Origin of the sequence: Stenotrophomonas sp. FR024, assembly GCF_047500745.2 — a bacterium.
Taxonomy (GTDB): Bacteria; Pseudomonadota; Gammaproteobacteria; order Xanthomonadales; family Xanthomonadaceae; genus Stenotrophomonas; species Stenotrophomonas maltophilia_A.
In genome coordinates this window covers 1-56,450 of record NZ_JAXAXM020000015.1, presented here as the reverse complement: position 1 = coordinate 56,450, position 56,450 = coordinate 1, and the positions used below count along the sequence as shown (strand labels likewise).

Genomic DNA, 56,450 nt, shown 5'->3' with positions numbered 1-56,450 from the left:
GCCACTGGCCGGCAACTGCATCCTTCCAGGCATCCGGAGGTTGCCGGCCAGCGGCCGGCACTACCGATTTCCTTCATGTTGCTCTGCATATCGCCGCGGCCCCGCGCTCCGGCGACAATACGGGTTCGAGCTGTTCCCCGTTCCCGTAATCGAGTGACTGATGAGCGCCTCTTTCGTTTCGCCTGATATGATCCGCCGCCTGTTCGCGCAGGCCATGTCCCGCATGTACCGCACCGAAGTGCCGCTGTACGGCACGCTGGTGGAACTGGTGGAGCGGATCAACGCGCAGGTGCTTGACCAGGACCCTGCGCTGGCCGCACAGCTGCAGCGCAACGACGAGCGTGCGCGCCTGGATGAAGAGCGCCACGGCGCGATCCGCGTTGGTACCGTGCAGGAACTGGCCACGCTGCGCCGCCTGTTCGCGGTGATGGGCATGTACCCGGTCGGCTACTACGACCTGTCGGTGGCCGGCGTGCCGGTGCACTCCACCGCGTTCCGCCCGCTCACCGGCGCCGCGCTGGCGCAGAACCCGTTCCGCGTGTTCACCTCGCTGCTGCGCCTGGAGCTGATCGAAGACGAAGCGCTGCGTGCCGAATCGGCAAAGATCCTTGCACGTCGCCGCATCTTCACCGAGGGCGCGCTGGCGCTGATCGAGCAGGCCGAGCGTGACGGCGGGCTCTCGCAGGCCGATGCCGAGCGCTTCGTCGAGGAAGCACTGGAAACCTTCCGCTGGCATGGCGATGCCACGGTCGACCTGCCGACCTACCACGCGCTGCACAACGCGCATCGCCTGGTGGCCGACGTGGTCAGCTTCCGTGGCCCGCACATCAACCATCTGACCCCGCGTACGCTGGATATCGACGCGGCGCAGGCGGCGATGATCGAGCATGGCATGGCCGCCAAGGCGGTGATCGAAGGTCCGCCGCGCCGTGCCTGCCCGATCCTGTTGCGGCAGACCAGCTTCAAGGCACTGGAAGAAGCCGTGCATTTCCCGGACAGCGAGGGTGGCGATGCCGGCACCCACACCGCGCGCTTCGGCGAGATCGAACAGCGGGGCCTTGCGCTTACCCCGAAGGGCCGCGCGCTGTACGACCAGCTGCTGTCGCAGGCCCGCGATGCCGGTGGCGAAGGCAGCACCGGCGGCGACTACGGCCAGCGCCTGCAGGCGGTGTTCGCCAGCTTCCCGGATGACCATGACACGCTGCGCCAGGAAGGACTGGGCTATTACCGCTACCAGCTGACCGACGCTGGCCGCGCCGCGCCGGAGCGCGTGGCCGATCTGCCCGCCGAAGTGCTGGTGGCCGCCGGCCTGGCCACGGCCGACCCGATCGTCTATGAGGATTTCCTGCCGGTCAGTGCGGCGGGCATCTTCCAGTCGAACCTGGGCGGCGAAGAACAGCGTGCGTATGCCGCACACGCCAACCGCGAGGCCTTCGAGCAGGCGCTGGGCGTGGCGGTGAATGACGAGTTCGAGATCTACGAGCGGCTGCAGGCTGAGTCGCTGGCGGCGCTGCGCACCGCGTGAAGGTAGAGCCGGCCGCTGGCCGGCTGTTCTGGGGAGCCGGCCAGCGGCCGGCTCTACCAGAGTCTCCGGATCTCAGCTCTTCATCGTGCCGGTATCCAGCCAACGCTGGTGCCACGACAACGCTTCCGGCAGCAGATGCGGGGTGTGCTTGCCGTAGCTCTCGCGGCTGGCACGGTCGAAGTAGTCCTGCAGCTGCGGGCGGAAATCCGGGTGCGCGCAGTTGTCGATCAGCACCTGCGCACGCTTGCGCGGGGTCAGGCCACGCAGGTCGGCCAGGCCCTGTTCGGTGACGATCACCGACACGTCGTGTTCGGTGTGGTCCACGTGGCTGGCCATCGGCACGATCGCCGAGATGGTGCCGTTCTTCGCGGTGGACGGGCTCAGGAACGCCGACAGGAAACCGTTGCGGGCAAAGTCACCGGAACCGCCGATGCCGTTCATGATCCGCGTGCCCATCACGTGCGTCGAATTGACGTTGCCGTAGATGTCCACCTCGATCATGCCGTTCATGCCGATGCAGCCGAGGCGGCGCACCAGTTCCGGATGGTTGGAGATCTCCTGCGTGCGCATGATGATGCGCTCGCGGTAGAAATCGATGTTCTCCTTGAACGTCTCGTTGGCCTGCGGGCTCAGCGCGAAGCCGGTGCACGAGGCATAGCTCAGCACGCCGTCACGCAGCAGGTCGAGCATGCCGTCCTGGATCACTTCGGTGAACGCGGCCAGGTCGCGGAAGCCGCTCTTGGCCAGGCCGGCCAGCACCGCGTTCGGAATATTGCCCACGCCCGACTGCAGCGGCAGCAGGTTCGGCGGCAGGCGGCCCTTCTTCACTTCGTGCTGCAGGAACTCGATCAGGTGCGAAGCGATCTGCTCGCTGGTCGCATCGATCGGGCTGAACGGGCTGTTGCGGTCCGGGCCGTTGGTGCGCACCACGGCCACGATCTTGTCCGGGTCGCAGCGCAGCGCGGTGTCGCCGATGCGGTCGTTGGCGTTCACCAGCGGAATCGGCTTGCGGTGCGGCGGCAGCGCGGTGCCGTAGTAGATGTCATGCATGCCGTCGACGCCGGCCGGCTGCCATTCGTTGACCTCGACGATCACCTTCTTGGCCAGGTCCAGCCAGGTCTTGTTGTTGCCGACCGAGGTGGAGGGCACCAGCGAACCGTCTTCGCGGATGGCCGAGACTTCGATCACGGCGGTATCGATCTCGCCATAGAAACCGAACCACACGTGCTGGGCCACGTGGCTGAGGTGGATGTCGATGTAATCCAGCTTGCCCTCGTTGATGCGGTTGCGCGCATCCGGGTCGCTCTGGAACGGCATGCGCATGGCGATGCCATCGGCCTTGGCCAGCGCGCCATCGAGTTCCGGCGCTGTGGAGGCGCCAGTCATCAGGCTGATCTGGAAGGGCTGGCCCTGGGCATGCACCGCTTCGATGCGGCGGGCCAGTTCGACGGGAACGGCCTTGGGATACCCGGAGCCGGTAAAGCCGCTCATGGCCACGGTTTCACCGGGCTGGATCAGCGCGGCTGCGGCCTCTGCGGAGACCACGCGGTCACGAAGACGCGCGTTGGCGATGCGATCAACAGACATGACGACACGTGTTGCTTGGGGGAATTCCGATTATCGGCCATCCTCATCCGTACGGGGGGTTCTACCTTCGTGGAATGGCTTTTCCCGCAGGGGTCACCCAAACCCGCCGGTTTTGTTTTGCAGTGCAGCGTGCAAAGTGCTTTCGCAGCCCGCACGATGGACCTGCATCCCGACGTGGGGGAGGGAGCAGAGCCCGCTGGCAGTTCGCTGCAAGCGGGCTTTTTTATTGCCTGTCGTCCAGTATGAATACGCGGTCTCCATTATCGGTAGTGCCGGCCGCTGGCCGGCAACCCCAGTAACCTTCGGCAGGATCATCGGATCTGCCGGCCAGCGGCCGGCACTACCGGGTCATCGGATTCGCTGGGCAGCGGCCGGCGTTAACGGGTCGATACAATCAGCCCATGACCCTCGCCCCCGCTGACGTGCCCGCCTCCCTGCAGCCTCTTGTCGACCGCGCTCTGGCGCGCCTGGCCCAGGTCCTGCCCGAGCACATCCCGGCCAACCTGCTGCCGCTGCTGACCCGGCTGGCGGTGGCCAGCGACTTCGCGCTGGACACCCTGGTGCGGCAACCGGCCTTGCTGGCACAGCTGGCCGCGCCCGGCTGCCCGCCGATCCCAGCGCCGGTGCTCGATCCGCTGCAGCCCAGCGACTGGCCGGCGCAGATCCGGCGCTGGCGTACCGCGATGTCCACACGGCTGATCTGGCGTGACCTGACCGGTCTGGACGACGTGGCGCAGACTCTGGCCGGTGCCACCGCTTTGGCCGAAGACTGCCTGCGGCTGGCGCTGGACGCCCTGCAGCAGGAATTCGCCCAGCGTCACGGCGTCATCGCCGATGAACACGGCATCCCGCAGCAGCTGGTGGTGTTCGGCCTTGGCAAGCTGGGCGGTGGCGAGCTCAACTTCAGTTCCGATGTGGATCTGGTCTACGCCTATCCGCAGGGAGGTGAATCCGATGGACCGCGTCCGTTGGCGGCGGAAGAATATTTCGCCCGTCTCGGCCAGCGCCTGGCCAAGCTGCTGGATGAAACCACCGTCGATGGCTTCAGCCACCGCGTCGACCTGCGCCTGCGTCCGTTCGGCAGCGCCGGCCGCGTTGCACTCTCGTTCGCGGGGATGGACCAGTATTTCCAGCGCGAGGGCCGTGATTGGGAGCGCTATGCCTGGCTGAAGGCGCGCGCGGTGGCCGGCGATATCGAGGCCGGTGAGGCGTGGCTGCAGACCCTGCGCCCGTTCGTGTACCGCCGCTACCTGGATTTCACCGCGCTAGACGGCCTGCGCGAAATGAAGGCGGCCATCACCGCTGAAGTCGCACGCCGCGAACTGCACGACGACATCAAGCGCGGTGCCGGTGGCATCCGCGAGATCGAATTCCTGTGCCAGGCGCTGCAGCTGATCCGCGGTGGTCGCGAACCGGCATTGCGCGAGCGTCGGCTGCTGGTGGCGCTGGACGCACTGGTGGCCGCCGGGCAGATCGCGCCCGAGGATGGCAGCGCGCTGCGCGAGGCGTACCTGTTCCTGCGGCGCCTGGAGAACCGCCTGCAGATGCTGCGTGACGCGCAGACCCATGTGTTGCCCAGTGATGCGCTCGACCGCGAACGCATCGCCGTGGGTCTGGGCTATCCGGATTGGGAGGTGCTGCGCGCGGCGCTGGCCGAACAGCAGCAGCGCGTCAGTACTGAATTCGCCGCGCTGCTGGCACCGCGCAAGGGCCAGGCCGCGCCCGATGCACTGGCCAACTACTGGCGCAGCCTGCCCGAAGGCAGCAACGCACCGCTGCTGGCCGAAGCCGGTTTCCTCGATGCCAACGGCGCCGACCAGTCGCTACGCGATTTCGCCCAGGGCACCGGCGTGAAGTCGTTGTCCGATGCCGCGCGTGCGCGGCTGGATCGCGTGCTGCCCGCGCTGCTGCATGCGGCCACGCGTTCGCCGCAGCCGGATGCCGCGCTCAAGCGCGTGCTCGGCCTGTTGCAGGCGGTGCTGCGCCGGACCAGCTATCTCGCCTTGCTGGACGAACAGCCCAGCGCACTGGCGCGGTTGGTGGACGTGCTGGCGCGCAGCGCGCTGCTGGCCGAGCGGTTGGCGGCGTATCCGCTGCTGCTGGACGAACTGCTGGACGTGCGCGTATCCGGGCCGATGCCGGATGCGGCTGGCATGCTGGCCGAGTGCCAGCAGGTGCTGCCGGTGGAAGATCCGGAATCCGCGCTGCGCTGGCTCAATGAAACGCGGCTGGCACTGAGTTTCCGCATGGCGATGGCCACGCTGGATGGCCGCCAGGGTGCGGTGGACAGCACGCGGCAACTGGCCGAGCTGGCGCAGGCCGTGGTGGTCACCGTGTTGGCGATGGCCGAAGCGGACATGCATGCCGCACACGGCGAGATTCCCGGCGGGCGTTTCGCGATCATCGGCTATGGCAGCCTCGGTGGGCTTGAACTGGGCTTCGGTTCCGATCTGGACCTGGTGTTCCTGCACGACAACCCGGCCGGGGTGGATGCCAGCAATGGCGCGCGTCCGCTGGAGCCGGGGCGCTGGTATGCACGCCTGGCGCAGAAGGTGATGGCGCTGCTCGGTGCGGTGACCGCCGCCGGGCGCCTGTACGACATCGACGTGCGCCTGCGCCCGGATGGTGGCAAGGGTTCGCTGGTGTCTTCGTTGGCCAGTTACACCGAATACCAGCGCGAACGTGCGTGGACCTGGGAGCACCAGGCGCTGGTGCGCGCGCGTGGCGTGGCCGGCGATGCCAGCCTGTTGGCCGACTTCGAGCAGGTGCGTGCGCAGACGCTTGGGCGTGAGCGCGACACGGGTGTGCTGTACGCGGACGTGCTGAAGATGCGCGGCCGCATGCGCACCGAACTGGACCGCAGCGATGCCGCGCGACTGGACCTGAAGCAGGGTGCTGGCGGCGTGGTGGACCTGGAGTTCCTGCTGCAGACCGGTGTGCTGGCGCGCAGTGCGCAGCATGCGGCGCTGCTGCAGCCGCGCGATACGCCGTCGTTGATCGATGCGTTGGCCGTTGCCGGTTTCCTGCCGGAAGACACGGCGCAGGCATTGCATGGAGCACATGCCACGCTGCTGGACGTGGGCCTGGCCTGCACGCTGGATCGGCGCCCGCGGTTGGCGCCGACCACGCCCGCGATTGAAGAGGCATGTGCCGCGATTACCGCCGCGTGCATCGCCGCGGAGCTGCCGTTCGCCTGAGTGGGTGCAAATGCTGCAACAACTTTGGGTGGGTACCGACCGTTGGTCGGCACAATCTGTCGGCAGCGATGAGTTCTGCTGGGCGTGCCGACCAACGGTCGGCACCCACCGGATCATTGGCCGGCGATGACCCGCTGTTGGTAGATGCCAACCTTGGTTGGCATGAATGCAAAGCGCCAACCAAGGTTGGCGACTACCGGATCAATGGCCCGGCGATGACCCGCCGGATCAATGATCTGAGCGTTGGCCTGCTGTTGGTAGGTGCCAACCTTGGTTGGCACAATCCGTCAGCGTTCATGACCCCGGCAACAGCGTGCCAACCAAGGTTGGCACCTACCAGAGCAACGGCGGTCAGCTGGTGGTGCGCAGCGGCGCCATCTTCCACAACAGTGCGCGGAACGGGGCCAGCAGGCAGACGCCGATCGCCAGCTTCACCGCCAGGTCGCCGGCAGCCCAGCTCACCCACGGCAGGGTCGAACCGGCAAACGCGATCGACCAGAAAATGGTGGTATCCACCGTCGCGCTGCAGGTGGTGGCCACCATCGGTGCGCGCCACCAGCTGCCACGCCGCAGGCGGTCGAACACGGTGATGTCCAGCAGCTGGGCCACGATGAAGGCCGAGCACGAGGCAATGGCGATGCGCGGGGTGGCCACCCAGATCGAAAGCAGCACCGCCACCGCGAAACCGATCCACGCCACGCGCCGGGCCGGGCCCGGGCCGAAGCGGCGGTTGATCAGGTTGCTGACCAGGAACGCGACCGGGTAACTGAAAGCACCCCAGGTCAGCCAATCGTTGATCGGGTACTGCACCAGTACGTTGGACAGCAGCACCACCGCGCCCATGGCCAGCACCGCCAGCACCAGGGCGCGGGCGGTCAACGGGGCAAACACAGGGGCAGGACGCACGGACATGGCGAGCCAGGGGGACAAAGGGGATCGCCCATTATCCGCCCGGCCCGCGGCAATGCCAAAACCGGCCGTTCAGCTTTACAGCGTTTCGCTCATCACATCGCCGGCGGCATAGGCGGTCGGCACATAGGCCAGCGCCTGGCCCTGCGCGCTCTTCACGGTCCAGCCGGCACCCGCGTCGGTCGGGTCGAAGCGCACCTGCTGGCCGACGACGAAACCGGCAATCGGGTCATCACCTGCAGCCGCCGGCCATTGCAGCGTTGCGGTCTGGTCGGCCTTGCCGGGCACCTGCAGGTGCACCTGGCGATCACCGGCTGGCGTGGTGGCGACCTGCTTCACTTCCATCGGTGGCAGCGGCACCGCCGGCGTGCGTGCGGCGACCTTGCCGTTGCGCTCGCTGGCCTTGAACGGGGCCTTGGACAGTTCGGCCAGTCCCATCGACGTGGCCAACGGAATCGACAGCACGATCAGCGACGTGACCAGCACGCTGGTCTGGCCGCTGTTCAACTGCGGCGCGGCGCCGGCATGGACGGTGGGCACCACCAGCGCCGAAAGCAGCAGGGCAGTGGCGGGAACGCGCAGGCAACGGAACATGGAGACCTCCTGGTCAGGGTGGGGACGGCGGCTCAGCGCCGGGTATCGAAGATGTCGCGCGGGCCGGTGGCCTCGGGCAGGTATTCCAGCGGGCGGCCCTGGTTGTCCTTCAGCTGCCAGCCCTGGTCGGCGCCGGTCGGTTCGAAGTTCACGGTCTGGCCCACGGTGAACTGCACGGCGGGATCGCCGATGCCGCGCGGGTACTGCATCGATGCGGTGTTCTGCGGATCGTTGGCATCGCGCAGCAGCACTTCGCGGCGGCCATCCACGGTGGTGGCGATCGCGCTCACCTGCATCTGCGGCAGCTTGATCTGCTGCGGGCGGGCCAGCGGCTGGCCAGCGTCGGCGGCATCCTGGGCTTCCTTCGCCGCCGCCGCGCGGGCCGACGTCACCATCTGCGTGGACATCTCCAGGCTCGGTCCCTGCGGGCCCGGGTCGTGGATGATCACGATGCGGCGCTCTGCATGAGCGGCCGTGGACCAGGCCAGGCTTGCGGCGATCAGCATCGGCATCAGGACGGCGGGCAGGGTACGCATGTCGTTCTCCTTGCTGGATTCAGGGCGTGGCGGCGGCAGCACCGGCTACCGGCACGTGAGGGATCACCAGTTCCTGCTGCAGCTGGCTGCGCTGGTGCAGGAAATCGAACACCGATTCCACCGTCACCACCGAATAGTTGCCGGAGATGCGTTCGCCGGCCGGATGGTCAGTGGTGGTGGCGTTGGCCACGAACAGGCGCGCACCCACGCGCTTGCCGAGGCCGATATGCAGCACGCTGGGCTGGTACTTCTGCTGGCGCAGCCACTGCTGTGCCTGTTCGCGCTTGACGATGGCCGGCGCGCCTTCGGTCTGCGCCATCGCCGCGGCCAGCACTTCCAGCACCCACTGGTTGGAGTTCTGGTAGTCGGTGGCAAACGGGTAGGCAACCACGTTGTATTTGGTTTCGTGCAGCGCCTTCGGCTGGATCGACGGCGACACCAGCATCGCTTTCAACGCGGCACGCAGCGGCGCCGAGGGCACGCCGATGCGCAGGTCGGTATGGCCGCCGCTCTCGCCGACGAAGTTGCCCAGCCCTTCGAGGTACAGCTGCGAGCTGTCGGTCTTGCAGCGGTTGAGCAGGTGAATCGCGCGCCAGCGGCCATTGTCCTCACGCACCAGGAAGGCCAGGTGGCTGTGGCGCAGGCCGTAGCGGCTCAGGTCCTGGCCACCGCGCGCGGCTACCACCACGTCCACATCGGGCAGCGCGTCCAGGCGCTCAGCGGTGGTCCAGGCCACGTCCAGCATCGCCGCCTGCGCGGCCACGCTCGGGTAGCGCTCGCGGCATTCGGTGCTGTTGGCCCAGGCCGGTGCGGTCGCCAGCAGGCTGGTGATCAGCAGCGCGGCGCGCGGCAGGTGGGAGAAACGATCCATGTCGATACCTTCAACGGCGGGCAGGCCCGCGCGCCGATCATACGCTGCTCAGCGCAGGGGACGATCCACGCCCTTGCGCTGGAGCTCCTTGTCGCAGGCATCGCTGATCGGGGCCACCGGCAGCGGTGGGCGCTGGCCCTTCGGATCGCGCAGCGCCGGTTGTTCGCGGTACGCGTCCAACTGCTGCTGGCATTGATACGAAATCGGATCCAGCTCGGTGGGCGTGGTGGAGCAGGCAGCGAGCAGGGCCAGGGGCAGCAGGAGCAAGGTACGCATGAAGACGTTCAGAGTGATGGGGGAAGCTGGACTCTAACCGCGGTACCGGATCGAAATGTTCAGAAAACGCTGGGCACCCGGCATTACCGTGATGCCAGGTGCCCAGGATTGCCGGCCAGCGGCCGGCACTACCCCGCTGCCAGGCGCTGTTTCACTTCTGCCGCCACCCGCGCGGTCTCGCGCAGCGGCTCGATACGGTCGTACTGCCAGTCCAGCCAGTGCGCCTGCAATCGCCCGCGCTCGCGCAGCTGCTGCTGGAAGCGCGCCAAGCGGCCCTGCGCAGTCTCGGCCAGCGCCACCATCACCGGCATGCGCGTGGCGCAGGCCTCAGAGAGCAGGTTCACCGAATCGGGCGAGACCACCACGCGGTTGGCCCAGCCGAGCAGGCCGCCATAGGGATTGGTGCCGTCGCCACCATCGCCCCAGATCACGTGCGGCAGGTCGGAGAATTTCGCGCGCAGGATCTCGGCCAATGCCGGTGGCGTGCGCCGCGAAGTCGTGGCCAGCAGGCTGCCGCCCTCAGCGCGGATCTGATCGGCCAGCGCCTGGAACACGCCCACCATCGCGGTCTCGTCCCAGGGTGCCAGCGGCGTCGGCCCGCCCACCAGCAGCGCGGTGCGCGGGCCAGGCAGGGTACTGAAGCCAGCGAACGCGGCGCGGCCCCAGGCCAGCCAGTCGTCATCCACCGGGTTGAGGCTGCCGAGCAGGGTCAGCACGTTGCTGCCACGCAGGGCATCGTGTTCGGGCACCACCACCATGTCCCAGTGGCGGGCATTGATGCGCGGGTCGAGGATCTGCACCACCTGGCTGCCACGTGCGCGCAGCACGCGCAGTGCGCCGGCGGCCTGACGGCCACAGCCGATCGCCAGCGGCGGTGCGTCCGCGGCCAGCGTCGCGAATGCCTCGCCATAGCCGTTCACATCACCGGGCAGCCGCCGCGGCGACAGCCAGCGCCAGGGTGCGCGGGGCTGCAGGACCAGCGGCCGATGGGTGCCCTGGCGCAGCGCAGAGGCCAGCGCGACCGCCTGGCGGACATTGCCCGCACGGCCGTCCGTGACCGTCCAGGGCGCGCTCGATCGTTTCACCTGTGGCATTAATTCGTTTCAGCCCTGCTGGGTGTTGCAACAGTCGCGACACTCTACACTGCGGCTCGTCGTTTCGCCCCGCGCCGCCCGCGGGCACTGACTTCCCTTAGCCGCCCTGGAGATCCACCGATGTCCCACGCGCTCGACGCTGCTGCCCTCGACCAGCTGTTCCGTACTGCCCGCACCCAGAACGCTTTCCTCGACAAGCCGGTCCCGGCCAGCCTGCTGCAGGAACTGTATGACCTGGTGAAGTGGGGCCCGACCGCCGCCAACACCACGCCGGCCCGTTTCGTCTTCGTCACCTCGAAGGAAGCCAAGGCCAAGCTGGCCCCGGCCCTGTCCGAAGGCAACCACGACAAGACCATGGCCGCCCCGGTCACCGTCATCATCGGCTTCGACCTGGACTTCCACGAGAAGCTGCCGTACCTGTTCCCGCACACCGATGCCAAGGCCTGGTTCGACGGCCCGCAGGAAGGCCGCCACGAAGCCGCCATCCGCAACGGCAGCCTGCAGGGCGCCTACCTGATCCTGGCCGCACGCGCGCTGGGCCTGGATGCCGGCCCGATGTCGGGCTTCGATGCAGCCAAGGTGGATGAAGCCTTCTTCGCCGGCACCTCCATCAAGTCGAATTTCCTGGTCAACCTGGGTTACGGTGACTCGGCGGGCCTGTTCCCGCGTCTGCCGCGCCTGTCGTTCGACGAAGCGGCGCGCATCGCGTAAGTCGCTGTATCGGTTTCGGGCCTGCCGTCCCGTGGCAGGCTCTTGCTGCACCGTGTACCCACCCTACGATCCGGAGAGTTCCTCAGATGAGCGCCACCCGTAAACTGCTGCTGCCGCTGGCCCTGACCCTGGCCATCGCCGCCTGCTCCAAGCCGGCCGACACCGCTGCCCCGGCTGCTGACGCTGCCGCCCCGGCCACCACCGAACAGGCCGCCACCCCGGCTGCCGATGCCGCTGCCGCCGCGCCGGCCGCCGAAGCGATCCAGATCGCCTCGGGCACCTACAAGCTGGACCCGACCCACACCGACGTGCTGGCCCAGTGGAGCCACTTTGGCTTCTCCAACCCCAGCGCGCACTTCGGCAACGTCGAAGGCACCCTGGTGTACGACGCCGCCGACGTGACCAAGTCCACCGTGGAAGTGAAGCTGCCGCTGAGCGGCCTGAACAGCTTCACCGCCAAGTTCGACGAGCACCTGAAGAGCGCCGACTTCTTCGACGCCTCCAAGTTCGCCGATGCCACCTTCAAGAGCACCAAGGTGGAAGCCGCTGGCACCAACAAGCTGACCGTCACCGGTGACCTGACCATCAAGGGCATCACCAAGCCGGTCACCCTGGACGTGACCGTCAACGGCGGCGGCGAGCATCCGATGGCCAAGGTTCCGGCCGCCGGCTTCGATGCCACCACCACCCTGAAGCGCAGCGATTTCGGCGTCGGCGCGTATGCCCCGAACGTCAGCGATGAAGTGAAGATCCGCATCACCACCGAAGCCACCGGCGAAAAGCCGGCCGCTTGATGCACCCCGCTCACTCGTCGTGAGAAGGCAGAAGGCCCGCTGAAAAGCGGGCCTTCTTTTTTGGGCGTGGGGGACGCCTTGGTTGGCCACTACCGGTTCATGCAGGGTCGGAGAGTGCTTTGGTAGGTGCCAACCTTGGTTGGCGCACGAGCACTTCGCGGGCCAACCAAGGTTGGCCACTACCGGTTCATGCAGGGCCGGAGAGTGCTTTGGTAGGTGCCAACCTTGGTTGGCGCACGAGCACTTCGCGGGCCAACCAAGGTTGGCCACTACCGGTTCATGCAGGGCCGGAGAGTGCTTTGGTAGGTGCCAACCTTGGTTGGCACACGAGCATTTCGCAGGCCAACCAAGGTTGGCCACTACCGGGTACGCGCGTTCAGCGCAGCGCGCCCAACCATGCCACGCACGCTTCGCTCGGGCTTTGCTTGGCCTTCACCGCCAGCCCGCTCACCCGAACGAAGGTCTGCGCTGCCTGCGCCACCACCTGGCGTGCGATCAGCGCGGCCTGCTTGGTCGCGGCCTGCTGCTTGCGCAGCTGCACGATGTTGATCGAAGGCCGGCCCACCGGCGCGTACTTCTGGTCGCGGCGCAGCACATCGGCCACCTGCGCCACTTCGAATTCGGCCTGCAGGTAGCGGTGTTGTGCTTCCACCAGCTCACGCAGCGGTACGCGCAGGGCAGCGGTGTCGGCGAAGGCGGCCAGTGCCGCGTCGCAGGCGGCGTCATCGGCGAAGCGGGTACGCAGCGCATCCACGCTGGCCAGGGTCAGTTTGGCCATGTGGCCCTCGTTGCTGCAGGAAAGGAGCGCGATTGTCGCATTGCTTGGCGGGTCGTGCCGGCCGCTGGCCGGCAATTGCATGGGAGTGTGCGGACCAACGGTCCGCACCCACCAGTCGATGGCGGTCCGCACCCACCGGAGGCGGAGAGCAGCCGAGCATGGGCTCGGCTCTACAATGGCCCGCTGTACCACCCACGGAAGGAAGATCCATGCAGGACGCGCAGTACTGGTTGAACGAATTCTGGACGGGCCTGAGCGTGCTCGATCTGCTGGGCGGCAGCGTGCTCGGTACGCTGCTTGGCCTGGTGCTGGGCATCTTTGCCTGGCGCTGGCTGCACCGCCGGGGTTGGTTGCAGCGGCGCAAGCGCTGGCATCACTGGCTGCTGGCCAGCTACGTGGTGCTGCTGCCACTGGCCACCGCCTTCTTCGGCCTGCAGCTGGGCTTTACTGCTGGCGCGCACCGCGCGCTGTTCAAGCAGCTCGATCATTTCCAGCCGCACCTGCAGACCCTGGTGGAAGGCTGGAGCGAAGGCTTCACCGATTCGCTGGACGACCCGCGCATGCGCGAGGCATTGCGCAGCCAGGGCACGGTGGGGGATGTGGCCGATACCATCGCTTCGGCCTACCTCAGCGAACATCCGTTGCCCGGTCTTGATCGTCTTGGCAACGGCCCGTTGGCGCGCGGCACCGGTTGGGTGATCGGCAAAGTGCGCGAAGGCCTGCTGCGCGGCATGGTGGAAGACACGCTGGTGGACAAGGCCGGCACGATTGGGCTGGAACCCAAGGTGGTACGCGAGGTACTGACCATGCACGTTGATGAGCTGCTGCACACCCGTGGCGTGCTGCGGCTGGTGAAAGCGCAGATCAACGGCATGATGCCCGGTGTGTACTTCGGGCTGCTGTTGCCGTTGCTGATCATCGCGCTGCTGGTGGCGCTGGAGATCTGGGCCGCGCAGCGGTTCGGGTGGAAGCGGCAGGTGGCATCCAACGTGGTAGTGCCGGCCGCTGGCCGGCAACTGCAGGTTCCTGCCGAAGGTTCATGAGGTTGCCGGCCAGCGGCCGGCACTACCTGTTGCAGGGCGTGCGGACCAACGGTCCGCACCCACCAAGCAGGGGCCGCACCCACCGGCTGCCCGGTCAATCGCCGTCGGTTTCGTCCGGGTGGGCCTTCCAGTAGCCGGTGGAACGGATCCAGTCGCGCGGCACGCCCAGGTGGCCTTCGATGAACTTGCGCATCATCCGGGCGCGGCGCGATTCGGTGGCGATCCAGTAGAAGACATCGCCGTCCGGTGCCTCGAAGTCGGTCAGCATGTCTTCCAGCAGCGTGCTGCTGGCCGCGGCGAAGCCATTGCGCTCCAGCCAGTGGATACGCACGTTCTCGTACTGCGGCAGGTCCTGGCGTTCGGCTTCATCGCTCACTTCGATGAAGGCCTGCACCTCGGCATCCTCCGGCAGCACGTCCAGCCAGCGGGCGATGGCCGGCAGCGCGGTTTCATCGCCGATCAGCACATAGGCGTCGTAGCTGTCGGCCACCACGAACGAGCCGCGCGGGCCGCCGATCACCAGCGTGTCGCCAGCCTTGGCCTGCTCGGCCCACGGCCCGGCAATGCCCTGGTCGTGCAGCACGAAGTCGATGGCCAGCTCGCCGGTTTCGTGGTCCCACCAGCGCGGCGTGTAGTCGCGGGCCGGTGAGGGCTCCTTGCCGGCCGGATAGCTGCGGCCTTCGGCAGTGACCACCGGCAGCACCATCTCGCCGCTGGCATTGGGGAAGAACAGCTTGATGTGGTCGTCGGCGCCGGGCGAATCGAAACCGGCCAGCTCGGCGCCGCCCAGCACGATGCGGCGCATGTGCGGGGTGACCTCTTCGGTGCGCAGCACGGTCAGTTCACGGAAGCGCACATCCAGGCGCAGGCGCGTGTTGTTGTGTTCGGTCATGGGGTTACCTGTAAAGGTGTCGCGCGGGGGCGCGCGGCGTAGGGGCGACCTGGCTGGATTCAGTCTGGCTGGGTCGTAGAAAAGGATTGGCTCTCGCTACCGGCCGTACCGTTGAGCAGCGCGGACGCCCGCGTCAGCAGCGCCGCTACTTCTTCTGCCTCGCCCTCGGCCCAGCGGCCGTGGTGATGCACCAGCGCCCGCTTGAACTCGCGCAGGGCGCCGGCCAGCGGCGGCGGCAGCGAGGCCTTGGTGATCTCGCGGGCACGGTCGAAGGCACGTCGCTGCGCCAGGCGCACCTGGGTGCGCTGCACCTTCAGCTCGAACTCGCCGGCGGTGGTGATGCGGAAGATCCGCTTGCCGTCCACTTCCTCGGCCTCGATCCAGCCGGCCTGCTCGAAGCTGGCCAGCAGCGGGTACATGGTGCCGGCGCTGGGCGTGTAGGCCTGCATGAACTGGTTGCTGATCAGCTGCATCAGCTCGTAGCCGTGGCGCGGCTGCTCGCCGATCAGGGCCAGCACCAGCAGGCGCAGGTCGCCGCGGCTGAGCACCCGCGGCTGGCCGTTGCGGCGTGGCACTTCCGGATTGGTGGAACGGGCTCTGGGAGAAGCGGTACGGCTCATTTCGATATATCGGTAAACGAGTGTGCAAACGATATATCGATATATCGAAGACGACAATCATCGATCCGGCCACAAGCAGGTCAGTTTTGGGCCACGGCCGGCCCCGCGCACAGCAAAAGGGGCGCCCCTTGCGAGGCGCCCCGGAAACACTGTGGAAGGGAGTGAGGCAGGGCCAGACGGCGGACCGAAGCGGGCGAGGCCAACACTCGAGGCCTACCCTGAGGGCAGGGCGGGGGGCGATCCAGAGGCAGGTGCGACACGTTGTCGTCCGTTCAGCGCCAGCACGCGGAGCCGATACAGGTGGGCATGGCGCTGCCCTACAACCGTCATCGGCAGCGGTAACACTGCGTCCTGCACATGGGCGCAGCGGCCCGCAAGCGACAGCCCGCGCAGCCAACAAGGCCCGCCGCAGGGCCTTCAGCGGGCCCGGCAAGCCCCTTGCGGACACTGGCCGGTTGCATCCATACGCCTGCGTAGCCAAGTGACGAAAGCCCTTGGTGCGCTACACTTTGCGGTCTAGAAATCTATACAACAGTCGCGCGCGTGCGTGCGGTTATGGGAGCGCTAATGAACTGGTTGAACGAGGTGCTGAACAACGACCCGAATCCTGTGGAAACCCAGGAGTGGATCGAGTCGTTGAAGGCCGTTATTGATGTCGAGGGCTCCGAGCGCGCGCATCAGCTGCTGGAAGGCATGGTGGAACTGACCCGTCGTTCGGGCGCCTACCTGCCGTTCTCTCCCACCACCGAGTACGTCAACACCATCGAGCCGCAGCTCGAGGCCAAGAGCCCGGGCAATGCCGAGCTGGAATGGCGCATCCGTTCGATCATCCGCTGGAACGCGATGGCCACCGTGGTCCGCGCCAACCGCAAGCCGGGTGACCTGGGCGGCCACATCGCCTCGTTCGCCTCCGGCGCCACCCTGTACGACGTGGGCTTCAACCACTTCTGGCGCGCCCCGAGCGAAAACCACCCGGGCGACCTGCTGTTCATCCAGGGCCACAGCGCCCCGGGCATCTACGCGCGTTCCTTCCTGGAAGGCCGCATCAGCGAAGAGCAGCTGGACAAGTTCCGCATGGAAGTGGACGGCGGTGGCCTGTCCTCCTACCCGCACCCGTGGCTGATGCCGGAATACTGGCAGACCCCGACCGTGTCGATGGGCCTGGGCCCGCTGGCCGCCATCTACCAGGCGCAGTTCATGCGCTACCTGGAAAACCGTGGCCTGATCGAGAAGTCCGACCGCAAGGTGTGGTGCTTCATCGGCGACGGCGAGAGCGACGAGCCGGAAACCCTGGGTGCCATCGCCCTGGCCGGCCGTGAAGGCCTGGACAACCTGATCTTCGTGGTGAACTGCAACCTGCAGCGCCTGGACGGCCCGGTGCGCGGCAACGGCAAGATCATCCAGGAACTGGAAGGCGTGTTCCGTGGCGGCGGCTGGAACGTGATCAAGCTGCTGTGGGGCGGTTACTGGGATGCCCTGCTGGCCAAGGACAGCGACGGCGTCCTGAAGAAGCTGATGATGGAAACCGTCGACGGCGAATACCAGAACTGCAAGGCCTTCGGCGGCGCATATACCCGCGAGCATTTCTTCGGCAAGTACCCGGAAACCGCTGCGATGGTCGCCGGCCTGTCCGACGACGACATCTGGCGCCTGAACCGTGGTGGCCACGACCCGCACAAGGTGTACGCCGCCTACCACCAGGCCGTGAACACCAAAGGCATGCCGACCGTCATCCTGGCCAAGACCGTGAAGGGCTACGGCATGGGCAGCGCCGGTGAGGCACTGAACCCGACCCACCAGACCAAGAAGCTGGACGACGAAGCGGTGCGCCACTTCCGCGACCGCTTCAACATTCCGGTGACCGACGCGCAGCTGGCCGACGGCCAGGTGCCGTTCTACCACCCGGGCCCGGATTCGCCGGAAGTGCAGTACCTGCAGGAACGCCGTGCCGCACTGGGCGGTTACCTGCCGCAGCGCCGCCGCAAGGCCGACAAGACCTTCGTGGCACCGAAGCTGGAAGCCTACGAGCGCCTGCTGAAGAGCAGCGGCGAGCGCAGCTACTCCACCACCATGGCCTTCGTGCAGAGCCTGAACATCACCTTGCGTGACAAGGAACTGGGCCCGCACATCGTGCCGATCGTGGCCGACGAAGCCCGTACCTTCGGTATGGAAGGCCTGTTCCGCCAGATCGGCATCTACGCGCCGTTCGGCCAGAAGTACAAGCCGGTGGACGCGGACCAGCTGATGTTCTACCGCGAAGACCAGAGCGGCCAGGTGCTGCAGCAGGGCATCAGCGAGCCGGGTGCGATCAGCTCGTGGATGGCCGCCGGTACCAGCTACTCGGTCAGCAACGTGCCGATGCTGCCGTTCTACATCTACTACTCGATGTTCGGCTTCCAGCGCGTGGGCGACATCGCCTGGCAGGCGGCGGACATGCGTACCCGCGGCTTCCTGCTGGGAGGCACCGCTGGCCGCACTACGCTGAACGGTGAAGGCCTGCAGCACGAAGATGGCTTCAGCCATCTGGTGGCCGGTGGCATCCCGAACGTGCGCAGCTACGACCCGACCTTCGGCTTCGAAGTGACCGTGGTTCTGCAGCACGGCACCAAGCGCATGATGGAAGACCAGGTGGACGAGTATTACTACGTCACCCTGATGAACGAGAACTACACCCACCCGGAAATGCCGGAAGGCGCGGCCGAAGGCATCGTCAAGGGCATGTACCTGCTGACCGACGCCGGCAAGCCGAAGAAGGGCGAGCTGCGCGTGCAGCTGCTGGGCTCGGGCACCATCCTGCGCGAAGCCATTGCTGCCGCCGAGCTGCTGGACAAGGACTTCGGCGTGACCGCCGATATCTGGAGCTGCCCGAGCTTCAACGAACTGCGTCGCGATGGTTTCGACGTGGAGCGTGCCAACCGCCTGCATCCGGAAGGTGAGCAGCGCAAGGCCTACGTGACCGAGCTGCTGGAAGGCCGCCAGGGCCCGGCGATTGCCGCCACCGACTACGTGCGTGCGTATGCGGACCAGATCCGCGCGTTCGTGCCGATGTCGTACACCGTGCTGGGTACCGATGGGTTTGGTCGTTCGGATACCCGTGCGAACCTGCGCCGGTTCTTTGAAGTGGACCGGTACTACATCGCCCATGCCGCGATTGCGGCGCTGGCGAAGGAAGGGAAGATGACCGCGAAGGATGTGGCCCGGGCGATCAAGCAGTACAAGATTGATCCGGAGAAGGCTAATCCTGTTGGGGTTTGAAGCCGGCCAGTGTGGACCGCTCCGGTAGTGAGGGAAGAAGGCGGCTATTAAGCCGCCTTCTTTTTGAGACGCGTGCCTCACTCGTAAGGATGAATATTTTGGGCGATATACAGGGAATGTGAATGTCAGCCATTAAAGTGCGCAAAGCCTCATCAAAGTATGGGACTCTCCGTGGGCTTGTTGGGAGTATCAAGGAGCGGGCATATGGGGTCGACCAGAGTGTTCGCACTTTCCGTGCAGTTCGCGGTCTAAGAGATGTGCATGGGAAGGCGAGAGAAACTCTATCCCCATTATCCTATAGTGCTTACTTCGACTACATAAATTCGTTCGCTGCCGAGATGCTTCGGCTGGTTCCCTTAAAAGGCTATTCAAATGTTGCAGCTCTCGTGGAAATGCCGGAGCTCTCTCTCGCCGATGAAGTGCTTTGGAACATTGCGAGAATAAAGGCTGCGGCAGGTGAAATCTCCAAGACGATTCAGATGAATCAAGAGCTTGGAGAGATTGTTTGGGCGGGAGCGAGAGGGGCGCTAGAAAAGGCACAAGAGATTTCGGACGAGTTCGGGGAGTCAATATTTCTTATTGAAAAAAGGATATTCCTCCATCAGCAAGCTGGCGGTCTTGAGGCACAGAAAAAGTACGTAGCGACTGTCAAGCGGGCGCTGCAAGGGGGGGTTGCCCCATTCTTGTCTCATCATTTCAGTGTGCGCAATGAGCCGTCTACGTCAGTTGCAAGATTCACTGCAGATGTAAAGAAGCGATGTGAGAAGATAAAGGACAGGGAGCTTGCAGTTTATCTTGAATACAAGCTTACCAAGCAGTGGCCTTCAGATGAGGCTGAAATTGCGAGCGTACTTAGAGTTGAGCAGAACAACGCTAGCATTGATGTTTATGAAACATTTGTATGTCTGTTGAGCGCAGTTCGCTCAGGACGGCTGCAGGTTGGCATTGATGTCGACGCGATCGTACATGAGTTGAGCTGCATTGAGGATCGCAGACTCAGTACGTCAGCATCCTCTTTAGGGCTGAGCGGCAAGACTATGGATTCGCTGGTGTCAGGTCACTACCGCCAAGCCATGAAGGAATGTCTAGGGCGTCAATGCCTGAATATAGAGGACATTATCACTGCATCCATCTGTCGAGCGCAGGCTGCTCAAGGCCATGGTTGTGAGAGGGAAGCGCGTTCTTTGAGAAACCAGGTCGTCAGCAGATTTGCCGAGGCATTGCTGGCAACTGAGCGATCGGTTGCTGCAAAGGCCGATCTGAGAAAGCTACATTTGAACTGGTATGATGGTTATCTTGTAAGTGCAAGTACCAGGCTCGCAGCGACAGATATATTCGATTCAGTTGCCATGCAAGTTGCAGCGCGAAGTGTACCTGGCTGCGTTCAGAGCACACGCCTTCTATCGCAGCTGTCGGAGCATGGGGACTTAGTTAGATTGATTAATGATATCTCGGTTTCCCCGCGACCAAGTGACGGAGTGGCCCTGAGCTCAGATGCTCGAGCAATTGCTCTGGGAGCGCAGCATTCCGTCGCCCGTGATCTGCCAAGGGTTCTTGTCGAGCTAACTCCCCTTGTACACTCCGATGTTGGGTTCATGAGTCATTTCGCAACGCTCATGGCATTGGAAGCTGCTGCGAAAAACCGAAATGTATCTGCATTCTTGGAGGTGCTTTCAGATGGGGTTGTTCGACTGGGAGCGGTAGCTCTCTCACCAAACGCACTGGCGTTCTCCGCTCAGTTGAGGTGGAAGGATATACGGTCATGCTCCTCTGATATCCGACTATCCATCGCCGCCCACTACCTAAACAAAAGGAATGCCGGGAAATACTGGAGCACATGCTTGCGCTTCGCGATCGACGATTTCCTGAAGATCCATTCCATTGAGCGACCCTCGCAGATTGATGTGGCGGTACACGGAATAAATGCAGTTAGGCACTTCTGGCGGGAGGTCTGCGAGGAGCATGTGGTAGACATGATTTACTCCATAGACGGGGTGAAGTCTCTTCGAAAGGAGATGAGAGAGATACTTTCTGTGCTGCGAGAGATTGATGTCGAGCACAAGGAGTTCTATGACTCTGAGATTGTATCAATCACTCATCTGTTGATGATTGAGGATGGTCGGCGCATAGTTGATCAAAGTCGAATATATGTAGACGAGGCGGCGCTCCGACAGCTTCTTCGTGAGGAGTTGACAGAGCCATTCAGTCGATATCGCGCACTAGCTCCCGTTTCCGTGGAAGACACGAGAGAGTTTGATGAGGTTCTGAGGCGGGTTGCTAAGGGAGATTCTGGCGCTGGAGATCTTGCGTTTCCTAAGAGTGAGGCGGACCAGCTCTTGGTTGAAATGATAAATCTGAGCTGCAACAGATTTCTTTTCGATGCTAAACATGGCCTTGATAGCTATCTCAGTAAGCGTATCCGCCACGGCTCTATCGTCGGGCATTTGCGGGGTGCGATCGAGCAGCACGAAATGATTTTCCAGGCTTTGGGTAGCGGGTTACCCTACGTCGAGCCGGACGATTGGCGGGATAGCTACGTTAGAGTTCCATACATCGAACAGCTTGAGGTCGTCAGAGCGATGTGTGACTTCAGTGAAAAAATCGATGCAGAACTTCTCTATGCAAAGAACAACGTTGTTCAGATTCGTACTGCTGAGAAAGTAAGTGGACTTCTTGGTATTAATCTCGGTGCGGGGGAGTATCATACAATCAGGTCGTTTGTACGGCGGGATCTCTCTTTCGATGGGTTCCTGGATTCAATGTTTGCGGCATTCTGGGGGTTGCTCAACCCGTCATTGAGTGCGGTTCGTAGGCACCTCCGGGAACGCACTGCTGAATCGATATCTAGGGAGTTCTCTAGGGTCAGAGCTACCGTAGTCGCGAAGCGACAAAAATATCCTGAGTTGTCCTTGCTGCTCAGTAAGCTGGATCAAGCCTGTCGGGATGTGTTGGGAGAAGTTGAGTCGGTGGCACAATGGTTTGAAAAGTCTGGGCTTGATGCCGCCCATATGAGATGCAAACTGGCGGATGCATTCGCAATTGGTATAGAGTCGTCGAAGGCCACTTACAAGAATTCAAACCTTAACCTCTCTGAGTCTACAGTCCCAGACTTCGATATAACCGCAGCGGACATTCCCGTGCTGGCTGACGTGCTTCTGGTTATATTTGGAAATATTCACACCAAGTCTGAAGTTCAGGACGGAGCGATTGTTAGCCTACATTGCTCCGTCAATGATGCAGAAGGGACGCTTAGGATCGTCGTAAAAAATGAAGTTGCAGTTGGTGTGCGCGATCGAAACCAGTTTCGTGTTTCTGAGATACTGAATGAAGTTAAGGCTGGGCGAATTGAACAGGGTCTTAGGCGCGAGGGCGAATCCGGCTTTAAGAAGTTGGCTGCCATCGCGAGCCAATCCGCGAAGGGTTACTTGGATTTTGGTTTCTCATCTGCAACGGATTTTTTTGTTGATATGAAGCTGTCCTTGATTCTTCAAGAGGGAGGTTGCTGTGAAGAGTAGAGGCTTCTCGATACTCCTGGCTGAGGATGAGGCACATAAGTCGAAGAATGTCCGTGATCTTTTTGCATCCCATTATCCTGAGGCGATTATCACTGAGGCCGCATCTGTCAGATCAGCCATCGCGCGTCTTGGTCGAGAGAGTTTTGATTTGATCTTGCTAGATATGTCGTTGCCAACATTCGATGTGGCGGCTGGAGAAGGGGGCGGCAGGCCGCAAGGCGCTGGGGGGGTGGAAATTCTTAATGAGTTCGAGCGGCTCAGTTATTCGCCGCTCGTAATTGTTGTAACTCAATACGCAGATTTTTCAATCGATGGAAAATGGTATCTTCTGTCAGAGTTGGAGTGTGAGTTGCGCGAAGAGCATGGGGATGTCTTCCTTGGGCTTGTGGAATTTGATAACGCCAATTTGGATTGGAAGAGGGCGTTGATTAGCTTGATGGATCAATTTATTGCGAGGGTGTCGATTTGAGAATTCTTGTTGTTGAGGATACACAAGCCAAGTTGAAGCGGATCGTTGCCGTTCTCATGGAGACAGGAATTCCTCGGGATCATATCGAGGTGGCAGTATGTTCATACTCTGCACGCCAGTTTCTACGAAATAACTACTACGATCTGCTGCTTCTTGATGTGCTTATCCCTTTCCGTCAAGAAGATGATCCAGATGCCCAGGTCTGCGTTGACCTGCTTGAGGATATTTCTGAGGGTGGTGAGTACAAAAGGCCGGGAAACATTGTTGGGCTCACTGCGTACGATGAAGGCATTGCTGACGCTGTCGATACCTTTAATGAGATGCTGTGGAATGTAATTAAGGTCTCTGAGGCCGACAATGGGTGGGTGGAGAGAGTCAAAAATTGTGTTAACTACCTCCGCTCTGCGCGCAAAGAAGACGCTACGAGAACATCTAAGGCAGAGGTTCTCGTAATATGCGCGCTTCGTAGTCCTGAGTTGGAGGCCGTGAAGAAGCTTCCCTGGAACTGGGAGGCGGAGACCCCGTTCGATGATGTTTCGTTCATCTCAAAGGGCGTCGTAAGTACGGCGAAAGGTAATGTTAGGGTCATTGCTGCCGCTGCTCCGAGAATGGGTATGGTGGCGTCAGCTGTGCTGGCGAGCAAACTGATCGCGGATGTTGTTCCAGATATTTGCGCGATGCCAGGCATTAGTGCTGGATTCTCTGGAAGGGTGGAGTTGGGCGATGTGGTTTTCGCAGATCCGGTTTGGGACTATCAGGCCGGGAAGCGTATCGTGGATGGCAACGGTGAGCCTGGTTTTGAGATGGCACCTCATCAAATTCAGTCTTCGCCGGAACTGAGGGCGCTGATTGAGCAGTTGTCGGAAGATAAGGAGATTCTGAGATCGATTAGAGATGCTTGGCAAAATCCGCCGCGAAATGATCTTAGAATTCGAATTGGTCCCGTTGCGTCTGGCTCAGCTGTGGTAGCAGATAGGGCTTTTGCGAAAGAGGTCTCACACCAACAGCGCGCCGCTTTAGGGCTAGAAATGGAGCTTTACGGCGTCTCATCCGCGTGCGCAATGGCGACATCTCCTCGTCCAAAATTTGTAGGATTAAAGGCAGTATGTGATTTTGCAGACGCGGATAAGAATGATGGACTTCAGTCATACTCTGCCTACACAAGTGCTGCCGTTCTTGATCATCTTGTTCGCAGATATTTCGATATCTGTTAATGGCGTGACGAATATGCCAACTGGAACTATGTGTTTTGGGAGGTTCGATGCCCTTGCCTACAGTAGCGGGGGCGGCGCCAAGACAGCAGCTTCGAAAACAGGTCGCGTCACTACCAGGAAAGGACGAGGGTTGATGCAATCTTTGCAATAGCGCCTGACATGCTCTTCAAACTTTCTGTATCGGTGGACGGCGCCTATCAAAGACAACGTCTTCGGTGAAACTCAAAGAAACCGAGCTGCTTCTGGGAGAAGTCTCTATATCGAAGTGATGCATCCAACTTCAGGCCAAGCCGAACTTGCACGTCAGAAGGTAGGCAGCTCGAAATCAGCAGGCGACCGGCCGACGAGAAGCTAATCCAGCCGCGATCAAAGAGCAGGTCCGCATGCGGGGCCAGCAGAAGACCGTTCTCGTCATCAACGCGCTCGCTATGAGTGCTATCCGCCCACGGTTTGATATGACTCGCGCGAAGGAACCTTTTGCCCATCATCTGAAACACTACGAGCGTCTTGCCATCCTTGGCGTGCTCGCCAATTGCTCGGTTGCCCGCCACATACTTCATGTCTCCGACTTGACCCTCGCCGAAGTAATGAAAGACTTCGTCGTCGTTCCAGAAGTCATGGTAGCCATGAGACACGCCAGCCTCGCCAGTGAACGCGATGACTAGCGGATGCTCCTTGGGTGTTGAAATGCCGCCTTGCCGTTGCCCGCCAAATACACCGTGGATGTGCTTTTGACGGTTGTAGAGCGCGTCCACCTCGAAAGGGAGTTCCTTCCTGGATCCCTGTCCCAGAAGCTAGGTGCCCAGGATTCTGGCCAGAACCAGGTTCCTTGTGTCATTGGCTGACGGGTTTGGCTGCCAGGACAGGGTGCAGATGGGGGCTATTGGGACGCAGACCTAGGGCAGCCGTTCTCAGGTGGGCTCAAGTTCCTCCTGCGTCCCTCGGTTGAGCCCCATCTATCTTTCCAGCGCTGTAGCTCTATTGCATAGCTTGCAACCGTGGATATGGTGACTATCAGAATTCTTGGCCCAGAGTTGTCCACGAACACAATGGCATCGTCACGTAGGCTCAGATCAAAGAAGTGTGCACCTGGATCATGCTTTCCGATGGTGATGCCTTGGCAAGCCAACTCCTCGGCAAAGCTCTCGGCGTCGGCCCGAAACAGGGCAAACTCCGAGTCGGTGAGCCTTGGGTAGTTCTCAAGACTCATTGTGGTGGCTGGCGCGTACGCTCCGCCAATGATCAATCCTAGTAACGCTGCCGCAGTCAGGGCAAGTAAAGTCTGGCTCGGCATAGTGAGGCCAGTGTTGGAGGCTAAGGGGCTCAGACAGCGGCGCATGCTTAGGGCCGTGCATGCAATCCGGCGCGTTGCACTCGATGTGCGTAGCAAAGCACGCTCTATTCCCGAACCTGCAACCGCTCAATAGCCTGCGCAGTCAACGCCACACACGCCATCTTCAATCCTTCCATCACCCGATCCCCCACGTACTCCTCGGGCGCACCATTCTGCCGAGTCCGCTCCGCAGCCAGCATCAGCTCCGCCACCACGCGCAGCCCCGCCAGCGCGCAATCCGCATCCGCCAGCTGAAGACAGCGCCCAGGCAGTTGATGCCGTTCCGGCCAAGGCTGACCGTCTGCAGCCACACCGCTACCAATGCGGCGCAGTGTGGCGACGAAGGTGTTGGGATCGGGGGATGGTTCGCGCTCGGCGTCGGCGTTCTCCGGATCGTACTGCGCGTGCAGGGAACGGAAGTCCGATGTGGTCATGGCAATGCTCCGTACAGGACAGATAGCAGCGCCACCAGATAAAGGCGGCGGACGATGCGTGGTTCGAAAGCCGGACAGTAACCATGCCGGTGGGTCCGAAGACCCCCACGCACCGCCCGCCATGGAACGCGAACGGATTGCCAGCCGGCGTCACACAAGGTGACGCCGGCTGACAAGCGCAAAACACAAGGTTACTGAGCGGGCTTTCGAACCCCGCGCCACCCTTTTCCGGTGGCACGCCAAGAGATACCCGTGCAGCAACCAAATGCCAAGAAACCACAGGACTGATGATTGCCAGTCCTGACGCTTTCGGCATTGTCGCACACGGTGTTAAGCCAGCAAGCGATTGCGCCGCAACGCTCTTGAAGAGCTTGGCGCTATTGGCCCCAAGCGCAGGAGCGCCCGCAGCCAGGGCGATGGCCTAGGGCCAATCGCGACAGATTGGAGCAGCGGTTCAGCCGGGCGGCGCCTCGGCCGTGGGCACGAAGGTCAGACGGACCCGTACCCGCGCATGCCGCGCGACGCACTCAACCACGACCGGATCAAAGCGCCACTGGTCCACTGCGGTAAAGGCCGCTCGATCGAGCTCCCGCAGTCCGCTGGACCGCGCCACCATCACGTTGGAAACGTGGCCCAGCTCATCCAATTGAGCAACCAGCAGCACCGCCATGGGAGCCTGCAGGAAGGTATCGGGCGGCGTGGCGAGGGCCGTTGAATACACAAGGGCAGGTGCCTGCTGCAGCTTGAGGGTGGGGTTGTCGCCGGCCTCTACAAACACTTCAGTGGAAACCTGCGGGTCCGCCGCCATGGCCATGGCAGCTGTGGCCATGGCAGCATCAGAACGAGGTTCAGTGCCAGGGCGGTGTTCAAACGGGGCATACGTGGTTTCCATTCCGGTGCGCTATCAGCATCGCGGCCATCCCCCGGCTGGCTCCCGCCTGGACCGGCTGGCCGCGCCCAGGCCGACGTCGTAGTGGCGGGTGATAGCGCGTGGGTAGAACCTTCCAGCCGCCCGGCGAGGATCGTGGGCATGATCATCCCCTTGGGGGTGGGGGATGGCGTGGAGCGTGCATGGCTGGGGCGGGTCCCAGCCATGCGCTCAGTCCCTAAACCGCGTTGCCGGGCCTGCCGAAATCTCTGGCCGTGCCGTGGTTCAGATGTGGATCATCGGGTAGGCGACTTCACCCAGGTCGGGCGCGTCGTCCCTCATCATCAGATGCAGGATTGCCGGTACCAGTTGGCCCAGGATGGCGGCGCCATCTCGCAACTGCTCACGATTGGCATGGCTGTCCCACGTGGCCCCGCCATGTACCAGCTGGTTGCGCAGTACGTACAGCCGGTCAAGCACGATGGAGAGCACGACTTCAGTACGCCGCTCAACTACGGCCTGCAGCGCCGAGCGCTGGTCCTTGGCAAAGCGCTCTGCCCACTGGTCGCTGCTGTCATGTTCCCGCAGTGCCTTCCAGAAGCGTGCATAGACAAAGCGATTCCCGATAAGGGTTCGGATAGGCCCGGGAAACTGTTTGAACAGGATGTCCTGCAGGCTTCCTTGCTTGTCATGCCTCAGCAAAGCATCGAAGAACTTGCGCAGTTGTTCGCGCTCGGCATTCTCGAATCCGAACTCCTGGGCATAGGCTGCGTTCAGCGCAATCCACAGAAACAGGAATCGCGCGTCCGTATCCTCGTCTTCCTGTTCGGCGCGGTTGAGCCAGCTGATGGCGCGGTGTAGGCGCACGCGCGTCGAGTCCGGTTGTGCATCGCGAATCTGACGATGCACTTCCTTCAGAGCAGTCGAATCCATTTTTCCCCCCTGTAAGATTTGCCATTATGCATGGCACCTCCGGCTGGGAAACTACTCCGAACGTCGCGCACTCCGCCAAGCCTCGGGTAATCCCTGCCAAAGCGCATCCAGAGTGGCTGCGCTGCCGCACGCCAGCGCAGTGGAGCGGCACTCGGGGCAGGCGCGGAACCAGGTCAGTCCCTCGATACGCGCATCCCCGGACGAAGGCAATGTCCGCTTCCAGCCGCAGTCTCGGCAATGGTAGGTCGACTTTTGCGCCAGTCCCCACATGCTCTGCCGAGCCTCAGTCATCTGCGCCGACAAGCTGCTGATCCGTCAGCCAGCGGCCCAGCCCATACAGCGCGAAACCGTAAACCACCGTGGCACCGATAATCTTGAACATGCAGTCCCTCCTCCTGGGTAGTAGCGGGGCGTCCAATGCCCCTGTTCCGATCCTTCGGCGTCCATTCTGCAGAGGGGTGCGACAACCTGTGTCGCGTCACCCGGGCCGATACTCGGCGCTCCCGGGATCGTGGCGGCGCGATTGGATTTCAGACCATTCCTAAAGACATCGCGCGCGAGTTGGCGATAGATTCTGCTGCAGAGCGATCCACCACGAGGCGCCCCGTGCAGGCATGCGTCGCTGCCCGCCGAGCGCCGTGCCATTGGCATCCGTAGCCGGCCGCTATCGGCTTGCGTTTGGATTACTTGAGCCTCCATCGGAACACACATCGTTCCACATCCGCACCCGCAGATGGCCCTGTGTCTGCTGTGAAAGCGTGATCGGATTCAAGATAATCACGAGACCAAGGGAAGGAACCCGTTGTTGGCCGAAGTGGCTTCTTGCGACATCAGATGTCGCAGCTTTCGGTTGAATCGGCTCATCCCCTGCTGGGATGTCGTGGAAACATACAAAGGACTGGCAACATGGACACCGATAACCGCTCCTCGCTGGCGCGCCAGTGGCGTCTGCTGCAGCTGCTGCAGCCTGCTCCGCACTACCGCACCGTGAAGGAGCTCGCCCAGACCTTGGCGGCGGAGAGCTACAAGGGGGGTACTCGAACCATCGAGCGGGATCTGAACGCCCTGTCGCTGCAGTTCCCCATCGAGAGCAATGATCTTCAGAAACCCTATGGTTGGGCATGGATGCGCGGCGCGGCCGCCTTCAGCATGCCGGGCATGTCCGTCTCACAGGCGGTGGTGCTGCTCACCGCGCAGCGCAACCTGCAGGGACTGTTGCCAGCCAATCACTGGCCTGCACTGACGCCGTTCTTTGACCAGGCAGAGAAGACGCTGGCGGCGGTCCGCACGACGCGTTCCACGCGGCGCTGGCACGAGAAGGTCGCCGTCGTGCCAGCCAGCCAGTCCCTGCTGCCGGCTGCGGTGGACACCGACGTGGCGGTCAACGTGCACCAGGCGCTTTTCAACGAGAAGCAGCTGCGCTTGTACTACGTGGCCCGTGGCCGTAGCGATGCCAGTGAGTACGTCTTCCATCCCTACGGGATGATCCAGCGTGGAACGTCCAGTTACCTGGCTGGACGGATTGATGGGCGCACGGAGACCACTACGCTGTCGCTGCACCGGGTACAGCGTGCAGAAATGCTCGACGCCGACACCGAAGGTGCTGAGTCCTTCGAACTCGGAAACTATGCGAGCCGGGTTGCCGCTGGCTTCGAGAGCAAGGGACCTCTGTCCGTTGAGCTGGAGCTTGATGAAGCCCTGGCCCAGCACCTGGCGGAGACACCGCTCTCCCGTGATCAGAAGCTGGACGTCGGGGACGGTCTTGTTCCCCGTCTGCGGGCCACCGTCGATGACTCCGCCCAACTGCGCTGGTGGCTGCTCGGCCTGGGCGCATCGGTACGCGTTCTGGCTCCCGCAGCACTGGCCGACGATATCGCCGCTCGCCACCGAAGCGCCGCACAGCGTTACTGACGTGTGGGTGCGACGCCGGATGTCGCACGCCCGCAACACAATCTTTCCGCGCTACTCCTTCGACCTACACGCCACACAGGGGAAACAGATGTTCGCTGTTAAGAATCAATGCCTTGGTCTGTTGGACCGGATTACGACGCTGGCTGACAGCGCAGCGATCGAACTGCCTGAAAACCACTCGCTCGCCGAAGAAATGCAGCGGGCCGAACTGTTGGTACCGATCATCGGTGCGTTCAGTGCAGGAAAGAGCTCGCTGATCAACACCTTCCTGGGCGCGGACATCCTCCCGGTCGGTATCACCCCGGAGACTGAGCTGGCCACCGAGTTGCGCTTCAGCCGGGATCCCCACGTTCTGGCGCACCGTGCCGATGGTGGCAGTGATCGGCTCGCCGTGGAGGACTTGCTGTCCATCAAGCCGCGGGCCTCGTCGTACACGCACCTGGAACTGCATCTGGACGACCCGCGCCTGGAAGCGCTGTATCCACAGGTTCTCGTGGACATGCCCGGCTTCGGCTCCTCGCTGGACAGCCACAACAAGGCCATCGCCCATTATCTGCCGCGTGGCGCGCACTTCATCGTGGCCGTGAGCGTGCCCGACGGTACTCTGGCCGAGTCGACGCTGCGCCAGCTTGAAACCATGCAGACCTATGAGGCTGGATTCTCGATCCTGCTGAGCAAGGCGAACCTGCGTTCGGCCGAAGAAGTGGATGCCGTGGAAGTGGCTGTACGGGAGCAGCTTGAGCTGCGCCTGGGCGTTGCGCCGGCCATGGCACGCGACGACCGCAAGCAGGGCAATGGACTGGCCAGTCTGCTGCCCAAGATCAGTGCAAGTGATCTGTGGATCGGCCGCTTCCTGCCGCGAATCTCGCGCCAGCTTGCCCACGCTCGTGCCCAGGTGAAAATGGCACGCAAGGCGTTGGATCAGAGCGATGCGGATATTGATCGCAGCGTACGTCAGCTGAATGATGCCCTGGATGATCTGAACGCCCAGCGCGACGCCCTCGTCGCCAAGCTGGGCCGTAGCCGCCTGAGCCAGGTGGTCGAACAGTGCGTTGAGGAAGTAGGCCAGGCCCTTCGCGAGGCCTCCAGTGAGCTGCAGGCGGCCGCTGCCGGTGGCAACAACCCGCGGTTTGCGCAGGTCGTCAGCGATATTTCCCGCCAGCGCTTGAGTCGTGTGGTCAAGGAACGCATGGAAGGGCTGAGCCAGCAGGCGATTGGTGATCTGGCCAAATCCCTGTCTCAGCGCGAGGTGGATGAGGTTGGCAGTGTCGGCGGACCGGACTGGACGCAGCAGATGCAGACGCGCGTGCAGGAGACGCTGACCCAGACCGGTCAAGCGCTCGAGCGCTGGCAGGGCAACCTGCAGAAGGCGCGTGAAGACGAGAAGCTGCTGCGTCCTTATGCCGGTGATGACGAGAATGATCGGGAGAAGACCCAGAGAGCCCGAGTCGCCTTCCGCAGTATCACCACCGTTCTGGCGGTCACCACCAGCGTCGTGGCTCCGGCGATCGAGCTGGTCGTGATCTTCCTGCCGGAGATCCTCGGGTTTGTGTCGCGCAAGCTCCGCGAGGAGGAGCTGCGCAAGACCATCGACAACCAGGTTATTCCGTCGGTGCAGCGCGAGTTCCGGACCAAGCTGCCCGAGCTGCTGCAGGCACAGGTTGATGGCCTGATCGAGCAGGCCGTGCATGAGTTCAAGACGGCCATCGAGGAAAAACGGCAGCTGCTGGAAAGTGTTGTGGCCGAGCAGAGCAGTCCTGCCCGCGCGGCACGCGTGAAAGCACTTGACGCAGCGGAAGCTGGTCTGACCTCCGTTGCGAACGAAGTCGTCGCGCTGGAGTCCGCCCGATGAGTGCTGAAGTGATCCTGGACCGTCAGCAGAAGTTGATCACGTGGCTTGCAGCACACGCCGACATTCTCAATGGCGCCGTCGGGGCTTCGTCGCAGTGGGAGATCGACACGATCGATAGCCTGAAGGAAGCGTTGTTGCGACTGGACGACGAAAATCGCCTGATGGACATTGGCATTGTCGGCCGGGTCAAGGCCGGCAAATCGACGCTGCTCAACGCGCTGGTTTTCAACGGGGAGTCAGTACTGCCGCAGGCGGCGACGCCGATGACCGCAGCACTGACCACGCTGACCTACGGCGACCGGTTCAAGGCGACCGCGCGCTTCTACTCCGAGGCGGATCTTGCCAACATCGAGCAGGCCGCTGCTGCGTACAGCGACCTGCTTGAGAAGTCGCTGATCGAAGAGCTGCGACGCACGGAAGGGCGTGCGGGCCTGGACCCTGAGCGCCGCAGGGAGCTGGCCGAGCGGGGTGCCCGACGGGCACTGGCCACCCAGCAGCCGTCCTTGCAGGCCTCGCACGAGCAGTGGGAGAAGATCACAGCATCCGGCCTTTCGTTGGCCCGCCTGAAGGAGGACAAGCCGCTGGAGGCTGACGACGTACAGGGCCTGGCGGCGCTGCTGGCGGACTACGTTGCCGCGGAAGGTCGCTACATGCCTGTAACCAAGAGCGTCGACATCGAGATGCCGGTGGAGGCGCTGCGCGGGCTGCGCATCATCGATACGCCGGGGCTGAATGACCCGGTTGCATCGCGCGAGGCACGCACCCATGATCTCTTGAAGTGCTGCGATGTGGTGTTTGTCGTCAGCCCGGCAGCGCAGTTCATGAGTCAGGAAGATCTGGACGTGATGGCGCGGATCACCGCTGCCGAGGGCATCCGCGAACTGGTGCTGGTTGCCAGCCAGGTGGACAACACGCTGCATGGTTCGGAAATGCAGGCACAGCTGCATGCTTCGCTGACCGGTCTGCGGCGGGAGCTTGCGGGCCATGCGGGCAAGGTGCTGGATAAGCTGAAGCTCTCCAACCCCGAGGTTGGCGATGTATTCCAGAGCCTGGTGGACAAGGGTGAGGATGCGATCATCCACAGTTCCGGCATGTGCCATTCGATGTCCGTCGAGTTCGACAGCGTGGCGGATTGGCAAGGTGGCCGCCTGACGGCATGGCAGAACCTCAAGGAAACCTACCCGGACTACTTCAGGGATGACAATCCAGGGCTGTCACGCACCAATCTCGATCAGTTGGCCAACATGGCCGGTCTGCATGAGGTGGTGGAACAGACCCGTTTAGCGAAAGCGCGCGTGCTGGCCGCTCGGCGCCAGGACCTGCTGGATGCCAAGGAGCGGAAGCAGGTCGAGCTGCTGCGTGAGCTGCGCAGACAGTTGTCTTTGCGCAGAGGGGAGATTGGTGAGGCCGGGCTGACGGAGCTGAAGAAGAACAAGCGAGGGCTGGAACGTCGCAAATTCAACCTTACGGTGGCTCTGGATGATGAGCTCATGGGTATCAAGACTGGTTTCGTGAATGGCCTCAGGAAGGCCATGAAGGAGGTCATCGATGGCGCCTACGACGCTGCCGATTCGGGGGTGAGCAGGACGGTAGGTACCGAGAAAACCACCCGCCGCACTGAGTCTCCTGGCGCCTTCAATTGGGTGGCAAGAAAACTCTGGGATGGCGGCTACCGGGAGTATGAGGAGAACAACCGCACCGTCCTGCCTGCTGCTGTGAAGTCCGCCGTATCGGCATTTGCTAGTGGGCTGCGAACAGATCTTGACAGCAGAGCGACTGAGTTGCAGGCCAAATTTGGCAAGCGGCTGTTTGCAGAACTGCTCCAGACGGCGCGACGGCAGTTGGACGATGAGCTGGACATCGAGGCGGTTTATTCATCGCTGAAGAGCATCGTCAATGGCGTGGAGTTTCCTCCGGTTTCGCTTCGGGCACCGGTGCTGAAGGCATCCACCATGAAGCTGAAGGGTAGCGAGGCCGATACGTTCCTCGAGCAGGCGCAGCACGCCATTGAGACACTGCGAGAAACGGCTGAGGCTGCGGTCTACGAGTATGTTGAGACAGTAAAGAGGGCAATTCCAAAGTCTGTTGCAGATGACTTCATTGGGCACATTCAAGCTCAGTTCGATGCACTGCAGGCGCTGATGGAAGACGCTGAAAAGACGCGGGCGACACTGACCATGATGGATGCGGAGCTGGAGGCAATGCAGTGAGTGGTGACAATGGCAGGCCGTTGTTCGAAGGCACCAGCGCGCAGCACCTTACCTACCTCGCCGGGTGGAAGCCGTGGGGCCGTCGGCCCCACGTGACCGCCATCCAGGAGCAGATGGATGCAGCCAGCCAGCGTTGGATCTCCATCGTGGAGGACCATCGACGGCTCAACATCACGGCGGAGCAACGCGCGCTTGCCTTGGCAGAGCGGGAAGCTGAACTGAAACACGCATCCGGGGCTCTGGCAGAGCGCGAGACCGAACTTGAACGCGCATCGGAGGCTCTGGCGGAGCGGGGAACTGAGCTGAAGAGTGTGTCCGAGGCCCTGGCCGAGAGTGAGACCACCCGTAGTCGCGAGCGTGACGATGCGCAGACCCGCGAGCAGGCACTGGCTGGCGAACTCGATGCCCAGAGGCAGGTCTCGCAGGAGCTGCAGAAGGAGCTTCAGGAAGCGGGCAGGCGCGAACTGGACCTGAGCCAGCGCTACGGCGCCGAGAAGATGGCCCGGGCGCAACTGACGACGAGCCTGGTGGATGCCCAGGACCGCCTTAAGGTGCAGTCCATGCAGCATGCTGCAACCCAGGCTGCGCTTGAAAGCGAGCAGGAGCAGAGCCGTCAGTTGGGTGGCGACCTGGATCTTCTGCAGGCCGAACATGCCGCAACGCAGATCCGCTTTGCGCTCGTTTCGCGCCTGCTTGCTGTGCCGCCGCCGCGAAATGAGGGAATCGAAGCCTTCCAGAAGCTGCTCGATGATGACTACATGCGCTTTGCTAGTGCCGAGGCGTCCCTCGCTGACGAAGCGAAGGCGCTGAGGCTGTTGCAGTCCATCCAGCAGGAGCTGCACCTGATGGCGGCCAATCCGGACATCTTCCGCCGCACGGTCGTGGGGGTGGTCGGTGGCTTCAGCAGCGGAAAGTCGGCCTTCATCAATAGCTTCCTCGGCAAGGATTTCAAGCTGCTCTCCAGCGTCACGCCGGCAACCGTCATCCCCAGCTACGTGTATCCCGCGCAGCAGACGCAGATCCAGGCGTATTCGTTCAATGGCGGCTGCATTGATCTGGATGCCGGGTTCTACCAGGAAATGTCCCGTGCGTTTGTCGAGAAGTTCAGCTTTGACCTCAAGCGGATCATGCCCTTGGTAAGCGTCGGTACCAGCATGGACACCGAGCGCACCGGCAACATCTGTCTGATGGATACCCCCGGCTACAACCCGGGTACCGAGGGTAGTTTCAGTCAGAGCGATCGCGCGGTAGCCGTGTCTCACTCGCGGAAGTCGGATGTGCTCTTCTGGGTCATCGGAATTGACGCCAACGGTACGACTCCGGATTCGGATATCGAATTCCTGAAGGAGATTGGTTTCGAGGGACGCCCTGTCTACGTGGTTCTGAACAAGGCCGATCTGCGATCAGCTGATCAGATTGAAGAGATCCTGGGGCAGATCGAGGACGAAATCGAGCTGAATGGAATCACGGTTGAGGGCATCAGTGTTTACTCCTCAAAGTACGGCAAGGAGTACGAATTCCGTGGAAAATCCATGCAGGACTTCCTGCGTGAACGTCCCAAGGGTCGTCTGCCGATGGAGCATGTCGAGGATCGGATCAACGAGGTGTTCGAGCTTTATCGCAGTGCCATCACCGAATCCATCGCGACGGCGAAGGCCTGCCGCTCGGCCGCGCGTGCGCTTGCATTGGACCTGATGCAGGGAGATGTCCAGGATGCGGCAACCATGCGTTCGGCAACCCAGAACGTGGAGACCATCAACGCGGCGATGAACCTCGACGCCCTGTCCAGACTTCTTGTCGATGCGGACCAGATCAATGCCGCTTTCCTCGATGCAGCAAGACGGGTGCTCACGCCCGCTTGATGCGGGTGTGGCCTGGCATGACCTGTCTTTGCCTGAATGTCGCTATGGCTTGGGGCCTGCCTTCCGCCAGGCCTCAGGCAGACCATTCCAAAGGTGGTCGAGGGTGCGGGTGGGGCGGCCAGAGACGGCGGGTGACCTGCACTGCGGGCAATGGGAGAAGTGCGTCAGCCCCGGCAGACGCACATCCCCCGCTGGCGGGGTGATACGAAGCCAACCGCAGGCTGGGCAGTGATAGGTCCAACGTTGTGTACGTCCCCACATGGGCGGCTTGCCTCCGTATGAATGGCGGGGGCATCCCTGCCCATGGTGCGTCCTGCTGGTCCATCCTCTTTGAGGGCGCGACAGCCAGTGACGCATTGATCGGAAGAATGGCTGGCCGGCACATGCAAGAGCAATCGAGCAGCACAGATACAAGCGTCACCCACACCAGAAACAGGAACAGGGGAAAGTGATGAACCAGCAGACCCAATGCACGCGCCATGTATCGCGCCGCGCATCCACGCGCGCACGCGCCTGCGGGAGGATTTGAGATGCCTTCCAGCCTGACATGGCTCGACCATGACGCTGCGGCACAGGCACGCAGCGCTACGCTGCTGGCTCTTCTGGACCAGCCCGGCACCCGCGACGAGCTCGGATTTGGCGGTATCCGCGATGCGTTGTCCGACCAGCTGTTCCCCGGCACCTCCGTCATCCAGACGCGGCTGCGATACATGCTTCTGCTGCCGAGGATGTTCATGGGCCTGGAGGCTTCTTCGGTACGCCCCAGGGATTATGCAGAGCGTGCGCGGCAGGATGAGCTGAAGCTAAATGATTGCCTGGCGGCGGAGGACGGGGCGTTCGGTCGTGATTCCGGCCACACGCTCAAGCGCCTTGCCAGCTCCGTCTACTGGGCGGGCATGCGCTCCTGGGGCATCTTCGCGCGATCGGGCTCCCAGCAGGACTACTTCTCGGCCATCGAGCAGATTCGCAGGGAGCGCAGCTGGAAGCAGCAACGCGACGACGGGATGGAGGACGCTGAGCTGATTGCACAGACCTGGCATCCCTCACTGGAGAAGCTCGTACCGGTGGCCGCACTGGAAGAGGGATCGCTGTCCCTGACCGCGGACGAGGCGGAGTTCATCCGCGAGCAATGGAAGGTTCATCACCCGCAGACCCTGCTGGTGTGGCTGGCGCAGGACAAGGGGCGATTGGGCGACTGTGCCGACGCCGGGTTCCCATGGCTGCATCCACAGATCCGCCAGGCTCCGCAGCCGCTGCGTGAGCTCGTGGAACACGCGCGTCAGTTCTCCCGTCTCGCCAACGGTGCGTCGCTGGTCTACAACCTTGCCCTGGCGGAGGCGTCTTCCAACGATGAACGTCGTGAGGAGTACGGCCAGGAACTGAAGACCTGGATCGACGGCGTTCCGGCTTCGCAGCTGGGCGAATGGGACATGGTGCGGTTCTGGGAGCAGGTGGAACGGGTGGGGCGTCCGATTCATCCGCGCACCCGCGAGTTCGTGAGCAGCTGGCTTGCGCTGGTCAAGGCCGGCCAGGCCGACAGCCCGCAATCACGCAGTCTCGTGCGTGAGCGGGAGCGCTCGCTGAAAGGCAATCTCTCGCGCTTCAATCCTGAAAACCTCGATCGCTGGAGCGGTGCGTCCGGCCTCGGAATCCTCAATTACCGGTGGGGCATCACGCGCCGTCACCTTGCCGACCTCCTGCACGGCCTGGAGGCCGCATGATCCATCCATCTGCACGCAGTACTCTGACCGAGGCCTTGCAGCCCCCCAGCGGCTACCGGTTTGATGCCGGCGTCGCCACTACGTACAGCCTGTCGCTGGGCGCGTTGCTGGGATTGCCTGCACATTTCGCCTTGCTCGGCGACCACGACAACAGCGCCGAAGAAGATCCTTTGCGCCTCGTGGAAGGGCTGCGCCGGGCAAGCCGCAGGCTTGCGGTGTTCTGCGAACGGGGACGGATGGAAGCACCGCCAGCAGGCAGCGCATTGGCGGTGCTGGCTGAGGGCATGGTGCATGAGGTCTGCGCCCCACACGGCGGCGCCTTCCACCCGAAGATCTGGGCGCTGCGCTATGTGGCCATCGATGCGGCCGCCGAACCTGCCACCGTCGTACGTCTGCTGGTGCTGACCCGCAATCTGACCTGGGACCGCTGTTGGGACGTGAGCCTGCGCCTGGATGGTGTGCCGGGAAAGGCCAAGGAGGCCAGCAACAAGCCGCTGGCGGACTTCCTGCGCTGGCTGCCGCTGAATACCGAAGGGGCGTCGCCGGACCTGGAGCGGCAGGCGATGATCGTATCGTTGGCGAAGGACATCGAGCGCGCTGACTGGGAAAAGCCTCCGGGCTTCACCCAGCTGGCGTTCCACGTGCTGGGTACTGCAAAGCGGGCAGTGCCGTGGAGTCCGCTCGAGGGCGGTGGCAAGGCCCAGGATGTGTTGATCGTCTCTCCCTTCGTACGCGCTGGCGCGCTGCAGACGCTGCGCGAGCACTGCAACGGCGACTTCATGCTGGTGAGTCGCGCCGATGAGCTGGATAGGCTTCCGGCCGGCGCCTGCCTGGCCGATGACAGTGCCTACGTGTTGAAGCCTGACACGCTGCTCTCCGAAGGCGAAGAGGCTGGACAGGCCGATACGCTGCAGGGCCTGCACGCCAAGGTGGCCGTGTTCCAGCGCGGCCAACGGGTGCACGTTGCAGTCGGTTCGGCCAATTACACCAACGCGGTTGTGCAGAACGGCAGCAACGTTGAAGTGGTTGCGGAGCTGAGCGGTCCGGTGAGCAGGATTCCCGCGCCGAGGCAGTGGCTTGACGAGCATCTCCAGCCCTTGCTGGACACGTACACGCCCGGTGAGGGCGAAGATGCGGAGGGCGCAGAGCGTCGCCAGCTGCAGGACCAGCTGGAGGCCATCCGTCGCCAGATTGCAGCTGCCGCCTGGACGCTGCACTGCGAAACCCATCCGGTCTCGGGATGGAACCTCGCGCTTTCGTGCCCGGGCCTTCCGCTTGACGGTGCCACGCTGCACGCGTGGCCGTTGGCGGTGGTTTCCGAGCGGGCCCGTGCTGTACAGGCGGGTCAGGTTGATCTGGGAACCTTTGCCGGCCATGAGGTGAGTTCGCTGGTTGGCTTCCAGGTCACGCCCAACAGTACCCGCGCCGAGGAGCTGGCCGTCCCGCCGTTGCGCTTCGCGCTGGAAGTTTCACTGGAAGGCGCTCCAGACGACCGCGCGGACGCGCTGGTGGCACAACTCCTGGGTAACCGCGCGGCGTTCCTGCGCTATCTCGCGCTGCTGCTGGATGATCCCCAGGCCGCAGGCTGTGGAGCGCGCAATCGATCCGAAGGCAGCGGCGGCGGCAGCAGGGATGCGAGTGGCCTCATGGCGAACTACCCGCTGTTTGAACAGCTGCTGCGGATCTATTCCCGCGAGCCTGAACGACTTGAAGCGATTGATCGCATGGTGAAGCGGTTGAAGGACAAGCAGTTCGATGGGCAGCCCTGTCTGCCCGATGATTTCCTGGCCCTCTGGGAAGTTGTGGGAAACGCTATTGGCAAGGAGGCTGCGTAATGAACAGGAATACAGATCTTTCGGATCCGACCCCCGTTCTTGAGCGGCTGAAGGGCTTCCAGCGTAGGACGGTGAACTATGCGTTCCGACGCATGTACGAAGATCACGATCCGGCACTGCGTTTCCTGGTCGCCGATGAGGTGGGGCTGGGCAAGACGCAGGTGGCCAAAGGTCTGATCGCGCGCGTGGTTGCCCATAAGGCAGCCAGCAAAGAGCGCATGGACATCATCTACATCTGCTCCAATGCTTCCATCGCATCGCAGAACCTGGAGCGTCTTCGGCTTCGTTCGACCAAAGCGGTTCGCGCTACCCGGTTGACCCTGCTGCCGCTGGCGCTTGCCGATGGCGGTCTGGAAGGCGACGGTGTGAACTTCATCAGTTTCACACCAGGTACTTCGTTTGAAACAACCAGCCGTGGAGGACTGGCCCGCGAGCGCGTGCTCATCCATCGCATGCTGCAGGGCGTATCCAGGCTCAATGCCAACGGCTTGGCCTGGGTGCTGCGTGGCGGTCTGGGAGATGGCTGGCGGCAGCATTTTGAGCACGAGGACGGCGTGGATGAACCGGATGAGGCCATCACCCGTACGTTTGTCAAGTCGTTGGACAAGAAGCGATTGAGACAGCTTGTCGAAGTCTGTGACAGGCACGCCGGTCGGCGGACGCGTGCACTGGACAGTGACGAGCGCGCCGAAGCCCTCGAGCTGACGTCCTGGCTGCGCACCACGCTGGCGCACTGTTGCCTGAAGGCACTGAAGCCTGATCTGGTGGTGCTGGATGAGTTCCAGCGCTTCCGCGAGCTTCTTGCCGTGCAGGATCCTGACTCCGATGACGAGGCTGCCCCGGCATCTTCTGCTGCAAAGCTGGCGCAGGAGTTGTTCGACCATGAGAACAAGCCTCGCGTGCTCCTGCTTTCGGCCACGCCCTACAAGATGTTCGTCGCCCAGCAGGAGCAGGAGGATCACTACCGCGACTTCCTGGCAACGGCGTCATTCCTGTTCAATGATCCGGAAGAGGTGACCGCGCTCCGCGCTGACCTCGCCGCATTCCGTGCATCGCTGGTGGGCGTGGGGGCATCGCAGGATGATGCACGTGTGCTCAAGGGTGCAATCGAGAGTCGGCTCAAGAAGGTGATGTGCCGGACCGAGCGCGTGGGTGTAACCCGGGGCCGCGATGCGATGGTGAGGGATGTCCCGCTTCCGTTGTCGCTGACATCGGAGGACCTGGCGGACTACGCCTGCGTGGATGCGCTTGCAAGAGCGGCGGGGACGAATGATGTCATGGAGTTCTGGCGCTCCAGTCCCTACCTGCTGAACTTCATGCGTGAGGACGGATACACCTTCAAGCGCCGCATGATGGATCGACAGGGCAAGGCGGCTCTGGGGCGGGCGTTGTCCCAGCATCCGCAGTACAGGACGCTGGATCAGGATGCGCTGCAGCGGTACAGCCCGTTGGTGGCGGCAAACCCGAGAATGGACGTGCTGGCCAAGGATATGGAGGACCAGGGCAGCTGGCGCTTGTTGTGGGTTCCTCCTTCCATGCCTTACTGGGCAGGAGAGGGTGCGTACGCGCAGGTATCCCATTTCAGCAAGACGCTGGTGTTCTCAAGCTGGAACATGGTTCCTGATGCGATTGCCGGCCTTCTTTCCTACCATGCCGAGCAATTGGCCATGGCGGGGCATGCGCTCCAGCCCGGATACGACGCGCCTGGCAAGAGCCTGAGTGCTCGCTTGCGCTTCAACAGCGGCAAGAGCGGGCATGAGGACATGAACGCGCTCACTCTGCTGGTTCCTTCCCTCGCGCTGGCCACAATGGTCGATCCCTTGGCGATGTCGGTCGCTGCAGGTGGCTCGCTGCACTTGGCAGATGCCAGGCGTGAGGCTGCCGGTCGGATCAGGGAGAGGATGGAGTCGCTTGACCTGCCAGCGTCCAGGCACTCGGGGCCGCCTGACGTGCGCTGGTACTGGTTGACGCTGCTTCTGCTTGAGCGTGCGCATGTCCAATCGCATGTGGACCCGTGCTGGGGTTCGGAGGACCTGACGATTGGTGCGGGTGAGGATGAGGAAGACGGTGGCGCCAGCGTTTCAGGGCAGGGGTTCTCCCGTCATGTGGCTTACTGGCGACAGGTATGGGGGCGCGGTTTTGACGAGCCCTCTCTGCAGACGCTTGGGCCACGTCCCGACGACATTGCCGAGGTACTGGCTGATCTCGCATTGGCGGCACCAGGTGTGTGCGCTTTGCGTGCATTGCTGCGCCTGCTGCCGGGAGACAATGAGGCCGACCTTCGCCAGGCCGCCATAAAAATTGCGGACGTGTTCCGCCGACAGCTGAATATGCCCGAAGCGGTCGCCATCATCACTCACGAGGAAGGTGGGGTGTATTGGCGGCGGGCGGTGGCCTACTGCGCAGAAGGCAATTTGCAGGCTTTGCTTGATGAGTACCTGCATCTGCTGCACGAGCAGAACGCAGCGGACGAGAAATCTACCCATGCTCAGGCCATCGCGAAGGGCGTGAGTGATGCGGGCCACGTGCGCGCAAGCCAGCTTCACCCTGAGGGTGTGAAGCTGTTGGATGGAAAGCTCGTGCGCGACGATGCGCTGTCATTGCGTTGCCGGTATGCGATGCGCTACGGAAATGCCACCGAGGACGACAAGGTGGTTGCCCGCAAGGACGCGTTGCAGCATGCATTCAACTCGCCCTTCCGTCCCTTCGTGCTCGCATCCACTTCGGTGGGGCAGGAAGGGCTGGACTTCCATTCCTGGTGCCACTCAATCGTTCACTGGAACCTGCCTGGCAATCCGGTGGATCTTGAGCAGCGGGAGGGGCGCGTTCATCGCTACAAAGGACTGGCCGTCCGCCGAAACGTTGCGCGGCTGGCAGGGTTCGTGGCCGACCAGGCCGCCGGTGACCCATGGGCGGGACTATTCACCAATGCAGAGTTGCCTCACAAGGACACGCCATTGGCGGGCTTGATTCCCTACTGGATCTGCGAGGCACCGGGCGGTGTGGCGGTCGAGCGAAAGGTGTTCCATTTTCCTCTGAGCCAGGACAAGCATCGCTTTGATCGGCTGAAGAGCAGCCTGGCGCTGTATCGCATGGTCTTTGCACAGCCGCGCCAGCAGGATCTTCTGGGGCACCTGCAAGCGCGTGCGGAAGGCGGCGAGGATGTGCAGGCATTGCTGGATACCTGGCGGATCGAACTGCTGCCGGACTGACCGGGTCGGCCGGGCAGGGCGCATGCGCTGCCCCCTGCCTGGCCCACGGAAGGCTCACGCCATCCGCATCCCCTCCCGCTGCACCTGCTGCGCGCTTTCCACATCCTGCGTCTGACGCTGCGCCAGTGCGTCCAGCTGCCGGTAGCTCTGCTCGGCCGGCGCCTGCACGGCCTGTTCGGCGGAGATGGCCACCCGCAGGTGGGCCGGATCATCCAGCGCGCCCTGCACCAGGAACAGGTTCTGCCCCGCACCCCCAGGGCCGTTGGCCTTGCCGAGCATCACGTGGTCCACCTGGCTGAGGTTGTTCTCTTTGGCCAGCACCGCCAGGCGCGCGGTCACGCCATCAGGGTTGTTGCCCAGTACCAGGCCGTGCTCGGCCTGCAGGCTGGCCACCTGGCCGCGGATCTGCTGGTACACCGGATCGTTGGCGTGGTCGGGGCGGTTGGCGGCCAGCTGCGTTTCGCGGCCATCGCGCTCCAGCGGCTCGTTCATCACCACCTTGGGCGTTTCAAGGCGGGTGCGGTAACTGTCCTCGGGGTGGAAGTGCGTGGCCTTCTCCGCGCGCTCCAGGCGCACGGCACGGGCGTCGTCCAGCGAGGCGATGATCCTCGGGTTGTGCTCACGCAGTGGGATGCTGCCTGGCACCTGCAGGTACCAGGCCTGCTCCTTTTCCGAATACATGTGGTACGAACTGCGCGAGCCGATGACATTGGGATCGCTGCTGGGCAGTGCCTCAGCCATGAGCGAGCCTTCGTACAGGCCCAGCCGGCCGACATAGCCGGTGGCGCTCCAGAAGGGCATGGCCAGGTACGCGCTGCCCAGCGTGTTGGCCGCGCGCTGGGTACCACCGACATCGTTGTTGAGCATCTCCTTCCAGACTTCCTCGGCCTTGCCCTCTCCGCGTTCCTTGCGGGTGGCTTCCAGCAGCACACGCGGGGTCCAGCAGTTGGGGTCGAGGTGGTGGCGCTTGAAGGCTTCATCGTGCGCCTGCTGCACATCGCGGCCGGGCAGATTCAGGGCCAGATCGGGGCGCTTGGCCTCCATCCAGTGCTCGCGGCGTTCCAGGTCGCGGTGCAGCAGGGTCTGGCCGAAGGCCTCCCATTCGCGCTCGGTCAGGTTGCGGTTCTGCAGGGCCGGGTTGCGGTCGTGCTGGTCACGGGCCTGCGACTGCGCGTAGGCGTTGGCGACCTGGCCCGGCAGGTTGTCGTTGCGCACCACGCCCAGGGCCAGCAGACCGTAGCCATCGGAATGTTCCTTGTGCGCCAGGTAGCTCCAGTAGCGCTCGCGGTTTCCGCTGTCTGCGTATTCCCTGAGGATCTCCAGATCCTTGCGGGTCAATTCACCCATGTGTCGTTCCTCCTGAACCCTGGTCGGTTACCGCAGCTTGTAGCGGGCCAGCAGGACGCGCGTGGCGTCCTCCACGGCCTTCCAGTCCTTGAGCAGCACGCGCGGGTAGATCGCGCGCACCGATAGCCCATCCTGCGGGTCGGTGAAGGTATGCGTGCAGGTGGCCACCGGCACATCGGGGTCATCCACCAGCGTGGTGCCCTGCACGGTCAGCCCCTCGCGCCCATCCTGCGGCGGATTGCAGGTGATGAAGGTGGCCAGCGCGCCCTGTGTGTCGCGGGCGATGTACCACTCCTGGTCGGTTTCGGGCGTGCGCACCGGCGGCGCGCCGCGCTGCGCGGCATACGCCTCGGAAAACCGCGTCATGCGGGCTTCGTCGATGACGTACGGGGTGAGCCCGAAGTGCGGCGTACCGGCGTTGCGCAGGTCCAGCCGGCGGCGCGGGTCGTCACGGTTGATCGAGCCGTCCTCGGTGGTCGCTTCGGTGCTGGTCTTGCGCGGCAGCAGCTCGGCGATGGGGAGGGCGTCGATGTAATCCAGCGACAGGCTGATGGCGCGGTGGTGGTCGGACATGCTGCGCGAGGCGCGCGTGCCCGGCGGTGCCGCCTGCAGGTCGGGCCACAGGAGGGTGAGGCCGATGCCGCCGCCCACCGCCGGACCCATCTGGTCGTCGTACAGGTTGGCGGGGAAGGCGTAGCGGTGTGGGCCCAGCGTGGCTTCCACGGGGGCGGTGGTATAGGTGTAGCCGTCCACGGTGTGGGACTGTGCGGTGTCGGTCATGGGGGTCTCCCGGTGCTCCGGTTCCTTGGAGGGGGCCTTGCTGCAGGCCGTGCTGCTTGCCAAGGCGATGGCCAGGGCCAACCAGCGGCCCGGCGGTGGCAGGTTCATGCGGCCGTTCCTTGAGGTGTACGAGGCACTATAGGACAGGTTCTGCGGCGTATTCCACAGAGCCGGTCACGCTCCATATCTGCATCCGGTGCCTCAGCGTTCGCTGGTTCACACATTCAGCATGCCTCCACTACGGGCCCCGGGCTCCTCCACCTGCCTCCCATCCCACCTATGCCATCATCCAGCCAGGACCGCAGCACCCATCAAGGCTGAACAGGCATGGAGCAGGCAACACGCTACACGGCAACGCTTTATCTGGCCGCCCCCGGCACCCTGCTTAAGAGTGGAGGCATCTCCCCGCGCGGCCACATGTACCTGCAGGTGGCGGCAGGCGACGTGGCCCACAGCTACGGCTTCGCACCGCCGCGCCAGGCGCCGGGTGAAGCCCCCACGGGTGCGCAGTACGCGCAGGTGCGCCACGACGATGCCGATGAGCATCTGGACCCGTACTACAGCCGCACTCTGGAAATCACTGAGGAGCATTACGGCTGCCTGCGTGATTTCGCCGAGGAACCGGCCGAGTTCGAATTCGATGTGGATCGCCCGGCCACCATCAACCGCTGCAGCGATTTCGTCTGGGCCGCGCTGCACTACGCTGGCCTGCATCCGCTGCCGGCGCCGCTGGACGGCGGCAGCAATCTGGGCGAGTTCGCGGTGCTGTTCAACCTGCCGGAAATCCAGTGCATTGCCGCGCCGTTCCCGGGTAGCGATCTGAATGCCGAAACCCACCATGCGATGCCCGAGCGCGAGGCCGAACACCATCGCCAGGGCGACCGCGCCAGCGATGAGCCGCCGCCGACGCCGATTGAAGTGGCCGGCACGCTGCTGGACCCCTCGCATCCGGACCATCGCCTGTTCGCGCAGCTGATCCAGAAAGTGGCCGAGCTGGATGCCGCGCATGGCCGCCCGTTCGATGCCGCCAGCCAGCGCATCAGCGCCAGCCTGCTGGTGCTGGCCAAGCAGAACAATCTCTCGCGCGTGGACCACGTGCTGCTCAGCCAGCCGACCCAAAGCAGCCATGCCGCCGAGAGCATCTTCATCGTGCAGGGCGATCGCAACGACCCGGGGCACCGCCGCGCCAGCATCGCTACAGAAGTGGCGGCCAAGACCGATGTGGCCGATTCGCTGCGGTTGAAGGAGCAATAGTCCGCGCCAACGGTTGCTTGCTCGGCTGTACGAGCTGTGTCATCAACGCCCGATTAGCAGGCGAATCGCAGTTGGGATTCGATTGGCTTGCTCGTAGTCGCGGCCCAACTGTTGATGCAGCTCGAATACTGCCCACTCCGCATTCTGCAAGCGGACGATATCCTCGAATGGCGGTGCACTTGATTGTGTCGTCAGCAGAAGGTGTTCGTTCACGCCGGCATCCAGCAAAGTCTTCGTCATCAGGATGTCCGTATACAGCGAGCCCTTGGCTTCGCCAATATGAACGCTGAAGATTTGCTTGGTTCCCTCCATCGTCTTCACAGCCCTGTCGCGATTGGTCAAGACCTGCAGGAGTGCTGAGTTCAGTTCCTGAAGGCGCATCTTGGAATCATTTGGGTCTGAGGATCCAAATCCGTCCAGATGTTGGACGTAGTTACTGATGTCGTCGAGTATGCCCTTCCAAACGTAAGTGTGCTCAGGGTCGAAGTATCTTTGCCTCGCTCTTGCTGCGTCGGCCGCCAGATGATTGATGCCTGTAACGTGATCAATCGTAAGCTGCTGCTCGCCAATGAAGGGGAGGTTGTGCTCGGCGCGTGTCTTCTGCATTCGTTCTGCCAGTTCATTGCTGTAGTCGCGTATTTCCTTCAGCGACGTCTGACCCGTTTCACTAGAGACCAAGGGCGTATATATCGTCAATGATGACCACGCCACGTAGCTGATTGCAGCAGCCAGCAATAGCCAAGCGTAGATTTTTGCGCGTGTCCTGATTTCCAATTTTGCTCCGAAACGTGGATTGCCCACTGTGGCAATCGGCGAGTTGGCCAAGTTCTTTAGGCCGTACATCTTCGGGGAGCGGAGATGCCAACGAGCGGTTTCTCGTCCTCACACTGTGGCCGAGACCGATTGGCGCATCGCCAATTGAGAACTGCTACCATTCCCCCGCTACCCAGCCAGCCCACCCCGCGCAGACAGATGCAGGTCGGGCCGTCGTAGAACGGCCCAGCGAGCCAGGACACCCTCCCGTGCCCATTCAAGGACGCTCGCATGTTCCGTAATCCTCTCTTCCGCTCGGCCGCCCTGGCCGTTGCCGTTTCGCTCAGCCTTGGCGTGCCCTCCGCGTTCGCCGACAACGCACCCGCCGCCAGTGCCACCGCCGCCGTGCAGCGCCAGGCGGTGGCCAAGGGCCTGTACGAGCTGGCCTACAGCCCGAAGCAGAATGCCGTGTTCGTGGCCTCGTCCGGTGGTTTTGGCGATGACGCCGGCCCGGCCCAGGTGCTGCGCCTGAACCCGGCCACGCTGGCCGTGGAAACCCGCATCCCGCTGGAGCGCAAAGCGTTCGGCGTGGTGCTGGATGACGCCCACAACCGCCTGTACGTGGGCAACACCGTGGACCTGTCGGTGACCGTGGTCGACACCGCGCAGAACAAGGCCGTCGGCACCATCCAGCTGATGGAGAAGAAGACCGGCAAGGACGGCAAGGCTGCTTACACCCACGACCTGCGCGAACTGGTGGTCGACAGCGCGGCCAACCGCCTGTACGTGACCGGCCACAGCAGCCAGCCGGACGTGAGCAGCGTGCTGTTCGTGATCGATACCACCACGCTGAAGGTGATCAACACCATCGACGGCCTGGGCAATGCCAAGGCACCGGGCCTGGCGCTGGATGCGGCCAACAAGCGCGTCTACACCAGCAACCTGCTGGCCGATCTGGTGGTGGTGGGCACCGATTCGAACAAGGTGGTGGCACAGCACAAGATCGCCGCCGAGCAGCCGATGAACATCGCGCTGGACCCGGCCGGCAAGCGCCTGTTCGTGACCGACCAGGGCTCGGAATTCCTGCGTGGCTACCAGGCCAAGAGCAGCGGCCTGGTCAGCAAGCATCCGGGCCAGCGCGTGCTGGTGCTCGACCGCAGCACTGGCAAGGAACTGGCCAGCATCCCGACCGACGCCGGCCCGCTGGGCATCCTGCTGGATGCACCGCGCAAGCGCCTGTACGTGACCAACCGCGAAGCCGGTACGGTGACGGCCTACAACAGTGACAGCTACCAGAAGGTGGCCACCTACACGGTGCCGACCCACCCGAACAGTCTGGCGCTGGATGCGAAGAACAACGTGCTGTACGTGAGCATCAAGAACGGCGAGAAGGATGACAAGGGCGCCGACGAGAGCGTGGCGCGGATTCAGCTGTAAGGCTGTTCGGCAGCGTGAGAGGGAAGGGCAGGGCGATGCGTCCTGCCCTTCTTCATTTTCACCTGAACGGCGCAGTCCGATGCCCTGGAATCCAGCTGGCATCACGTTGTGGCTTACGCACCTGGTGTAGATTTTCAGAAGACGCTACAGACGAGGTCCATGGATGACACTTCGGAATTACCTGTTGAGGACGGCCAGCGCTGCATGCTTGGTTCTGCTGGCGGCCTGCCAACCCGCCGCGGCCCCCGCACCCCAAACCCGCGCGGCCACAGCTCAGGAGAACGTCGTGCCGATCATCCGACCGTTCCCGGTCACCGCCATGCATGAACCGATGGTGGTCGATTTTGAACTGACACCGCCCGGCCCGAACGCTGCCCCCACGTTGCTGATCGGCCTTCGCGTGAAAGGCGAGGATGACGCACAGGCAGCGCAGGCTGCCGAACGCCTCGTGCGCGAGGGACTGCCGGCTGAAGTGCTGCTTGAACGTGTCGAGCAGGTTGGTACTGAGCCGGTGCCGCTGACCCGTCGCCAGTTCAATGGTTTTGAACCTTCTGAAATGGTGGCTGTCGGCTCGGATGGGCATGTGCCCGGCGTAGTACCCGACAGTGCTGACGACGCGTCCCTGGTGGCTGCCGGTCTGATTGGGCCGGACGGGCACTATCGCACCGTGACCTTTGCCTGGGCCGAGCAGGTGAAACCCGGTCACTACCGCCTGCGCCTTCGCCTGCTGTCACCGGCCGCGGGGCTGGAGGCTGTTCCGTCTGAACTGCAGTTGGCTTACACACACCGCGCCAAGTAGGAGTACGTCATGGATGATCGCTATATTGTTTCCATCTACGTTGCCGCACCCGGAACACCGTTGCGGGCCGGTGGAACGTCCATGGCCGGGCATGTGTACTACACGGTCTCCGATGGAAAGACGAGCCACAGCCTGGGATTCGCGCCGGAAGAGCATGGCGCCCGAAGTGGCCCGGGCAAGGTGTACACCAATGATGCAGATCAGTATCAGAAGCCGATCTACCGACGTGATATGGAGATCTCCAAGGAGCAGTACGACAAGCTGCTGGCGTTTGGAAACGCCCCTGCGAAGCATGGCTTTGAGATGAACTACAACGGCGCCAGCAACAGCTGCATCGACTTCACCTGGGGCGCGTTGAATCACGCGGGCCTGCATCGTCATAACATCTTGGGCATGGAGCGGAAGGGCTTCGAGGGCAACCTCAAGCCGCTGGACAACGTGGATGCGATCCGTAGCATCCGCGCGCCATTTCCGGACAGCGAGCTGAACAGGGAAGTGCGCAACCCGATGCCGGAGCGCACGCTTATGCAGCGCCTGATCAGCGAGCAGCATCTTCCGCAGAAAGACAGGGAGCTGCTGGAGTCCATTCGCAGCAAGGTGGCGGAGGTGGACCAGCAGCATGGCCGAGTCTACGACGATGCAAGCGAGCGTATCTCTGCGAGTCTGCTCGCGTTGGCGAAGGAAAAGGGTATCGAGCGGGTGGATTACGTGGCGCTGAGCCAGGCCACTGCAGATGCAGGGGCAGGCCAGCGGATCTTCCTTATCGAGGGCGATCCAGCGAACCCGGCGCATACGCGGGCATCCATGGAGACCGCAACGGCCGCGCAAGCACCCGTGGAGCAATCGTTCGCCAAGGTGGAGCAGCTGGAGCAGGACCAGAAGGCGCAGGCGCTTGCGGTAGGTCAGGAGCCTCAACTGGCCGTGCAGGAGCAGAGCATGATGCGGATGAGCTGACGCTCACCCCATCCGCGGAGTGGGATTCTGCATTTCCTGCGCTTGCGGCTCGACCTGCTGTTGCGCCGTCAACCCCAACGCCTGCATCGACTGCTCCACCGGCATCTGCGCCGCCACAGCGGTCGGCATCATTGCCCGCAGATGCGCAGGATTGGTCGGGTCGCCCTGCACCACGAAGATGTTGTGCCCGGCCGGATGCTGGGCCGTCGCATTGCTGACCAGCACATGGTCGACCTGCTGCAGGCCCTGCTCGCGGGCGAGTACAGTCAGGCTGGCGGCCAGGCGCTCGCTGGTCTGGTCGAACGGACGGCCATGCTGGGCGTCCAGTGCGGCCACGCCCTGGCGGATCTGCTGGTTGAGGCCGTAGTCGGGGTGGTTGGGGGTGATCTCTGGCATGGCGATCGAACGGTAGCGATGGGTCGTGGTGGGCCCGGTCAGTATAGATCCGGCCCGTGAAGCGCGCCCGAGGGGTCAGTCCGCCGGCCGATGGTCGTAGCTGATCACCCGTTCGGCCAGCCAACGCCCGTCCACGCGGCGCCAGACCTGGATGAAGCGGGCCTGGCCCACCCAGCGCTCCACGCCGTCCTTGCCGCGTTCATGGAAGCGGTGGTCGCCGATTTCCAGCGCCCGCTCGTCGCGCAAGGGGAACACCTGCAGCGAAGGTTCCACCAGCTCACGGCGCAGGCTCCAGCCGCCCTCGCGCGCATTGCTGCACATGTTGGCCACGCTGCGGCGGAAGTCCTCGCGGTTGCTGGCTGACTTGCCGTCCTTGTCATGGAAGAACTCCATGTCTTCGGTGGTCATCGCGGCGGCCCTGTCGGCATCGCAGGCCTCGAAGGCCACAGCAAACAGCTGGGTATCGGCCTGGCGGATCTGTTGGCGCAGGTCATCGGCGGGCGACGGTGCGGCAGCGAGACCGGCAGCAAGCAGGGGCAAGGTAAGCAGCAGCATGGCGAAACTCCCGGGGATGGTTCATGCAGGCTCGCATGGCGTTTGGGCCGCTGCAGCCGGCTTCCGATGAAACGGCCCTTCTACGGAGTGAATGCCCGCATTGACGGCCCGGCTCCGGCGGCGTCGCCTGTGCAGGCGATGTCATGGCGATCGGCGATTCCGTCACGGTCGCGATAGGGGCCGGCCAATAGCCTGAAAGCCTCCCCTTCCACAGGAGCTCCCATGCCTGCTTCCCGCATCCGCCTGCACGTTGAAGACACCGGTGGTGACGGCCGCCCGATCATTCTGATCCACGGCTGGCCGCTGTCTGCCGATGCCTGGAAACAACAGGTGTCGATCCTGCGCGATGCGCAGCATCGGGTGATCAGTTACGACCGGCGCGGCTTCGGCCGTTCCGACAAGCCGGCCGAGGGCTATGACTACGACACGCTGGCAGCGGACCTGGCCGGGGTGATCGAGGAGCGTGACCTGCACGACGTCAGCCTGGTCGGCTTCTCGATGGGCGGCGGTGAGGTGGCGCGCTATGTGAGCAATCATGGGCAGGACCGTCTGCACAGCGTGGTGTTTGCAGCGGCGGTGCCGCCGTATCTGCTGCGCAGTGATGACAACCCGGATGGCCCGCTCACCCAGGAAAAGGCCGATGAAATGCGCAGCGGTCTTGAGAAGGATCGTGAGGCGTTCTTCGATGGCTTCACCCGCGATTTCTTCAGCGCCAACGGCCAGTTGATGGTGACCGAAGAGACGCGTCAGGCGGCGATCGCGCTGTGCCATCAATCCGACCAGGTGGCGGCGCTGGGCTGCATGAAGGCGTTTGCCACTACCGATTTCCGCGATGACCTGAAGAAGATCACGGTGCCGACCTTGATCCTGCACGGTGACAGTGACGCCATCGTGCCGTTCGAGGGCTCCGGCCAGCGCACCCATGAGGCGATTGCGGGCAGCGAGGTGGTGATCCTGGAAGGCGCGCCGCATGGCTGCAACACCAGTCATGCGGATCACTTCAATCTGGCGCTGTTGAACTTTCTGAAGCAGTAAGCTGCGCCCATGCGTGAACCGAAGACGCCCCCGTGGAAGAAGCCCAATCCCAAGGGCCAGACGTCGCAGCCGTTGTCGCCTGCGCAGAAGGAGGCAGCCCGGCAGCGCGCGGAAGAGAACGGGCGGCGTTATCCCAATCTGGTGGACAACATGTGGGCCGCGAAGCTGCCGCGCGGATCGTGATCTGTAGAATCGAGCCATGCTCGACTCCGCTCTGCATCCATCCATGCATGGCGTGGATCTACTGCAACAGCAGCCGAGCATGGGCTCGACTCTACAGGTCGACCAGGGGCTTCCAGCCGGGTTCCAGCCAGGGTGAGATCTCGCGCTGGCGGACGGTGATTGCCTCCGTCGGCAGCCCCGCCAAGCGCGCAAGCTCTGCACGCAGCAGCTCGGCATCCACCGGCACTGCCGTAGCCACCTGCAGGCGATCCCCCTGATGCCTCACCTGTACCGGTAGCATGGCGTGCGCATCATGCTCGCCGCCGGTGCGTCCGATCAGGTAGCGCATCGTTACCGGCCGCGACAGTTGCGCCAGTGCTGGCTGCCACGCCTGCAGTACGAGGGGCTGCCCGGCAGCGGGAACATGTACTTCAGCAATCGTAGCCGGGTAGCCGGTGATGCTCTCGACCATGACCTGGAAGCGCGCGCCATCCGGCACGACCAGCACGGTGGCGATCAACGTGAAGAGCGAAACGAACACCGCTGCGAGGTTCCAGCTGCGCGGCGCGGAGGCCGGGCGAGTTGCGGTACGCAGACCTGGCTTTCGCCGCAGCTTGCGCGCGTAGATGCGCCGGTCCTTCCTGCGCGGGCTGCTGCTGTGCTCGGGCAGGTTCAAGGGAACCCGTGGAAGGCGCGCCACGCGGGCCTTGATCAGGCGCGACAGCAGCATCCAGGCGATCACGAACGCCAGCAGCGGAAGCAGCGTTCGCACCCACAGATACAGCGTGACCATCCACAACACCTCTACATACGACCATCCATGCTCATCCACATCCTACCGGGACCGCGCGCCGGTTGTCGTATCCGCCAGCCGACAAGCACAGGGCGCTTGGTTAGGATGGTCCTTTGTTGTCATGGATGAACCGATGGTCTCTGCTGCTACCCGCTTCTGTCGTATCTGTGGTCCTGGCCCGATCCTGCTGGCACTGCAGGTGGTGGCGCTGCTGGCGGTAGCCCTTGCAGTCGGCTTCTTCCACTACCGTGTGGGACTGCTGCTGGAGCCGGTGGATGATGCATGCGGTGGGCCCGACCCTGTCGCGCGCATGCAGGTGGCCGAACAACTGCTGGCGCGGTCCACTGCGCTTGCACCGTGGCAACCCTTGCAGTGGATTCCGATGGCGGGCGTGGTACTGGCGCTGCTGGGCGCGATGTCGATCAGCGTCTACCGGCTGGGCCGCCTGTCGGAACGCCTGCGACGTGCCAACTGGGGGCTGATGGCGCTGCACGCCGCGATCCTGGCGCTGGCCCTCAGGGCATTGCACCTGTACGACCTGGCATGGACTGGCGTGGCCAAGCTGTCCCCAGCGGCGTGCCTGGTGGAGCTGGGCGAGCAGGGCCGGTTGCCGCTGGCACAGGCGCAGCAGGTGGTGTTCGAGATCCTCACCCATGAGCATGCACCGCTGCTGCGCAATCCCGATGATCTTGCCCTGGTGCTGGTCGCGTTGATGCTGATGGCGATGGCTGCGGGATTCATGCTGTGGCGGGCGATCGTGCGCGAACGTCAGGTGCAGTCGCCCGGCCTATAGCGGGTGTGGGACCGGCCGCGCGTCCGCAATCGCGCTAGAGTCAGCACTTCACCCCTGCAAGGATGTGCTGATGCGTTGGTTGCTGCGTGCGGTGCCATTGCTGCTGTGTTCGTTGGCGGTACACGCCGCCGAGGTGGATCGCCGGATCGCGATGACCATCGACGACCTGCCGTGGGCGCGGGTGGACGAGATCGTTCCGCCGGACCTGCAATCGCGGCACGAAGCGCTGATGGCCCAGCTTCGCCAGGCGGGGGTGCCGGTGGTCGGCTTCGTCAACGAGAACAAGCTTGAGATCAACGGACACGTGCAGCCCGCGCGGGTGCAGATGCTGCGCGACTGGCTGGACGCCGGGCATGTGCTGGGCAACCACACCTATTCGCACATGGATCTGAACGCCAGGGGGGGGCCTGCGTTCCAGCAGGATTTTCTGCGTGGTGAAACGGTGCTGCGGCCGCTGCTGGCCGAGCGCGGACTGAAACCGCAGTGGATGCGCCATCCCTATCTGCGTGCCGGACGCACACCGGAAGAACGCGCGGAGATGGACGTGTTCTTCAAGCAGCATGGCTACCGCGTGGCGCCGGTGACGGTCGACAACGGTGAGTGGGTGTGGGCCTTCGCCTATGCCAACGTGATGAACGAGCAGCCTGATTCCCCGGCGCGCGAGGCGATGCTGGCGCAGCTGCGCAAGGGCTATGTGCCCTACATGCTGAACAAGCTGGACTACTACGAGAAGCAGTCGCAGGCGCTGCTGGGCTACGCGCTGCCGCAGGTGTGGCTGATGCATGCCAACGAACTCAATGCAGCCACCTTCGCCGAACTGGTGGCGGCGACGAAGCGGCGCGGCTATCGCTTCATTTCACTGGATGAGGCGATGCGCGATCCTGCTTACGGGCGTGGCGCCGAGGGCTACAGCGGTCGCTATGGCCCGAGCTGGCTGCACCGCTGGGCGATGGCCGAGAAGAAGCCGAAAGACTTCTACGCCGGTGAACCGGAAGTGCCGAAGTGGGTGATGAAGCTGGCGAAGGTTGACTCGGAATGAAGCTCAGCGCTTGACGGCCAGCACGCCGTCCAGCGCCAGCTCGGCCTTGAAACCGGCCTTTTCCAGGCGCTTGGCCACTTCGCGCGGCACGTCGCGGCCGCTGGTCAGCTTGTTCGGCGCGCCGGTGTAGTGGAACAGGCGCCCTCCCTTGCGGATGACGCGGGCGAGGTGGTCGTAGAACACCTGCGAGTACAACTCGCCGGCGATGCCAAAGCGCGGCGGGTCGTGCAGGATCGCGTCGACACTGTTGCTTGCCACCTGCTCGATCTGCTGCGAGACATCGCCGTGGCTGAACTGCAGACGGCTCCCGGCGGCGGCCGAGTCCGGATCCGGCGACCACGGGTTGAGCGTGCGCAGCCACATCACATCGGCGTTCTTCTCGAACGAGCGGATCTGGCCGACACCGGCCTCCAGCGCGCAGGCGGCGAAGTAGCCCAGGCCGCCGCAGGTATCGAGGATGACCTTGCCGGCCGGGGCGACCAGCTCGACCTTGCGGCGCGCATCCTCGAACGGTGACAGCTTGGAGGTCGGCAGCATCTTGATGCCGTCGATCTCGAAGGTCGGTGCGCCCCATTCGGTGGGCACCAGTTTGATCAGCGAACCGCTGTAGCGCGAGATCGGTGCGAAGTCCTCGCCGTCCCAGTAGTACAGCGTGCGGTCCTTCAACTTGCCCGGCCACGGGTAGCGCTGGCCACGGAAGTAGAAGCCGTCGGCGTTCAGGGCCACGCTGTCCTGGCTCAGGCCCAGGTCGAGCGAGCCCTGCCATTCAGCAGCGCCCTTGTCATGGGCACGGCGCAGGGTGTCAGCGCTGTCGCGGGTCAGCAGGGGGCCGGTGTAATGAGGCACGGCGGGTACCGGGGCGGTTCGGGGGAGGGCATGGTACCGCAGCTGTTGCCGGGGCCACGTGTGGCTGCTGTTGCGCTAGATCCACGCCACGCGTGGGTGCCGGCATGGCGGAGCCGAGCGTGGGCTCGGCGCTACCGCTGGCTGGTGCAGCTGTAGCCGTGTGTGGTTCCTTCCCCTGAAATCACGCCGACGCCACGCGACGGCTGCATGCCTACTCGCGCGCACGACTGACGGTGGACCTCCTGGGTTTCCGGTGGCTGCCGATCAAAGTCGTAGCGCAGGCTGCCGTCTTCCTGCAGCAGCCAATGCACGGTAACGCGCTCGTGGCGACCATCGCCGAGATCCCAGTCCAGGGTGCGCAATATCAGTGTCTGGCCGTCGGGCAGTTCCCGGACTTCGTCATAGGCACCCTGGGTCTTCGGCGCGCTTAACGCAAGCAGCAGAAACAGCAGCATTGGCATCGCTCCTCAAAGAAGACAGGATGTGCTCATATTGCCCTGAGCCGCCATCAGAATCATTGCGTCTTACGGGCACTTGACCGCGTATACGGGCCCAGCCCCGATCAGCATCAGCGCCATGTAGTCACTATCACTGGCCTTGCCCTTCAGCGTCGCGCCCTTGTTGAAGTGGAAGATGCCGAAGCCACCGGCCATGCGGATCAACGCGCTGTCGATCTGCTCGGCGTCATCGCGGAAGTAGCGGCTGATCTCGCTGCGGGTGGCTTTGTGCAGGGCGTTGGGTTCGCGCTGCCACTGGTCACCGCGGCTGAAGGAGACGAAGTACTGGCCGCCTTCCTTGTCGATGCGGAAATCGGCCGGTTTGCGCGCGCCGGTGGCGAAGCAGCCCTGCAACGGGTCGGCGCTGAAAGGAAGCCCGGCATCACCACTGCAGGCGGTGAGCAGCAGGAGGGCACCGGGCAGCAGCAGGCGGAGCGTGCGCATGGGATGTCCCGACGGGGCAGGTGCGGCTAGTGTAGGCAGTGCACGGGCGTGGTCCGTACAGAAATTCGGCAAGGACACAGGGGTTTTCGGATGGCGAAGGACAAGGCACCGTGGTGCGGCGTGGCCAGTTGGCTGGGGATCGTGGTGGGCTGGGGCGCGGGCAGCCTCGCTGCGCAGGCGGCGGTGGCCGCAGGCGGCAATGGCATGGCTGCGGGATTGGGCGTGGGGGTGCTGGGCGCGGCGCTGGTGGGCTGCGGTCTGGCGGTGGCTTCGCGCGTGCGCGGCGAGCGCTGGCCGTGGATCGGCATCGGTGGTGCAGTGCTGAGCGCGCTGCCGCTGCTGATGTACCTGCTGCGGATGATGTTGAAGCTGTAGTTGTAGAGTCGAGCCATGCTTGTATGTTCCTCCCGGCTCCTACGAGGTATGTAGGAGCCAGGGTGGAGGGACCGTCAAGCATGCATCTGCGGATACTAGCCGACAGACGAGTCGAGCGATCCCCATCCCGCACACGAACG

The 56,450-nt window shown here is 63.4% G+C and carries 48 protein-coding genes; 25 read left to right on the top strand and 23 right to left on the bottom strand.

What is annotated here, in order from left to right; all coding sequences use genetic code 11:
* Positions 1–160 precede the first annotated feature (160 nt).
* Positions 161–1,525: a 2-oxoadipate dioxygenase/decarboxylase HglS gene (hglS, locus tag ACMZ91_RS16230; protein WP_049462170.1), complete on the top strand. Its 1,365-nt coding sequence runs from the start codon at positions 161–163 to the stop codon at positions 1,523–1,525.
* Positions 1,526–1,597: 72 nt separating this feature from the next.
* On the opposite strand, the gene scpC is transcribed toward hglS, so the two are convergent.
* Positions 1,598–3,112 (bottom strand): succinyl-CoA:acetate CoA-transferase ScpC, encoded by a 1,515-nt coding sequence (scpC, locus tag ACMZ91_RS16225; protein WP_049462169.1) that lies wholly within the window; start codon positions 3,110–3,112, stop codon positions 1,598–1,600.
* Between the two features lie 401 nt (positions 3,113–3,513).
* Between scpC and glnE the strand changes: the two genes are divergently transcribed.
* Complete coding sequence (glnE, locus tag ACMZ91_RS16220) at positions 3,514–6,309, top strand: bifunctional [glutamate--ammonia ligase]-adenylyl-L-tyrosine phosphorylase/[glutamate--ammonia-ligase] adenylyltransferase (RefSeq protein ID WP_049462168.1); 2,796 nt, start codon at positions 3,514–3,516, stop codon at positions 6,307–6,309.
* Between the two features lie 351 nt (positions 6,310–6,660).
* Here the strand turns inward: glnE and ACMZ91_RS16215 are convergent, their stop codons facing one another.
* The 6 genes from ACMZ91_RS16215 to ACMZ91_RS16190 form a co-directional block, all read right to left on the bottom strand.
* Positions 6,661–7,221 carry a queuosine precursor transporter gene (locus ACMZ91_RS16215; protein WP_004139497.1) on the bottom strand — a complete coding sequence of 187 codons (561 nt, stop codon included), beginning with the start codon at positions 7,219–7,221 and terminating at the stop codon, positions 6,661–6,663.
* Positions 7,222–7,296: 75 nt separating this feature from the next.
* On the bottom strand, positions 7,297–7,812 hold the full coding sequence (locus ACMZ91_RS16210) for a hypothetical protein (RefSeq protein WP_004139500.1): 516 nt from the start codon (positions 7,810–7,812) through the stop codon (positions 7,297–7,299).
* Between the two features lie 32 nt (positions 7,813–7,844).
* Positions 7,845–8,348 carry a hypothetical protein gene (locus tag ACMZ91_RS16205; RefSeq protein ID WP_049463238.1) on the bottom strand — a complete coding sequence of 168 codons (504 nt, stop codon included), beginning with the start codon at positions 8,346–8,348 and terminating at the stop codon, positions 7,845–7,847.
* A gap of 19 nt (positions 8,349–8,367) precedes the next feature.
* The gene (locus ACMZ91_RS16200) at positions 8,368–9,219 is read right to left on the bottom strand and encodes a DUF2145 domain-containing protein (RefSeq protein WP_049463236.1); all 852 of its coding nucleotides are present in this window, start codon (positions 9,217–9,219) and stop codon (positions 8,368–8,370) included.
* A 48-nt stretch (positions 9,220–9,267) separates the two neighbouring features.
* Entirely contained in the window at positions 9,268–9,495 is a 228-nt protein-coding gene (locus tag ACMZ91_RS16195; protein ID WP_004139505.1) for a hypothetical protein, read from the bottom strand.
* 128 nt (positions 9,496–9,623) lie between these two features.
* Complete coding sequence (locus ACMZ91_RS16190) at positions 9,624–10,589, bottom strand: mitochondrial fission ELM1 family protein (protein ID WP_049463237.1); 966 nt, start codon at positions 10,587–10,589, stop codon at positions 9,624–9,626.
* 120 nt (positions 10,590–10,709) lie between these two features.
* Between ACMZ91_RS16190 and ACMZ91_RS16185 the strand changes: the two genes are divergently transcribed.
* Both ACMZ91_RS16185 and ACMZ91_RS16180 read left to right on the top strand, forming a co-directional pair.
* A complete protein-coding gene (locus tag ACMZ91_RS16185) occupies positions 10,710–11,300 on the top strand; it encodes a malonic semialdehyde reductase (protein ID WP_004139510.1) in 591 nt (196 codons plus the stop codon).
* Positions 11,301–11,386: 86 nt separating this feature from the next.
* Positions 11,387–12,094 (top strand): YceI family protein, encoded by a 708-nt coding sequence (locus ACMZ91_RS16180; RefSeq protein ID WP_080356579.1) that lies wholly within the window; start codon positions 11,387–11,389, stop codon positions 12,092–12,094.
* A gap of 376 nt (positions 12,095–12,470) precedes the next feature.
* On the opposite strand, the gene ACMZ91_RS16175 is transcribed toward ACMZ91_RS16180, so the two are convergent.
* Positions 12,471–12,872, bottom strand: a complete 402-nt coding sequence (locus ACMZ91_RS16175; RefSeq protein WP_049462943.1) for a hypothetical protein — start codon at positions 12,870–12,872, stop codon at positions 12,471–12,473.
* Between the two features lie 209 nt (positions 12,873–13,081).
* Here ACMZ91_RS16175 and ACMZ91_RS16170 point away from each other — a divergent pair, with 209 nt between their 5' ends.
* A complete protein-coding gene (locus ACMZ91_RS16170) occupies positions 13,082–13,915 on the top strand; it encodes a hypothetical protein (protein ID WP_049462942.1) in 834 nt (277 codons plus the stop codon).
* Between the two features lie 94 nt (positions 13,916–14,009).
* On the opposite strand, the gene ACMZ91_RS16165 is transcribed toward ACMZ91_RS16170, so the two are convergent.
* Positions 14,010–14,807, bottom strand: coding sequence for a siderophore-interacting protein (locus tag ACMZ91_RS16165; RefSeq protein WP_049462941.1), 798 nt, complete (start codon positions 14,805–14,807; stop codon positions 14,010–14,012).
* Between the two features lie 59 nt (positions 14,808–14,866).
* A complete protein-coding gene (locus ACMZ91_RS16160) occupies positions 14,867–15,427 on the bottom strand; it encodes a PadR family transcriptional regulator (protein WP_049399094.1) in 561 nt (186 codons plus the stop codon).
* Between the two features lie 567 nt (positions 15,428–15,994).
* Here ACMZ91_RS16160 and aceE point away from each other — a divergent pair.
* The 4 genes from aceE (at position 15,995) to ACMZ91_RS16140 (ending at position 23,880) form a co-directional block, all read left to right on the top strand.
* Positions 15,995–18,682 (top strand): pyruvate dehydrogenase (acetyl-transferring), homodimeric type, encoded by a 2,688-nt coding sequence (gene aceE, locus ACMZ91_RS16155; protein ID WP_004139606.1) that lies wholly within the window; start codon positions 15,995–15,997, stop codon positions 18,680–18,682.
* A 122-nt stretch (positions 18,683–18,804) separates the two neighbouring features.
* Positions 18,805–22,197: a hypothetical protein gene (locus ACMZ91_RS16150; RefSeq protein WP_152911155.1), complete on the top strand. Its 3,393-nt coding sequence runs from the start codon at positions 18,805–18,807 to the stop codon at positions 22,195–22,197.
* Positions 22,187–22,666 (top strand): response regulator, encoded by a 480-nt coding sequence (locus ACMZ91_RS16145; protein WP_080356570.1) that lies wholly within the window; start codon positions 22,187–22,189, stop codon positions 22,664–22,666. The genes ACMZ91_RS16150 and ACMZ91_RS16145 overlap by 11 nt, the downstream gene beginning before the upstream one ends.
* Entirely contained in the window at positions 22,663–23,880 is a 1,218-nt protein-coding gene (locus tag ACMZ91_RS16140) for a 5'-methylthioadenosine/S-adenosylhomocysteine nucleosidase family protein (protein ID WP_080356569.1), read from the top strand. Before ACMZ91_RS16145 ends, ACMZ91_RS16140 begins: the two co-directional genes overlap by 4 nt.
* A 197-nt stretch (positions 23,881–24,077) precedes the next feature.
* On the opposite strand, the gene ACMZ91_RS16135 is transcribed toward ACMZ91_RS16140, so the two are convergent.
* The 4 genes from ACMZ91_RS16135 to ACMZ91_RS16120 form a co-directional block, all read right to left on the bottom strand.
* Positions 24,078–24,635, bottom strand: a complete 558-nt coding sequence (locus ACMZ91_RS16135; protein ID WP_053093340.1) for an HNH endonuclease — start codon at positions 24,633–24,635, stop codon at positions 24,078–24,080.
* 643 nt (positions 24,636–25,278) lie between these two features.
* Positions 25,279–25,647: a hypothetical protein gene (locus tag ACMZ91_RS16130; RefSeq protein WP_049462937.1), complete on the bottom strand. Its 369-nt coding sequence runs from the start codon at positions 25,645–25,647 to the stop codon at positions 25,279–25,281.
* 454 nt (positions 25,648–26,101) lie between these two features.
* A complete protein-coding gene (locus ACMZ91_RS16125; protein WP_080356568.1) occupies positions 26,102–26,476 on the bottom strand; it encodes a TonB family protein in 375 nt (124 codons plus the stop codon).
* Positions 26,477–26,800: 324 nt separating this feature from the next.
* The gene (locus ACMZ91_RS16120; RefSeq protein ID WP_049462936.1) at positions 26,801–27,448 is read right to left on the bottom strand and encodes a HEPN domain-containing protein; all 648 of its coding nucleotides are present in this window, start codon (positions 27,446–27,448) and stop codon (positions 26,801–26,803) included.
* Between the two features lie 906 nt (positions 27,449–28,354).
* Here ACMZ91_RS16120 and ACMZ91_RS16115 point away from each other — a divergent pair.
* The 7 genes from ACMZ91_RS16115 (at position 28,355) to ACMZ91_RS16085 (ending at position 42,051) form a co-directional block, all read left to right on the top strand.
* Positions 28,355–29,359: a helix-turn-helix transcriptional regulator gene (locus ACMZ91_RS16115; protein ID WP_004139622.1), complete on the top strand. Its 1,005-nt coding sequence runs from the start codon at positions 28,355–28,357 to the stop codon at positions 29,357–29,359.
* 88 nt (positions 29,360–29,447) lie between these two features.
* Complete coding sequence (locus ACMZ91_RS16110; protein WP_032968364.1) at positions 29,448–31,211, top strand: dynamin family protein; 1,764 nt, start codon at positions 29,448–29,450, stop codon at positions 31,209–31,211.
* A complete protein-coding gene (locus ACMZ91_RS16105) occupies positions 31,208–33,421 on the top strand; it encodes a dynamin family protein (protein WP_049462935.1) in 2,214 nt (737 codons plus the stop codon). Before ACMZ91_RS16110 ends, ACMZ91_RS16105 begins: the two co-directional genes overlap by 4 nt.
* Positions 33,418–35,283, top strand: coding sequence for a dynamin family protein (locus ACMZ91_RS16100; RefSeq protein WP_049462934.1), 1,866 nt, complete (start codon positions 33,418–33,420; stop codon positions 35,281–35,283). The genes ACMZ91_RS16105 and ACMZ91_RS16100 overlap by 4 nt, the downstream gene beginning before the upstream one ends.
* 530 nt (positions 35,284–35,813) lie before the next feature.
* Positions 35,814–37,004 carry a DUF6361 family protein gene (locus ACMZ91_RS16095; protein WP_049462933.1) on the top strand — a complete coding sequence of 397 codons (1,191 nt, stop codon included), beginning with the start codon at positions 35,814–35,816 and terminating at the stop codon, positions 37,002–37,004.
* Positions 37,005–37,135: 131 nt separating this feature from the next.
* Positions 37,136–38,839 (top strand): phospholipase D family protein, encoded by a 1,704-nt coding sequence (locus ACMZ91_RS16090; protein ID WP_414574470.1) that lies wholly within the window; start codon positions 37,136–37,138, stop codon positions 38,837–38,839.
* The gene (locus ACMZ91_RS16085) at positions 38,839–42,051 is read left to right on the top strand and encodes a helicase-related protein (protein ID WP_049462931.1); all 3,213 of its coding nucleotides are present in this window, start codon (positions 38,839–38,841) and stop codon (positions 42,049–42,051) included. The genes ACMZ91_RS16090 and ACMZ91_RS16085 overlap by 1 nt, the downstream gene beginning before the upstream one ends.
* Positions 42,052–42,105: 54 nt before the next feature.
* Here the strand turns inward: ACMZ91_RS16085 and ACMZ91_RS16080 are convergent, their stop codons facing one another.
* Positions 42,106–43,398: an XVIPCD domain-containing protein gene (locus ACMZ91_RS16080; protein ID WP_049462930.1), complete on the bottom strand. Its 1,293-nt coding sequence runs from the start codon at positions 43,396–43,398 to the stop codon at positions 42,106–42,108.
* 27 nt (positions 43,399–43,425) lie between these two features.
* Positions 43,426–44,286 (bottom strand): hypothetical protein, encoded by an 861-nt coding sequence (locus tag ACMZ91_RS16075; RefSeq protein ID WP_049462929.1) that lies wholly within the window; start codon positions 44,284–44,286, stop codon positions 43,426–43,428.
* 219 nt (positions 44,287–44,505) lie between these two features.
* Here ACMZ91_RS16075 and ACMZ91_RS16070 point away from each other — a divergent pair, with 219 nt between their 5' ends.
* Positions 44,506–45,432, top strand: coding sequence for an XVIPCD domain-containing protein (locus ACMZ91_RS16070; RefSeq protein ID WP_049462928.1), 927 nt, complete (start codon positions 44,506–44,508; stop codon positions 45,430–45,432).
* Between the two features lie 42 nt (positions 45,433–45,474).
* Here ACMZ91_RS16070 and ACMZ91_RS16065 read toward each other — a convergent pair whose 3' ends face one another.
* The gene (locus ACMZ91_RS16065) at positions 45,475–46,257 is read right to left on the bottom strand and encodes a hypothetical protein (RefSeq protein WP_143048150.1); all 783 of its coding nucleotides are present in this window, start codon (positions 46,255–46,257) and stop codon (positions 45,475–45,477) included.
* Between the two features lie 219 nt (positions 46,258–46,476).
* On the opposite strand from ACMZ91_RS16065, the gene ACMZ91_RS16060 reads away from it, so the two are divergent.
* From ACMZ91_RS16060 to ACMZ91_RS16050, 3 genes are all read left to right on the top strand, one after another.
* Complete coding sequence (locus ACMZ91_RS16060; protein ID WP_049462926.1) at positions 46,477–47,622, top strand: YncE family protein; 1,146 nt, start codon at positions 46,477–46,479, stop codon at positions 47,620–47,622.
* 286 nt (positions 47,623–47,908) lie between these two features.
* A complete protein-coding gene (locus ACMZ91_RS16055) occupies positions 47,909–48,421 on the top strand; it encodes a hypothetical protein (RefSeq protein ID WP_049462925.1) in 513 nt (170 codons plus the stop codon).
* 9 nt (positions 48,422–48,430) lie between these two features.
* Positions 48,431–49,375, top strand: coding sequence for an XVIPCD domain-containing protein (locus ACMZ91_RS16050; protein WP_049462924.1), 945 nt, complete (start codon positions 48,431–48,433; stop codon positions 49,373–49,375).
* A gap of 3 nt (positions 49,376–49,378) precedes the next feature.
* On the opposite strand, the gene ACMZ91_RS16045 is transcribed toward ACMZ91_RS16050, so the two are convergent.
* Positions 49,379–49,771: an XVIPCD domain-containing protein gene (locus tag ACMZ91_RS16045; protein WP_049462923.1), complete on the bottom strand. Its 393-nt coding sequence runs from the start codon at positions 49,769–49,771 to the stop codon at positions 49,379–49,381.
* Positions 49,772–49,846: 75 nt separating this feature from the next.
* On the bottom strand, positions 49,847–50,326 hold the full coding sequence (locus tag ACMZ91_RS16040; protein WP_049462922.1) for a nuclear transport factor 2 family protein: 480 nt from the start codon (positions 50,324–50,326) through the stop codon (positions 49,847–49,849).
* A 222-nt stretch (positions 50,327–50,548) separates the two neighbouring features.
* On the opposite strand from ACMZ91_RS16040, the gene ACMZ91_RS16035 reads away from it, so the two are divergent.
* On the top strand, positions 50,549–51,361 hold the full coding sequence (locus ACMZ91_RS16035; protein ID WP_049462921.1) for an alpha/beta fold hydrolase: 813 nt from the start codon (positions 50,549–50,551) through the stop codon (positions 51,359–51,361).
* A 9-nt stretch (positions 51,362–51,370) separates the two neighbouring features.
* A complete protein-coding gene (locus tag ACMZ91_RS16030; RefSeq protein WP_097048477.1) occupies positions 51,371–51,544 on the top strand; it encodes a hypothetical protein in 174 nt (57 codons plus the stop codon).
* Between the two features lie 91 nt (positions 51,545–51,635).
* On the opposite strand, the gene ACMZ91_RS16025 is transcribed toward ACMZ91_RS16030, so the two are convergent.
* On the bottom strand, positions 51,636–52,316 hold the full coding sequence (locus tag ACMZ91_RS16025) for a hypothetical protein (protein ID WP_049462920.1): 681 nt from the start codon (positions 52,314–52,316) through the stop codon (positions 51,636–51,638).
* Between the two features lie 133 nt (positions 52,317–52,449).
* On the opposite strand from ACMZ91_RS16025, the gene ACMZ91_RS16020 reads away from it, so the two are divergent.
* Entirely contained in the window at positions 52,450–53,109 is a 660-nt protein-coding gene (locus tag ACMZ91_RS16020) for a hypothetical protein (RefSeq protein WP_177179481.1), read from the top strand.
* 70 nt (positions 53,110–53,179) lie between these two features.
* On the top strand, positions 53,180–54,148 hold the full coding sequence (locus tag ACMZ91_RS16015; RefSeq protein WP_049462918.1) for a polysaccharide deacetylase family protein: 969 nt from the start codon (positions 53,180–53,182) through the stop codon (positions 54,146–54,148).
* Between the two features lie 3 nt (positions 54,149–54,151).
* Here ACMZ91_RS16015 and ACMZ91_RS16010 read toward each other — a convergent pair whose 3' ends face one another.
* The 3 genes from ACMZ91_RS16010 to ACMZ91_RS16000 form a co-directional block, all read right to left on the bottom strand.
* Positions 54,152–54,994, bottom strand: a complete 843-nt coding sequence (locus ACMZ91_RS16010) for a class I SAM-dependent methyltransferase (protein ID WP_049462917.1) — start codon at positions 54,992–54,994, stop codon at positions 54,152–54,154.
* A gap of 131 nt (positions 54,995–55,125) precedes the next feature.
* Entirely contained in the window at positions 55,126–55,449 is a 324-nt protein-coding gene (locus ACMZ91_RS16005) for a hypothetical protein (RefSeq protein ID WP_049462916.1), read from the bottom strand.
* Positions 55,450–55,518: 69 nt separating this feature from the next.
* Positions 55,519–55,935: a hypothetical protein gene (locus ACMZ91_RS16000; protein ID WP_049399133.1), complete on the bottom strand. Its 417-nt coding sequence runs from the start codon at positions 55,933–55,935 to the stop codon at positions 55,519–55,521.
* Between the two features lie 90 nt (positions 55,936–56,025).
* On the opposite strand from ACMZ91_RS16000, the gene ACMZ91_RS15995 reads away from it, so the two are divergent.
* Complete coding sequence (locus ACMZ91_RS15995) at positions 56,026–56,310, top strand: hypothetical protein (protein WP_032130412.1); 285 nt, start codon at positions 56,026–56,028, stop codon at positions 56,308–56,310.
* The last annotated feature ends 140 nt before the right edge of the window (positions 56,311–56,450 follow it).

What these genes read in the sequence shown, in the direction of transcription:
- ACMZ91_RS16130 (WP_049462937.1), bottom strand. Translation starts at nt 25,647, where the DNA reads ATGACCACATCGGACTTCCGTTCCCTGCACGCGCAGTACGATCCGGAG.
- hglS (WP_049462170.1), top strand. Translation starts at nt 161, where the DNA reads ATGAGCGCCTCTTTCGTTTCGCCTGATATGATCCGCCGCCTGTTCGCG.
- ACMZ91_RS16020 (WP_177179481.1), top strand. Translation starts at nt 52,450, where the DNA reads ATGGTCTCTGCTGCTACCCGCTTCTGTCGTATCTGTGGTCCTGGCCCG.
- ACMZ91_RS16180 (WP_080356579.1), top strand. Translation starts at nt 11,387, where the DNA reads ATGAGCGCCACCCGTAAACTGCTGCTGCCGCTGGCCCTGACCCTGGCC.
- ACMZ91_RS16110 (WP_032968364.1), top strand. Translation starts at nt 29,448, where the DNA reads ATGTTCGCTGTTAAGAATCAATGCCTTGGTCTGTTGGACCGGATTACG.
- ACMZ91_RS16105 (WP_049462935.1), top strand. Translation starts at nt 31,208, where the DNA reads ATGAGTGCTGAAGTGATCCTGGACCGTCAGCAGAAGTTGATCACGTGG.
- scpC (WP_049462169.1), bottom strand. Translation starts at nt 3,112, where the DNA reads ATGTCTGTTGATCGCATCGCCAACGCGCGTCTTCGTGACCGCGTGGTC.
- ACMZ91_RS16175 (WP_049462943.1), bottom strand. Translation starts at nt 12,872, where the DNA reads ATGGCCAAACTGACCCTGGCCAGCGTGGATGCGCTGCGTACCCGCTTC.
- ACMZ91_RS16125 (WP_080356568.1), bottom strand. Translation starts at nt 26,476, where the DNA reads ATGGCCACAGCTGCCATGGCCATGGCGGCGGACCCGCAGGTTTCCACT.
- ACMZ91_RS16080 (WP_049462930.1), bottom strand. Translation starts at nt 43,398, where the DNA reads ATGGGTGAATTGACCCGCAAGGATCTGGAGATCCTCAGGGAATACGCA.
- ACMZ91_RS16045 (WP_049462923.1), bottom strand. Translation starts at nt 49,771, where the DNA reads ATGCCAGAGATCACCCCCAACCACCCCGACTACGGCCTCAACCAGCAG.
- ACMZ91_RS16190 (WP_049463237.1), bottom strand. Translation starts at nt 10,589, where the DNA reads ATGCCACAGGTGAAACGATCGAGCGCGCCCTGGACGGTCACGGACGGC.
- ACMZ91_RS16120 (WP_049462936.1), bottom strand. Translation starts at nt 27,448, where the DNA reads ATGGATTCGACTGCTCTGAAGGAAGTGCATCGTCAGATTCGCGATGCA.
- ACMZ91_RS16185 (WP_004139510.1), top strand. Translation starts at nt 10,710, where the DNA reads ATGTCCCACGCGCTCGACGCTGCTGCCCTCGACCAGCTGTTCCGTACT.
- ACMZ91_RS16200 (WP_049463236.1), bottom strand. Translation starts at nt 9,219, where the DNA reads ATGGATCGTTTCTCCCACCTGCCGCGCGCCGCGCTGCTGATCACCAGC.
- ACMZ91_RS16035 (WP_049462921.1), top strand. Translation starts at nt 50,549, where the DNA reads ATGCCTGCTTCCCGCATCCGCCTGCACGTTGAAGACACCGGTGGTGAC.
- ACMZ91_RS16040 (WP_049462922.1), bottom strand. Translation starts at nt 50,326, where the DNA reads ATGCTGCTGCTTACCTTGCCCCTGCTTGCTGCCGGTCTCGCTGCCGCA.
- ACMZ91_RS16000 (WP_049399133.1), bottom strand. Translation starts at nt 55,935, where the DNA reads ATGCGCACGCTCCGCCTGCTGCTGCCCGGTGCCCTCCTGCTGCTCACC.
- ACMZ91_RS16210 (WP_004139500.1), bottom strand. Translation starts at nt 7,812, where the DNA reads ATGTTCCGTTGCCTGCGCGTTCCCGCCACTGCCCTGCTGCTTTCGGCG.
- ACMZ91_RS16150 (WP_152911155.1), top strand. Translation starts at nt 18,805, where the DNA reads ATGTCAGCCATTAAAGTGCGCAAAGCCTCATCAAAGTATGGGACTCTC.
- ACMZ91_RS16030 (WP_097048477.1), top strand. Translation starts at nt 51,371, where the DNA reads ATGCGTGAACCGAAGACGCCCCCGTGGAAGAAGCCCAATCCCAAGGGC.
- glnE (WP_049462168.1), top strand. Translation starts at nt 3,514, where the DNA reads ATGACCCTCGCCCCCGCTGACGTGCCCGCCTCCCTGCAGCCTCTTGTC.
- ACMZ91_RS16165 (WP_049462941.1), bottom strand. Translation starts at nt 14,807, where the DNA reads ATGACCGAACACAACAACACGCGCCTGCGCCTGGATGTGCGCTTCCGT.
- aceE (WP_004139606.1), top strand. Translation starts at nt 15,995, where the DNA reads ATGAACTGGTTGAACGAGGTGCTGAACAACGACCCGAATCCTGTGGAA.
- ACMZ91_RS16005 (WP_049462916.1), bottom strand. Translation starts at nt 55,449, where the DNA reads ATGCTGCTGTTTCTGCTGCTTGCGTTAAGCGCGCCGAAGACCCAGGGT.
- ACMZ91_RS16050 (WP_049462924.1), top strand. Translation starts at nt 48,431, where the DNA reads ATGGATGATCGCTATATTGTTTCCATCTACGTTGCCGCACCCGGAACA.
- ACMZ91_RS16170 (WP_049462942.1), top strand. Translation starts at nt 13,082, where the DNA reads ATGCAGGACGCGCAGTACTGGTTGAACGAATTCTGGACGGGCCTGAGC.
- ACMZ91_RS15995 (WP_032130412.1), top strand. Translation starts at nt 56,026, where the DNA reads ATGGCGAAGGACAAGGCACCGTGGTGCGGCGTGGCCAGTTGGCTGGGG.
- ACMZ91_RS16070 (WP_049462928.1), top strand. Translation starts at nt 44,506, where the DNA reads ATGGAGCAGGCAACACGCTACACGGCAACGCTTTATCTGGCCGCCCCC.
- ACMZ91_RS16085 (WP_049462931.1), top strand. Translation starts at nt 38,839, where the DNA reads ATGAACAGGAATACAGATCTTTCGGATCCGACCCCCGTTCTTGAGCGG.
- ACMZ91_RS16075 (WP_049462929.1), bottom strand. Translation starts at nt 44,286, where the DNA reads ATGAACCTGCCACCGCCGGGCCGCTGGTTGGCCCTGGCCATCGCCTTG.
- ACMZ91_RS16115 (WP_004139622.1), top strand. Translation starts at nt 28,355, where the DNA reads ATGGACACCGATAACCGCTCCTCGCTGGCGCGCCAGTGGCGTCTGCTG.
- ACMZ91_RS16015 (WP_049462918.1), top strand. Translation starts at nt 53,180, where the DNA reads ATGCGTTGGTTGCTGCGTGCGGTGCCATTGCTGCTGTGTTCGTTGGCG.
- ACMZ91_RS16160 (WP_049399094.1), bottom strand. Translation starts at nt 15,427, where the DNA reads ATGAGCCGTACCGCTTCTCCCAGAGCCCGTTCCACCAATCCGGAAGTG.
- ACMZ91_RS16095 (WP_049462933.1), top strand. Translation starts at nt 35,814, where the DNA reads ATGCCTTCCAGCCTGACATGGCTCGACCATGACGCTGCGGCACAGGCA.
- ACMZ91_RS16195 (WP_004139505.1), bottom strand. Translation starts at nt 9,495, where the DNA reads ATGCGTACCTTGCTCCTGCTGCCCCTGGCCCTGCTCGCTGCCTGCTCC.
- ACMZ91_RS16215 (WP_004139497.1), bottom strand. Translation starts at nt 7,221, where the DNA reads ATGTCCGTGCGTCCTGCCCCTGTGTTTGCCCCGTTGACCGCCCGCGCC.
- ACMZ91_RS16060 (WP_049462926.1), top strand. Translation starts at nt 46,477, where the DNA reads ATGTTCCGTAATCCTCTCTTCCGCTCGGCCGCCCTGGCCGTTGCCGTT.
- ACMZ91_RS16205 (WP_049463238.1), bottom strand. Translation starts at nt 8,348, where the DNA reads ATGCGTACCCTGCCCGCCGTCCTGATGCCGATGCTGATCGCCGCAAGC.
- ACMZ91_RS16025 (WP_049462920.1), bottom strand. Translation starts at nt 52,316, where the DNA reads ATGGTCACGCTGTATCTGTGGGTGCGAACGCTGCTTCCGCTGCTGGCG.